At 53.5% G+C, this 41,430-nt stretch carries 25 protein-coding genes and 1 pseudogene (1 of these 26 only partly in view); 12 read left to right on the top strand and 14 right to left on the bottom strand.

What is annotated here, in order from left to right; all coding sequences use genetic code 11:
- Position 1: 1 nt before the first annotated feature.
- Positions 2-985: a carbohydrate ABC transporter permease gene (locus JXQ78_RS17765; RefSeq protein ID WP_407934065.1), complete on the bottom strand. Its 984-nt coding sequence runs from the start codon at positions 983-985 to the stop codon at positions 2-4.
- A gap of 6 nt (positions 986-991) precedes the next feature.
- The gene (locus tag JXQ78_RS17760; protein WP_330633176.1) at positions 992-2,422 is read right to left on the bottom strand and encodes a substrate-binding domain-containing protein; all 1,431 of its coding nucleotides are present in this window, start codon (positions 2,420-2,422) and stop codon (positions 992-994) included.
- 405 nt (positions 2,423-2,827) lie between these two features.
- On the opposite strand from JXQ78_RS17760, the gene JXQ78_RS17755 reads away from it, so the two are divergent.
- Positions 2,828-3,796, top strand: coding sequence for a sugar phosphate isomerase/epimerase family protein (locus JXQ78_RS17755; RefSeq protein ID WP_330633175.1), 969 nt, complete (start codon positions 2,828-2,830; stop codon positions 3,794-3,796).
- A 589-nt stretch (positions 3,797-4,385) separates the two neighbouring features.
- A complete protein-coding gene (locus JXQ78_RS17750) occupies positions 4,386-6,131 on the top strand; it encodes an RICIN domain-containing protein (RefSeq protein WP_330633174.1) in 1,746 nt (581 codons plus the stop codon).
- Positions 6,132-6,381: 250 nt separating this feature from the next.
- Here the strand turns inward: JXQ78_RS17750 and JXQ78_RS17745 are convergent, their stop codons facing one another.
- Positions 6,382-7,905 carry a family 43 glycosylhydrolase gene (locus JXQ78_RS17745; RefSeq protein ID WP_330633173.1) on the bottom strand — a complete coding sequence of 508 codons (1,524 nt, stop codon included), beginning with the start codon at positions 7,903-7,905 and terminating at the stop codon, positions 6,382-6,384.
- A 1,076-nt stretch (positions 7,906-8,981) separates the two neighbouring features.
- Here JXQ78_RS17745 and JXQ78_RS17740 point away from each other — a divergent pair.
- Positions 8,982-9,182, top strand: a pseudogene (locus JXQ78_RS17740) (IS5/IS1182 family transposase); the annotation flags it as partial.
- A 396-nt stretch (positions 9,183-9,578) separates the two neighbouring features.
- The gene (locus JXQ78_RS17735; protein WP_330633172.1) at positions 9,579-13,967 is read left to right on the top strand and encodes a glycoside hydrolase family 2 TIM barrel-domain containing protein; all 4,389 of its coding nucleotides are present in this window, start codon (positions 9,579-9,581) and stop codon (positions 13,965-13,967) included.
- 831 nt (positions 13,968-14,798) lie between these two features.
- Here JXQ78_RS17735 and JXQ78_RS17730 read toward each other — a convergent pair.
- Positions 14,799-18,824, bottom strand: a complete 4,026-nt coding sequence (locus tag JXQ78_RS17730) for a beta-galactosidase small subunit-related protein (RefSeq protein WP_330633171.1) — start codon at positions 18,822-18,824, stop codon at positions 14,799-14,801.
- A gap of 412 nt (positions 18,825-19,236) precedes the next feature.
- Here JXQ78_RS17730 and JXQ78_RS17725 point away from each other — a divergent pair, with 412 nt between their 5' ends.
- Positions 19,237-22,188, top strand: coding sequence for a glycoside hydrolase family 3 C-terminal domain-containing protein (locus JXQ78_RS17725; RefSeq protein WP_330633170.1), 2,952 nt, complete (start codon positions 19,237-19,239; stop codon positions 22,186-22,188).
- A gap of 47 nt (positions 22,189-22,235) precedes the next feature.
- Here JXQ78_RS17725 and JXQ78_RS17720 read toward each other — a convergent pair whose 3' ends face one another.
- The 3 genes from JXQ78_RS17720 to JXQ78_RS17710 form a co-directional block, all read right to left on the bottom strand.
- Entirely contained in the window at positions 22,236-22,481 is a 246-nt protein-coding gene (locus JXQ78_RS17720) for a hypothetical protein (protein WP_330633169.1), read from the bottom strand.
- A 687-nt stretch (positions 22,482-23,168) separates the two neighbouring features.
- The gene (locus JXQ78_RS17715) at positions 23,169-24,131 is read right to left on the bottom strand and encodes a WD40/YVTN/BNR-like repeat-containing protein (protein ID WP_330633168.1); all 963 of its coding nucleotides are present in this window, start codon (positions 24,129-24,131) and stop codon (positions 23,169-23,171) included.
- Complete coding sequence (locus JXQ78_RS17710) at positions 24,128-24,589, bottom strand: DUF6069 family protein (protein WP_330633167.1); 462 nt, start codon at positions 24,587-24,589, stop codon at positions 24,128-24,130. Before JXQ78_RS17710 ends, JXQ78_RS17715 begins: the two co-directional genes overlap by 4 nt.
- Positions 24,590-25,213: 624 nt before the next feature.
- On the opposite strand from JXQ78_RS17710, the gene JXQ78_RS17705 reads away from it, so the two are divergent.
- The gene (locus JXQ78_RS17705; protein WP_330633166.1) at positions 25,214-25,735 is read left to right on the top strand and encodes a hypothetical protein; all 522 of its coding nucleotides are present in this window, start codon (positions 25,214-25,216) and stop codon (positions 25,733-25,735) included.
- Positions 25,736-26,221: 486 nt separating this feature from the next.
- Positions 26,222-27,016, top strand: a complete 795-nt coding sequence (locus JXQ78_RS17700) for an SDR family oxidoreductase (RefSeq protein WP_330633165.1) — start codon at positions 26,222-26,224, stop codon at positions 27,014-27,016.
- Between the two features lie 93 nt (positions 27,017-27,109).
- Here the strand turns inward: JXQ78_RS17700 and JXQ78_RS19145 are convergent, their stop codons facing one another.
- A complete protein-coding gene (locus tag JXQ78_RS19145; protein ID WP_407934064.1) occupies positions 27,110-27,550 on the bottom strand; it encodes a Type 1 glutamine amidotransferase-like domain-containing protein in 441 nt (146 codons plus the stop codon).
- Between the two features lie 883 nt (positions 27,551-28,433).
- On the opposite strand from JXQ78_RS19145, the gene JXQ78_RS17695 reads away from it, so the two are divergent.
- Both JXQ78_RS17695 and JXQ78_RS17690 read left to right on the top strand, forming a co-directional pair.
- Complete coding sequence (locus JXQ78_RS17695; protein ID WP_330633164.1) at positions 28,434-30,047, top strand: glucosamine inositolphosphorylceramide transferase family protein; 1,614 nt, start codon at positions 28,434-28,436, stop codon at positions 30,045-30,047.
- A 338-nt stretch (positions 30,048-30,385) separates the two neighbouring features.
- A complete protein-coding gene (locus JXQ78_RS17690) occupies positions 30,386-33,673 on the top strand; it encodes a tetratricopeptide repeat protein (RefSeq protein WP_330633163.1) in 3,288 nt (1,095 codons plus the stop codon).
- 165 nt (positions 33,674-33,838) lie between these two features.
- On the opposite strand, the gene JXQ78_RS17685 is transcribed toward JXQ78_RS17690, so the two are convergent.
- Positions 33,839-34,204, bottom strand: coding sequence for an SHOCT domain-containing protein (locus tag JXQ78_RS17685; protein WP_330633162.1), 366 nt, complete (start codon positions 34,202-34,204; stop codon positions 33,839-33,841).
- Positions 34,205-34,336: 132 nt separating this feature from the next.
- Here JXQ78_RS17685 and JXQ78_RS17680 point away from each other — a divergent pair, with 132 nt between their 5' ends.
- Entirely contained in the window at positions 34,337-34,954 is a 618-nt protein-coding gene (locus JXQ78_RS17680; protein ID WP_330633161.1) for a class I SAM-dependent methyltransferase, read from the top strand.
- Positions 34,955-35,018: 64 nt separating this feature from the next.
- On the opposite strand, the gene JXQ78_RS17675 is transcribed toward JXQ78_RS17680, so the two are convergent.
- Positions 35,019-35,666 carry a TetR/AcrR family transcriptional regulator gene (locus JXQ78_RS17675; RefSeq protein WP_330633160.1) on the bottom strand — a complete coding sequence of 216 codons (648 nt, stop codon included), beginning with the start codon at positions 35,664-35,666 and terminating at the stop codon, positions 35,019-35,021.
- 182 nt (positions 35,667-35,848) lie between these two features.
- Between JXQ78_RS17675 and JXQ78_RS17670 the strand changes: the two genes are divergently transcribed.
- The gene (locus JXQ78_RS17670; RefSeq protein ID WP_330633159.1) at positions 35,849-36,760 is read left to right on the top strand and encodes an ABC transporter ATP-binding protein; all 912 of its coding nucleotides are present in this window, start codon (positions 35,849-35,851) and stop codon (positions 36,758-36,760) included.
- Complete coding sequence (locus JXQ78_RS17665; RefSeq protein WP_330633158.1) at positions 36,757-38,313, top strand: fluoroquinolone export ABC transporter permease subunit; 1,557 nt, start codon at positions 36,757-36,759, stop codon at positions 38,311-38,313. Before JXQ78_RS17670 ends, JXQ78_RS17665 begins: the two co-directional genes overlap by 4 nt.
- Before the next feature lie 286 nt (positions 38,314-38,599).
- Here JXQ78_RS17665 and JXQ78_RS17660 read toward each other — a convergent pair whose 3' ends face one another.
- From JXQ78_RS17660 to JXQ78_RS17645, 4 genes are all read right to left on the bottom strand, one after another.
- On the bottom strand, positions 38,600-38,872 hold the full coding sequence (locus tag JXQ78_RS17660) for a dihydrofolate reductase family protein (RefSeq protein ID WP_330633157.1): 273 nt from the start codon (positions 38,870-38,872) through the stop codon (positions 38,600-38,602).
- A 142-nt stretch (positions 38,873-39,014) separates the two neighbouring features.
- Positions 39,015-39,299 carry a translation initiation factor eIF-1A gene (gene eif1A / locus JXQ78_RS17655; RefSeq protein WP_330633156.1) on the bottom strand — a complete coding sequence of 95 codons (285 nt, stop codon included), beginning with the start codon at positions 39,297-39,299 and terminating at the stop codon, positions 39,015-39,017.
- 261 nt (positions 39,300-39,560) lie between these two features.
- Positions 39,561-40,004, bottom strand: coding sequence for a DUF3995 domain-containing protein (locus JXQ78_RS17650; RefSeq protein WP_330633155.1), 444 nt, complete (start codon positions 40,002-40,004; stop codon positions 39,561-39,563).
- Positions 40,005-40,274: 270 nt separating this feature from the next.
- On the bottom strand, positions 40,275-41,430 hold the 3' portion of the coding sequence (locus JXQ78_RS17645) for a M48 family metalloprotease (protein WP_330633154.1). 26 nt of this gene lie beyond the right edge of the window; only the last 1,156 of its 1,182 coding nucleotides appear in the window; its start codon lies beyond the right edge, outside the window; the stop codon is at positions 40,275-40,277.

Raw genomic sequence — 41,430 nt, 5'->3', positions numbered from 1 at the left:
GTTACAGTCCTCCCCGATCCATCCGCGCGAACTGCACGATGTACACACTCAGTACGACCCCGATAATCGCTGCGGTGAGGAATGCAATGGTCGCTGCCGACGCGTATCTACCCATATTGAACGTCGAAACAACCAGACACGACATGGTTGGGAGCGTGTTGCAGTTGGAAATCGTCTCCACCTGACCGTACACCTTCATCGCTGCGATCGTTCGAAAGAGCAAGGCAACCAGCACAGCCGGAAGGACGAGGGGGAACGTTATCGTTTTGAATTGTTGCCATTTTGATGCGCCAACGACTTTTCCGACCTTATACAGATCTCGGTCGATACTCTGGAGTCCAGCGAGGATGAGCAACGCCATGAAGGCTGATTGCTTCCATACGTCAGCGATTATGACGATGAAGAGTACAGATGCGCTGTCGGACAGTGGTGCGGATGAAATCACACCCAGCTGTTGCAGCGGCTCAACCGCAAACCCAATACTTGGCTGAAACATGAGAAGAAAGATCATCCCCTGGATCACGATCGGGACCGCCCACGGGAATATGAGCGCGACTCTGACCCAACGACGGCCCCGGAATGATTTGTTCAAGATGAGCGCTTGTCCGAAGCCAAGGACAGTCTCGATCGCAACAGCGATTACCGTAAAGAGCAGCGTCACAGTAAGAGCGCTGGTGAAGGGTTGGTGGAGATCGAAGAAAGGACGTGGAAGGAGATCGTCTGCCTGACCACTCAGAACGGCCGTATAATGCTTCAGCCCGACGAATTGCCCGATGCCCCCCGCGGCAAAAAGGTCGTCCGCGTGGAGCGACATCTCGAACGTGGCGATAAGTGGCCAGAGCGCCATCGTTCCGAGTAATAGTACGCTCGGTAGCAGCATTAGATAGGCGAACTGTACATCGCTCAATCGTTCTATGCGATTCAAAATGACTGTCCGTGGTTTGTCGTATAGCCCGCGCCAGATTGCACGATTTGTGGTTGACATGGTTGGTTAAACGCTTTCCTCAAGAGCGTGCAAGGAGTTTTCGAGACGCTTCATCGCCTGTTTCGGTGCGGTGTTAGCCAACGCAGCGTTCGCTGCTTGGGCGATCTGGTCCGACTCCTGTGGCCATAGGACGGTGACAGGCCGTGCGAGCGAATGCTGTGTGGCGAACCGCAGTTGGTCGACGTACCGTCCCATAACTGGTACTTGTCTCGCTTTTTTCGTCGTGAGTAGCTCGGGTTTAGGTGGTAACCAGCCGACGGTCTCGAACATTGTGAGCTGGAATGAGTCTTTCATCGTGGCTGTAAGGAATTCGAGGGCCGCATCCTTTCGTGGCGAATTCGGATTTACTGCCAGGTGCCAGCCACCGAGCGCAGCGATCGAACCACCCGTGAGTGGATGTTTTGCCGTATCAGGCGTCACACCGTACGGCATTGGCATGACGCCCATCTTCGTTCCAAGCTCGCTTTCGGCACCACCGATCGCGATCGAATACGGCCAGTTGCGGAGTGCAACAGCATTCCCGCTCGTGAACGGTCTCCGAGAGGGTTCAATCGTCCACTGTAGCACTGACGCCGGTGAGATACCGCCGGCAAAATCATCGAGTGAATGCGGATCCTCCGTTCCGTGGATGAACGTACGCGCCATCCGAAGCGACTGCAGAACCGGATCTTCGGTGACGGTAATAGGGCGGTCGCCGATATTTTGATAGAGGTTCGTCTCAGGATTCCCGAAGTACGCACCCCCCCAGCTGGAGAGGTATTCGTTGAATACACAACAGGATAACTGTTCGGCGGCGGCGGCCTGCCAGTTGAATCCATACTCGATGTCGTTTTGCTCATAGATGTCTTTGATGGCGTGAGAGAACTCCTTCCACGACATCGGATCGGTAGCGTGTTGTTCGAGATCGTAGCCTGCTTTTTGGGCCAAATCCTTGCGATACTGAATGGTCGGCACGTCCGGAAACAGTGGTAATGCGTACAGATCACCATCGGAGCCGACGGCCGTACTCACGCTCTTTTCAGCGTAATCATCACGTACGGTCGCTTGAACGTCATTTGGGAATGCACTCGAAAGATTGAGGATCAAATCACGGGTGATAAATGGTTTCGTCCAGCCAGAATCTATTAAAAAAACATCGGGAGTTTCCTCACCTGCAGAAAGCCACATTCGGTATTTGGCCTGTGCAGTGTCTGTGGTCCTCCCCATGGACATCGAGTCAATGGTGATGTGGTCGGGCATCCCCGCTCCATAAAGCGCATCAACCAGTACGTCCTCACTCGCTATCCAATCATTACTCGTGATAAACTTGAGTGTGGTTCCGCTGTTGCTCTCTCCACTGATAGCACTGCAACCTGCTAACCCGGCTGCAACGCTCGTAGCGCCTGTTGCTTTGATGAAATCTCGTCGGGGAATGGTTATGTCGCTTGCACCCATCATTGGTCAATCAGTCTCGTTACCGTGACACATACACAGTAGGGCGTATCACATACATAAATAGTTTTTGATTATTAAATTGATGAGTATCGAGGATCGAATCTCACATGATAGAGAGCGGTGGATCCCCAGTGCTTCGATCTAGTTGACTCGGAGCTGTCATCAGAAATCACCGATTGCCTGCTGCCTGAAGAGCTTCGCTCCGCTACTAACCGAGATCGCTCGGTGAAGCTTCGATCGGAAATGCCGCGAGGATACTACTACATCGCTCGCCTTCTCAACCATGCGGTAAACCGTAGTTGAGTCACTCCATCATCCGTGGTCGGCCACTCTCCTCACCCAAGGTTGACACCTCTTTGATTGGATAGGACAAAGAATTATATCAGAGGAATAATTCTGATCGATCGTATGCAAGTCGGAGTATTAACAGTACTTCTCGGTGACGAATCGCTCGAAAATGCCCTTGAATATCTGGACAGTATCGGCGTCCAGGCCGTCGAACTTGCCTGTGGCGGGTTCGTCGGGGACGATCATCTCCCGGTGGATGCGTATCTCGACGACACGGCGGCGCAGTCTGAGCTCCATTCGTTGCTCGACGAGTACGAAATGGAGATATCTGCGCTTGCGACGCACAACAACCCAATCCATCCCGACGACGAACGCGCAGCGCGGGACGACCAGCAACTCCGTGACGCGATCCGATTGGCGGAGCAGTTGGACGTCGACACCGTCACCGGGTTCTCAGGACTGCCGGGTGGTGGTCCGAACGACGAGACACCAAACTGGATTACGGCACCGTGGCCGGACGAGCATCTAACAGCCCAGGACTACCAGTGGCAGGAAGTGGCAATTCCGTACTGGTCGGAGATCGGATCGTTCGCCGACGACCACGGCGTGGATATTGCCATCGAAATGCACCCGAATATGCTCGTGTATGAACCCCACGGAATGATGAAACTGCGAGACATGACCACCGATCGGATCGGCGCTAACTTCGATCCGTCACACCTCTACTGGCAGGGAATAGATGTAATCGAGGCGATCCGGTTTCTTGGCGAACGCAACGCGATCCACCACTTCCACGCGAAGGACACCAAGATGTACGAGGCGAACGCCCGTACGGGCGGCGTGCTCGATACGACGCCCTACGACGACACATCGAACCGGTCATGGCTGTTTCGGTCGGTCGGCTACGGGCACGACGAATCACACTGGAAAGACATCGTCTCGACGCTCAGGATGGTGGGCTACGATGGCGTGCTCTCTATCGAGCACGAGGACGCGCTCGCAAGCCCAAACGAAGGGCTCGAAAAGGCCGTGGACGTGCTCCATCGGGCCGTTTTTCAGGAGACCCCCGGGGAGGCCTACTGGGCCTAACGACGCCAATGTACCGACTCAACACGCACAAGTAACGAACAATCAACGATTCAGGTACCAATCGTAATAACCTACAAGGCAGGACGCATCGGATGCAGATTTACAATACCATTCCGCTGGTCTTCCTGAACGCACCCGCAGTAGACTAAAACGTCCTCATCAGCCGTGATGAGGATGCATTCGCTATGATCCTCGACACGCCCTGGTGGCACTCACATAGCGACCGACTGGAAGAATATCTTCGACGACACCAAGCGGAGCACAAATGAGGTCAACTCCGTTGGGGTCTGAGGACGCTCCGTTTTTCGACGATATTCGCTGACTCCAGCCGACCGAGGATCTTCTGATACTCGGCTTGGCAGAACGGTATATCCTTCGTGGCCGCTTTGTGTGAGTACCTACTGCGTCTTCTTAGCCGCTCTATAGCGACAACATCGGTTGAGCCACACATCCCAATCCATTCATATATCAGACAAAAAATTTATATGTATCTTGTTTACAATATATAAGAGGATAATTCATGGTAAATAATCGTAGGAACGGCAATAGTACTATTAGCAGACGGACACTCCTGAAATCAGGTACTGCTGTGGGGACGTTGGGTTTCATCCTTCCGGCACTGGCCGGCGATGCTGCGGGGGCCACACAGACAATCACCGTTGACTTCGGAGTGACAGACGAACCAGTGAGCCACAGGGCTTCAGGAACGCTTTACGGAATCACGGCTGACGGGTCGACCCCGGCGGATGCGTGGATCGAGCCAATGAATCCAGTGTTGTTCGGCGGCGGTGGCGCGCGTCTTAGCGGTGGAGGCTGGGCCAACGGCGGCCAAAGCGGCTACGACACCCGGTGGAACATGGTTGAGAACCACTACAACCGGGTGACACAACCGAACATCGACGCCGAGTACTTCATCAAGTTCAACGACCTCTGGGGAGCGGACAGTGTCACCGTCACTGGAGACGATCCATTCCCGGGCGATAACGGTGACTGGAGTAGTTACGAATCGTTCGTCCAACAGATCGTCAGCGACATCAATGCTGCCGGGATGGATCGCAGCGTGATCCAATACGAGATCTGGAACGAGCCAGATCTCGATATGTTCTGGCCACGCTCTACGACACAGTACTACGAGATGTGGGAACGTGGCGTCAACCTAATCCAATCGCTCGATCCGAACGCCCGCATCAACGGACCGGGCGTTACCCACTACGAACGGAGTGTGATAGAAGACTGGCTTGACATGACGATCACCACCGGGACGGAACCGGATATCCTCAACTGGCATGATCTCCAGACCGGTGACGACGCCGTCGACGCTGCGAACGAAATTCGGGGCCTCTTGGCCGATCGCGGACTCACTGACGTTTCGCTCCAGATCAATGAGTACGTCCCAGCTAATAATCAGAGCCCTGGATACACTGCGTGGGATCTGTGCCGGGTCGAAAAGTCGGGCGTCAAGTGGGCTTCTCTGGCTAACTGGGATTACTGTTGTGATGGGGGAGCCCTCGCAGGGACACTCACGGAGGATGGGACCCAGCCGACCGGTCGTTGGTGGCTGTACTGTCGCTACGGGCAGATGACGGGCGACATGGTACCGACGGCGCGCAGTTCAAATATCGACTCGATCGCGAATCTGAATCCACCCAGTACGCAGTCCCGCATCATCGTGGGAAACAACGGCACCACGGGCGATATCGACGTGACGCTACAGAACGTCGACCAGATCAGTTCAAACAAGATACGGGTGAAGGTCGAACGGTCACCGGAGCTGTCGCCGCTCAGTGCACCGGAAGTGGCCCAAGACTACGTCACAAACGTGTCCGGATCCGACCACACGGTGGGGCTCTCCTGGAACCGGGCAACGGACGCGTACGTCATCACGGTGACGCAGGCGTCAGCCCCCATCGCGGACGGAGTGTACCGGATCGAGGCGACACACAGCGGTAAGGTCGCCGACGTCAACCAGTCCTCTACGTCGGACGGCGCGACCGTCCATCAGTGGGAATGGTTGGGCGGCGACAACCAGCGATGGATCGCGACGAACGTCCGCGACAACGTCTACACTTTCGAGAACGTCAACAGTGGCAAATTCCTCGACGTTGATGAGATATCGATGGCCAATGGTGCAGACGTTCACCAGTGGACGGGCACGGGTGCTGCAAATCAGGAGTGGTACGTCGAAGAGACGGCAAACGGTGAGTATCGACTCGAAGCGGTCCACAGCGGCAAGGTTCTGGATGTCGCTGGTGGTTTGACGAGTGATGGAGCTAACGTCCACCAGTGGATCGACCGGAGCGAATCCCAGCAGCGCTGGCAGTTCATCGCAGCCTAGACGTCAGTGGACTGCTTCTTTTTCGAGTAAGCGGCCAGAGGATCGAATCGACACTGAAGCGTACACCCAGCACAGTTCGCAGCCGTCGTGGGAGGGTATCTCTTTGCCAACGCAGTGAACTCACCGAAAGACCACGCTCCGCATAGTGCTGGACTGTATCGTGATCGATCTGAAGGTCGAACGTGTTCTGGATAATCCACTTGCAGACGTAGTTGCGATTATTATATTATTTATAGGAGATTGTAGAGAGCTACACTGACTCGAAGGTCCACTTCTGGTTATCACCACCCCAGTAGCTCCACTGAATTACGTTCGCCCCGTCGGAGGTCTGTGCGTTGTAGACATCGGCAACCGTACCGCTGTGTTCGGCCTCCAGCCGGTAGGTGCCGTCGCCGTTGTCGATGACGTTCCAGCGCTGGCAGGGGTGTCCGGAGCGTTCGAACTGCTGGATGTTTGCACCGTCGCCATACTCGGCGTCTACCACTTCCATGTACAGTCCGCTGTTGACGTTCGTGATGTGGTAGGTACCGTCCCTGTTCTGTGAGAGATTCCACTGCTGGCACGTACAGCCAGTGTCCGCGTACTGCTGGACGGTAGTACCGTTTTCCGTGCCAGCGTTCGCGACCTCCAGCAGTTTCGAACTGTTGACGTTCGTGATGTGGTATGTCCCCTCTGGAAGGGGGCCAGACACCGGACCAGTGCAGTTACTGGCACTACCGGGTGCCTGGGCCGCCTCGGTCGGCGTGTTGGTACACCCAATCACTGGCCAGTCGTTCTCCCACTCGATCCGATCCATCAGCAGGACGCGCCGCGGGACTCCATCGACCCACCCACCGTCCTGGGCGTCGTAGGCGTGGTACACCGTCCAGAGCGAGCCGTCGTCATATCTCATAACATCGCCGTGGCCCGGCCCCGGAAACCGCCGGTTGCCTGTTAGCACCGGTACTCCCTTGTTGTTGGCGTTCCGGTTCATCAGGTCCGTTCCGTTCTGATTGTAGTACGGCCCGGAGAAGGATGTCGACCGACCGATTTCGTACTCGTAGGTGCTAGCGAGTCCATCACAACAACCCCCCGTTGAGGGCATGAGATAATGATACTCGTTCGCTTCGAAGTGAATCGCCCCCTCGTAGGCGTTGCCGGCCACCTGCGTGTACGACGACGGATGCCAGCTTTGCAGATCTGGCGTGAGCTCTATCAGATAGATCCCATGAAAGCTCCCAAAGAACAGATATGGGGTGTTGTTGTGCTCGACAAAATACGCGTCGATGGTCCCACCGTTCTCGTGATCGCTGTCGCTGATAACCCGCCCGTGATCGGTAAACGGTCCCGTCGGAGAATCCGATGTCGCCAGTCCGATGCCAAACTCCCCACCGTTTCGTGGCCGTAGCGAGTAGAACATCACCCACTGGCCGTTGTAGCGGTGGATATCCGGTGCCCAGATCGATCCGTAGACCCACCCTGGCCGCGAAGTGAACGCCTCTCCCTCGTAGGTCCAGTTCACCAGATCCGTTGAGGATAGGATCGGTACAAGCAGTTCCTGGGAATCATTGCTCCCGTCGTCTCGGTCCATATTCGTCCCGTAGGCGTAGTACGTTCCATCGTCGTTGTAGATGGTCGGATCTGGAAAGTGTGGTTCGTACTGTGGGTTAGTATATCCCACCGCTGCTGCCGTTCCGCTCGCGCCCAGGAGACCAGCTACCCCGACCGCTCCTGCACCGATCGTCTTCAAGATGGTTCGACGCTTTATACCACTATGATCGTGATTGACTGTCATACAATAGTGTCGTATATTCATTCACATATAAATATTCCTGTCGCTTCTAAAATGGTTGGGATGGGTAGTTCTCTCAGGGGACCATTGCTCAGCAGCATACCATCCCATCGTTTCTATCACCAGTTTTCGCATCTCTTTCCCATATAGTAGTGAAACGATGCATCCCATGTTCAGGAATCCGTGCGACAGTCGGTGGGTCTGCTTCGACGCGGCGCGTTACAGGAACTGTTGGAACGAACGGCACAGTCCACTCTCATTGGCTCAAAGAGCAAAGGCACCTGATTTTCGTTTCCCATCGGTTCAATCTCGTCGATCACCGGTTCGTACTAGCATTCGTTTTTAATTCTCCCCATAATTTTGATAATTTAAAACCTGACATCACGGATCACGTGGATAGGGTTGTCGAGCTTTTCTCAGCTCCTCTGACAGGGCGTATGTGGGCGCGCCAGTTGGGCTCGTCAATCGGCTGGCGTCAGTCATTCCCGGTTTACTCACTACGCTCCGTCGTAACGATTTCGTTCCTCGTTGTGGATGTGTACGATTCGATCATTCGTTGTGCGTGCCGTCTTTATTCCATATTTTAAAGTAGCGAATAGTTGCCTGCCATCGAATCCTGTCGGTGATCCAGTGGGGAGTATTATCGGTATCCAGTACCCCAGGCGCGTTCCGAGACGGACAGATAGATACTCCATTTCCTACATTATCGGAACGTAAAATAGGACTGTGGCAAGTTTCGACCACTGAAATCATTACAATAGTACGTATGTAATGTCATCGGGCGTTCTCACTCTGAACGAAACCCATAAAACAATGTGACAGAGCCACAGACGTTCATTCACTCAGTCAGCCGCTCAAACGCGTCGTTTACGAGAGTCCGAAACACTTCTCCACTGGGCAAATGTCCAACCATCCTTTTCATTCTTCTCTATCGAATCACTAGACGAGATCGTGATGTGACGGTAAATCAAAGGTATTGAAGCGGGCGAGTGGTGATTGGCATGACCACCACTACCCGCTTTGCGGAAGAGATAGTCGATAACAAACAGATATTCCGACGATACGGGGAAGCAACCGTCCCGGAAAGCGGCGGCTTTGTCGAATACGCCGTCGTGACGCTGTATAGTCTGTGAGTGTACTTTGGGAAATCCTACCGAGAGGTGCCTGATCTATTGAACGAGATGCCCCAAGTCCTCGAGGAGATCGACCGCTGGTGCGGCGATCTCCCGGATAATCCGACGTTAGTAGAGGAGTTTGACAGGATCGAGATGGCCATGTGGTGAGTGCTGCTGCGTCTGTCGGCGTTTATCAGACTCTGTCTGAGGAGCCAGCCGTGCGATGGCGGTACGACAGACTGTGAATTGTTCAACTGATAGAGTTTGTGATGGAAGTGGCCCTACCTATTATGAAATATAATATTTCCTAGAATAATTTTAAATACATTACGGCATGACTTCCAATAACATGACAACTGGTGCCACAGTGGTTACACAGGTGCTGACGGTGTGTTCCACGCCGGCAAGCAATGGACTCTCAATTCCGTCCTCCGCTGGATGTCCAGGCAATTCTCCCGATTGGGGACGGATACAGGACTCCCGGAAGCTGATTGGAGAGCAATCGCCAATTTTCACTCAAAAACGTTTCACAGATGGTAGAAAAACGACGGTGGGATACCCATGAGCGAACGCAACGCGTCGTCCAGCAAGGATGCATATCTACTACTCAGGAACCTGACGCGGCGGCAGCTCCTGCAGGCCATAGGGGGATCTGCCGTCGGAAGCACCCTCTTGGGGGCTCTTCCCGGAACAGTCAACGCGGTCCCAGCTCCGGGTGCGATCAATTGGAGCAGTTACATCGAGACGCCGCAGATGTACGCCGAAAACGTCGAGCCACCGGCCGTTCCAACCTCGATACCGTATGGCTCGCTCTCGGGCGCGCTATCGGCAGAGCGTGATCGGGAGTTCCTCTCCGAGCAGTGGCTCGAATCCGAGTATGTCGAGACACTCAATGGTACCTGGAAGTTCCACTTCGGAAACAGCCTCGGCGATGCGGCGACTGACACCTCGAACTATGAAAACTGGGAATCCGTGCAGGTCCCACACACCTGGCAGACCGACGGCCACGGCGACCTCGATTACTTCAACGTCCACGTGGGATTCAGTCCGAACGACCCACCGAACGTTCCGAGTGCCAACAACAGCGTCGGTACGTACAAACGCGAATTCACCGTCCCAAACGGCTGGAACTCGGGACGCCAGACCTATCTCCGCGTCGGCGCGGCGAAAGCGGGCTACTTCGTCTGGGTGAACGACCAGTACGTCGGTTACAGACAGGGGTCAATGACGCCTGGCGAGTTCAACCTCTCCGAACATGTCACTGAGGGCACCACGAACACGATTACTATCCAGGTAATCCGTTGGACCGACGGCACCTATATCGAGGAACAGGACATGTTTCGCTACGCGGGCATCTTCCGCGACGTCCACCTCTACTCCAAGCCCGATCTGTGTATCCGCGATTTCGAGGCCGTCCCTGATCTGGATTCGACCTACACCGACGGGACACTCTCGGTGACGGCGTGGCTACCGAATGTCGACGAGAGTCAACAGAGCGCCACCGTACACGCCCACCTGTACGAACCTGATGGCACCGAAATCGACACCAGCAGTGATAGCGTTACTGTCGATGGTGGTGCCCAGGGCGAGACATCCTTCACATTCTCCGTTGCGAACGTCGAAACGTGGAACGCAGAAAAGCCGACGCTCTACACCCTCGGACTCGAAGTCGTTCCGAACGGCCAGTCGTCGGCGAGCGAAGCGCTCCTCGAGAAGATCGGCTTTCGCGTCTACGAGATTCTACCCGGCGACGACGGGAGCGGGGATGTCTTCGCGGTCAACGGCGAATCAGTAACGCTCACCGGCGTCAACAAGCACGCTCACAGCCCGTTGCACGGACGGCACGTCTCGAGGGAGACGATGCTCAAGGACGTACAGCTGATGAAGCAGTCCAATCACAACGCTGTCCGCCTCTCGCACTATCCCAACCACGCGGACTTCTACCGTCTCTGTGACGAGTACGGCCTCTACGTCCAGGACGAGGTCAACGCCGAGGCCCACGCCAACACTCACCTCTCGAGCGACGACAGCTACGAGGAACAGTTCGTCGACCGCTTCCGACGGATGGTCGACGGTCACAAGAACTTCGCTTCGATCAACATCTGGTCGACCGGAAACGAGGCCGGACTCGGCGACGCCCATTACACGATGCGTGACGTCGCCAACTCCATCGACGGGTCACGCATGCTCTACCACCAGGCCAACAACGGTGGAACAGCCCCCTACGCCGATATCGTTGGACCGCGGTACCTTTCCCCATCGGATACCGAATGGCGCGCCACCAGTGATGACGACCCACGCCCGTGCGTGATGGGCGAGTACGCCCACGCGATGGGCAACAGCGGTGGCTTGCTACAGGACCACTACGATGTGATCAACAGCTACGACACGCTTCAGGGTGGATACATCTGGGACTGGGTCAACCAGTCCAATCACCTGATACGGGACCCTGGTGGCGACGGATTTCTGTCCGAACCTCATCGGACCGGTGCCATCGAGGATCAGTCGATCACGGGCAACCACAGCACAATCCACGGGACTCCTTCAGCGGTCAGTGGCCAGAGCGGGTCGGCACTCGACCTCAATGGGTCCGGCGACTGGGTCGAGGTCGCCAACGGCGATTCGCTGGATATCAGGGACGAGCTAACAGTCGAGGTCGTGGTCTGGGGAGACACGAGTCTCTCAGGCCATCAGCCGTTCTTGGTCAAGGGAGACACCCAATACGGCCTCAAGATGAACAGTGGAGACCTCCAATTTTTCGTCTACGATGGCTCCAGCTGGCAGACCGCCACAGCCGCGCCGCCGAGTGGCTGGGACGGTACCTGGCACACTGTCACCGGCGTTTACGACGGATCAACACTCCGGCTGTACGCCGACGGTGTTGAGCTTGCGAGTACTTCGTTCTCAGGGTCGCTCCATAGCAACCACTTCGCGGTCGGCATTGGGCACAACACGGAGGAAGCGGGCCGGTACTCGGGGATAACCATCGATTCGGCACGCCTGTTCGATCGGCCACTGTCGGCAGGTGAGGTGGCCTCCTTCTCATCGCCGGAGGACGCGACGCGTCTCTGGCTAGATTTTTCTCTCCGAGAGCGGTACCGGTTCTGGGATCCGGACTCACCCGACCAGTGGTTTTCGCTCAACGGGTGCGTATATAGCGATCGCTCGACGATGCCGGAGTTCGAACAGGTCAAGAAGGCACACCAGCAGGTCGGCTTCGAGCCGGCCGATCTGGCCAACGGGGACGTTGACGTGACGAACCGCTATGACTTCACAAACCTCTCGGCGTTTGACGTGAGCTGGGAGCTCACGGAAGACGACACAGTGCTCCAGAGCGGGACGCTCAGTTTGAACACCGCACCGGGCGATACCCAGACGGTGAGCGTCGGTTACGCGCAGCCGGCGTTACAGGCCGGCTCGGAGTACTTCCTGAATCTGAGTGTCACGCTCTCCTCCGAAGAGTCGTGGGCACCTGCCGACCACGAGATCGCGCACGACCAGTTCAAAGTGCCGTGGAATGTCCCGAACGATCCGGAGATGCCCCTCACGAACATGGATGGCGTCTCGTACTCGACGAGTGAATCGGCAGTGACAATTGCGGGATCTGACTTTACCTACGTGTTCGACACAAGCGTGGGGCGGTTCACCTCTCTCCAGCGCTACGGCGTGGAGTTTCTTACCCGTGGACCGGAGATGAACGCGTGGCGCGAACCTATCCTCAACGAGCGCTCGAACTGGGGCGACGCCGAAGCAGACGACTGGTACGCGGCAGGACTCGACACGCAGGTGCAGACCGTCGGTAGTTCGAACGTCTCACAGCCCGACGGGTCGGCCGTGCGAATCGAACTCTCGGCGACCAACTCGTCGTCAGACAACAATGCGGCATTCGACACCGATTACCTGTATCACGTGCTTGGCAGCGGCGATATCGTCATACGGGTGCAGATCACACCCAACGCAGACATGCAGAACGCGGTTCACTTCCTGCCAAAATACGGTCTCTGGATGCGCCTACAGGATCAGTTCGGCAACTTCGAGTGGTTCGGGCGTGGCCCACGCGAAACGTATCCGGACAAAAAGTGGGGCCAGCGGATCGGTCGGTACAGAGGCGACGTGTCGGACCAGTACGTAGCGTACCTACCCCCGTGCGATTATGGCAACAAATGTGACACCCGATACGCCGCGGTGACAAACGACAGCGGAATCGGACTGCTGGCCCAGGATCTTCCGGAAACGGACACGATGAACGCCAGCGTTCAGACGTTCACCTCGATGGCCACCGTTGACTACGACCACCAACTCAACTTTGCCGACGGCATCGTATTCAACGTTGACTATGACGTAACGGGCGTCGGTGGGACGCCAGTCAATGTCAGAGATCCGTATCGGGTTTTCCCGGAACAGGTCGAGTTCGTCTACGCGTTGCGGCCGTTCGATGGTTCCAGTGAGGACCCGCTCGAACTCAGCAAACGTGACCTTCCCTACTCGGGAACCACGATCGGCAGCGGTGATGGTTCAGGAACCATCGAGGACGGCACTTACCGCATCAAGCCGGTCCACAGCGGGATGTCCTTGGACGTTTCAAGCGGGGCAACCAGTGACGGGGCACGCGTCGTCCAGAACAGTGACGTCGACGCCGACCGCCAGTACTGGATGGTTGCAGAGACGAGTAGCGGCGTCTACGCCATCGAGAATGTCAATTCCGGAAAGATACTAGACGTGGAAGGGGGTTCGATCACCGACGGTGCCAATATCATCCAGTGGACCGACAACGGCGACGACAATCAGCGCTTCCACATCGAACAAGAGGGCAGCAGCTACCGCATCGAGAGCGTCAACTCCGGAAAATTGCTGGATGTGGAAGGGGGTTCGAGTGCCGACGGTGCTAACGTCATCCAGTGGACAGACAACGGCGGCGACAACCAGCGATGGCAGCTCTATCAGGTATAAATCAGGCGGTGAGTTCTACACGGACACAAATCAAATATCACGTTCTTCTGTCCTTTTGGACCCACTTCCAGAGCAGTTTTCCGCGTTCAGTGAGACCGGTGTTGCTTTCGAAGACATTCTGGAACGATATGGTAGATCTCGCACTGAGCGGTCGCTGAGGGAGACGGTGTACCGCAGTACCCACGCTTGCTGTGACAGTTCTGACGGGCTCGAACGGAGTTGTCACTCCTATCAGCCATGCTCGGTGGCCCCCTGGTTTTTATTGGTAAGCCTCCACATGAACTCGAGAAAGCCAAGTGGAAGGCTTAGAGACGGCATGTCGCTGAATCGATTTGTGGCCAAGAGGACTCGCAGAACACACTCGCGCTGTCTTTGACGCGTGAATTCATGATCATGAAAACCTCTTCTAAAGATTCGTCGAGCGAACTTCTCTCCTTCAGTCTACTGGTTGCTACGAACGCAGTAAATGGGATGGTTGTTCCCATCCCCTTCCGACGATGTCAACGCCGTCGGGTGGTGGTTTTCTGATGAACTGGTAGTGGAGGGAAGATCAATTTCAGTCTGGGCAACCTCACCGATATCGCCCGATCAAACAGCACATTCTCGCACGAACGTCCACAACGAATCACACGCTTCGGTTCTGGACCTCTATACCGCTCCAATACCATTCTATCTTCTGGAGACCAAGTTTGACGACACCATTGGTGATCTGTGTCCTAGCATTACACGCAATAGAAGAGTAATGGTGTAGCGTAAAAAGCAGAAGGCATCGAGGATTGATCCCGAGTGAGAGCCTACTCAGGGAGAGACGCGTCCTTTCGAGCGGTTACATTATTCTATCGAACGGGGGAACGGTGCTGCCATCCCGTTGTCACGCCCCGAGAACGGACACAGCGTCATGGTGAATTCAGTCGGTTCGGGTTGTACTTGATATTTTTCACGTGGCATAACAGGAGTACCTCCAACTCCAGTCACTGCGTGGTCGAGGTTGAATCCTATCGAATCACGCGTTTCGAGTTCATACTGATAGTTGGCAGCATCGAGATTACTGTACTGCTCGAGACTGACGTTCATTGTCTTCTGGGCAAACGCGGCGATGCCAACGTTTCCATCGGTAAGCGCAGCCCATCGCGTGTCGGCCTTGTTTCCGTTGTCCTGCGGTGGAAGATACGGGACGTACTGTTCGTCAACACTCCCTGAGTACTGACCGATCCGCACCCCGGTCTTCCGGTCGGGATAGGTTTCAGCAGGGCCGCGGCCATACCATTCGAATCTGTCGAGCGACCATGGTATTTCTAGTTGCAGTCCAACTTTCGGTAGCCAGTCGCCAGCCTCCTCAACGAGTCTATCCGTAGGATCTGCACGTACTGTTGTGCGTACCTCACCAGTTGGCAATACGCGGTAGGAGTACGTCGTTTCGTAGCCCGCTGGTGGTCCCTCCACCGTCGCTCCGAGGGCACGACCGCGAACTTCGACGGTGACACTGCGCTTTGAATCTGACACTGCAACGTGCTCAACCTCATATTGGATGTCATTTAGTCCGAGTTCGTACCAGTTTGACGCAGGATGTGAACCCCAGGCCTGTTGCTCGTTCATGATTGGAGCGCGCCAGAAATTAAACACGGGACCGCGCGTTACGAGTTCCGTTCCCTCCATTTCCATCGTCGCGAACGTACCGAGCGACTCCTCGAACGCGTATTCGAATCCGTTCCCAGAGACCATGAATCCCGCGTTGGTCGACTCAATCGAAGGCGAAGGACCAGGAGCGAACGGTGGGGACTCAGCGTGGGAAGGAGGCGATGATTGGTGGCGTCCAGAGCCGGAGGGCTCAACTGAGAGTGCAAACTGCTCGAAAGCAATCTCGTGATTTCCATCACTCCATTCTCTGTTTCCTGATATCGAAAGTTCTAGCCAGTACTCCGTTCCTGAATCTTGGCGTGCTGGTGGTCTGAAATCCTCGATTGATATGATCTCCGTCGTGCTCGGCGGTGTTTCGAGATCGAGCGTTCCTTCCTGTATCCTCTCTGCAGCCCTCAAGACCGACCACGTAATGTCGAACTCATCCAAACTCGTGAACTGGTGATGATTGGTAACATAGAGCTCCCCGTTTGTGAGATCCCTTGGTGTCGCTTTTACCGGTTGGTGACATTGTTTGAGTTGTTTCAACTCGGGTTGTGGTCGACGATCCGACCAGAGCATCCCGTTTAAACAAAATGCTCCGGCCGGTCCATCGCGATGGTAGAACTGGAATGGCTCGCCGTCTGCAGTCTCGTCGTTCAGATCCTGGTTCACCCAGTCCCAGATGAACCCCCCCTGGAGACTCTTGTCCCTGAGCAGATCGTCAAAATCGTACCACAAAACGGTATCATCGCTCGGTTCGTTCCGTCCGATCGTTTCGGGTGACAGCGCCGTCGTGTGAACGGCAACCGACGCTATGGTCGCCGCGAAATAGCGGCCACGATCGTCGTGCCCAATGGAGACGGCGCTGTTAGTCGCTTCGATCGAACGATTATTCTCAGTGCTCGCGACCCGCTTTCCGTTTACATAGAGCGTGAGACGATCGTCCGAGCAGACGGCCGCCAGCGCGTACGTGTTCGTTTCAGGGGTGTCTGGCAGCGTTCCGACAACCGATACCCCGCCAACGGTGAATTCGATGCGTTCTTCAGCAATAATATCGAGCGTACACCAATCGCTCGTGAAGATCGACGCAGGCGTGGTGGTATCGAAATCGCCGACCGTAATCTCGATGGTGAACTCCTGATCGGGAAGCAACTCCTCAGACTGTACATCGATGTAGTCGGTGCCCCCGTCGAGTGCGAGTGCACCACCATCCCCCAACGAAACAACCGTCGGAGAGCCAACGAGTACGCCGTCGTTGGCGTTCGTCCGATCACGTACGCGACGGACTGGTGGCTGAATGTAGTCATTCCACATCTCGTCGATCAATCCAAGACTGTTGCCCATCGCGTGGTTGTACTCACCCATGACGACCGATCGATTGCCATTACCGGGTGATCCATCCCCGCTCGATCGATCTCCAAACCGGGGGCTATCGCTGACATCCCCACCCCTCCCTAGGGCGAGAAGCGTCTCGGTGTCAATATAGCGCGGACCAAGCATATCACTGTACTCGACATCCCATCCGCCGTGGTTGGGCTGGTGGTACATGATCCGATCGGCCGAGTGGGAGTCGATGGCCCCAGGCTCAAATGATTCGATGGCTTCGCCCGACAATCGTGTCGTATGGCTGGTATCTTCAGGAATGGTCTGTGTATCACCGAGCGCCAGTGCAGCCATATTAAGGTGTTCAGCACTGGTTCCGGCCTCGTTACCCGTCGACCACGAAAACACTGACGGGTGATTCCGATCACGGAGTATCATTCGTCGGAAGCGCTCGAGACACTGATCGTGATACGCCGATGTCTCTGCCAAGATTCCTTCCCACCAGTGTGTCTCACAGTTGACCTCGTCCTGAATATAAATCCCATACTCATCAGCCAGACGGTAGAACGACGGATCATTCGGGTAGTGTGAAGTTCGGATGGCATTGAGATTAAACCGCTTTAGCAGTTTGCAATCCATCCGCATCGTCTCTATTGGCACCGTCCGTCCCGTATCGGGATCAGTTTCGTGGCGATTGACACCTCGAACAGTGACTGGTTCACCGTTCACCGTAATGTGACCGCCCGGCCCACGTTCGGCTTCGTACGACCGGAACCCGACCTTCTCAAGCAAAACTTCACTGGCACTGTCATCATCACCATTCGGAAGCAGTTCCAATACCAGAGTGTACAGATACGGCTGCTCCGAGGACCATTTTGCAGGATCGTTTACCGCCGCTTCGAGTGTTGTGACACCGCCGCCATTGTCAATTGATACCGACTGTTTGATGGTCACAACTTCCGTTCGGCCATCCGATTCGTACAGCGTCGCACGGACTGAGCAGTCGCCACTGCCAGTTCCTGAATAATCGGCAAGTTCGGCGTCGATTTGGAGGTGAGCATCCTCGTATGCGTCATCGAGTTCAGTCCGAACGGAAAAATCGCGGATGTGTACCGGAGGCGTCGAAAACAGGTAGACGCTCCGGTAAATGCCGGCGAACTTATGCATATCAATACACTCCAATGCCTCGCCGTCGCTCCAGCGATACACCTGGACGGTTAGTTCGTGGCTCTCTCCAGCACGGAGGAATTCGGTACTGTCGAACTCACCGGGGGTCATAGATCCTTGCTGGAATCCAACGTACTCACCGTCTATCCAGACGAAATAGGCCTGCTTGACACCTTCAAAATGGAGAAACACCTCTCGATCGTTCCAGCTGGAAGGAATATCTATCGTTCGACGGTACACGCCGACTGGGTTGGGTCCATCGGAGCCGACGCCTGGAACAGTAACCCTCCCCCGTTCGTCCGGAACGAGCTCCCACTCTAGATCGGGATCGTACCCTGTCCACGTCGGTTGCCAGTTCGTATAGACGCGCTTATCGTATCCTTCCGTCTGCCACGGGCGGGGAACCACAATTTCCTCCCAGGCATCGATCTCATCCAGTGTTTCGGGAAGTTCTGATGGTCGCTCAAAAAATCGAAAGCGCCACTTCCCATCCAGGCGTTTGAAATACGGCGACCCGTCGAACCGCTCTTCGAGTTCAGTAAACGGTACGTCCGATTCGATCGCTTGTGCTGGTGACTCATACGGAACCGTTGTCGGTGTGTGCGTTGGTTCGCGGTGCTCCTGGAATACTCCAGGGGCTTCGAGATACGCGGGGAGATCACGGATCTGTCCAGGTGTGAGAGCAGATTCCGATCGTGCATTGACGGTAGGGACACTCAGTGCCCCGAGCGTGGCTACTCCACTCAATTCTAGAAACTCTCGACGGGAGGTTGATACTCGTGGGCTGGACATGTGATGTTCCGTCGAATTTCTGTTTGTTCTCATGATTTCCTGTGGAAGGGAACTCAAGGGAGAACCCTTCCATCGTGGTCAATAGATGATATGCAGTTGGAAATAACTAGCATGTAATGTCCAGTCTTGCGAAATCGAAGTGCTCCTTCTGGACCACCGCAGGATAAGGAAAAAGCGGCTGATACCATCGTAGCCAGGACTGAGGAATTTGCTCCAATACGCCGCCCACCGATCGCAGTGACAACGGATCACTGTCCGGTAGAAGCACGCAAGCTTACTCGAACTGAAAAATGATATACTCAGACCACCCTAAAAATTCATACACTAATAGGTAGTTTTTTAATACTATTAGGATAGTCTATACATGATGTCGGGAGATTCAATTAGCCAGCTTCGACGAGAACTGCTTCGGAGTATTGGAATGGGGATGGGTATTTCGCTGGTCGGGGGCTCTGCAACCGTCGAAGGGAACACGAGTGACGAACATGAAACAGAGAACAAGGATTCGTTCGACAGTCACATCTCGGACGTGCTTGAACAACTCGACGTTGCTGAAAAAGTATCGCTACTCCACCAGTATCAACCGTCGATTCCACACGCCGATCTCGAATCATTCCGGACCGGAACAGAAGCACTTCACGGGGTTGCCTGGTTGGGTGAAGCAACCGTCTTTCCGCAAGCCATCGGACTCGGTAGCACGTGGAATCCGTCGTTGATCAAGCAGATTGGCGATGCTGTTGGTGATGAGGTTCGTGGAAAACACGACGCAAGCGACGGCACAGTCGGGCTCAACGTGTGGTCACCGACGGTCGATCCACTCCGTGATCCTCGTTGGGGACGAAACGAAGAGGGATACTCCGAGGATCCACTGTTGAGCAGCGAGATCGCAACAGCCTATACTGACGGACTCACAGGGAACGATCCGGAAATATTCAAAACCGCACCCGTTCTCAAACATTTTCTCGGGTATAACAATGAAGTCAATAGAACGACGACGAACGCTGAACTCCCACCCAAACTGCTACACGACTACTACCTCCAATTTTTCCGACCAACCATCGAATCTGGCCATGCTGTCGGCGTGATGGCGTCGTACAACCTCGTCAACGGACGACCGATGACAGTGTCGCCACTTCTCAATCGGGTCCGTGAATGGGCACCCGAAGAACAGTCAATACTGAACGTTAGTGATGCGTGGGCACCCGTTAATCTAACTGGCGAGCAGGAGTACTTCGATTCAGAAAAAAACGCCAGGGCGTCCGCGCTACGGGCGGGCCTTGACAGTTTCACTGAGTATGGAGCGGATAGCTCGCCAACAATCGACACGATACGTAAGGCGTTGGATAGCGGGCTCTTGCATGAGGAGGACCTCGACGTGGCGGTCGAACACATCCTCACCATACGATCGATGCTGGGAGAGTTTCTCCCCGCCTCAAAAGACCCCTATTCAGACATCACTGCGGACGTTATCGGCCGTCCTGAACACCGAGAGCTGGCCCGTAAAGCGGCACGAGAACAAATAGTTCTCCTCAAAAACGATTCCGACGATCCCCTTCTTCCGTTGTCCGAAGACGAAACTGTCGCCGTTCTCGGGCCGCTTTCGGACCGGGTGTTCGAGGACTGGTACAGTGGGACTCCACCGTATCGTATCACTCCCAAAGAGGGTATCCGGGATCAGTTGGGCACCGATCAGATCGAGTCTGCAATCGGAGCCAATCGGATCGTACTTCGAGACCAGTCTTCTGGGGACTACGTGACTGGGACCGTTGGCACTGGTGGTACCCTGGGACTGAACAGTACCGACGCTCCGAGCGTACAGCTGTTTGAGTCGGTCCAGTGGACAGACAGTACATGGACGCTCAGGGCAACAGCAAACGGTCGGTATGTGACTGTAGAAGACGAGCAGCTCGTAAACTCCGCCGAACGACCGTCTGGGTGGGAAGTCGTTCAGGAAGCCTTCGAATTCGTCGAGCTTGGAGACAACTCGACGGTACTCCATCACCCAGGTAGTGATCGTTACGTTGCGATTGAGGATCGAACGCTTCGCGTTACAGCAAACGAGAAAGCTGATGCAGCGCGATTCGACGTTGAAATACGAACTGATGGTATCGAGGAAGCTGTCGAAACGGCAACTGAGGCCGACGTCGCAGTCATATTCGTCGGGACACACCCGTTGATGGGGGGCCGGGAAACCCAGGACCGAGAAACACTCACTATTGCACCTGCTCAGCGGAATCTAGTTGAGAGTGTAGTTGCGTCCCAACCTCGAACCGTTCTCGTTCTCGAAAGTAGCTATCCCGTTCACGTCGATGGAGCAGAAGATCAAATTCCATCCATCCTGTGGAGTAGTCACGCCGGCCAAGAGACTGGCCGAGCGCTGGCTGACATACTGGATGGTACCGTCTCCCCGGGGGGCCGGTTGACTCAGACCTGGCCGCGTTCGGTCAACCAGCTCCCAGATATCCGCGAGTATAATATCGCCGAAACAGAAATGACATACCGGTATGATCAGAAGAATCCCCGATACGCGTTCGGGCACGGACTCTCCTACGGGACCTTCGAATATAGTGACCTTCGTGTTTCACCACGCGGGACGCTCAAAGCTGGTGATACCGTGTCTATCAGCGTTCGAGTGACCAATACCGGATCCATGGCTGCTGATGAAGTGGTCCAGTGTTACACGAAACAGCACCGTTCACGGACCAAACAGCCCCACAGAATTCTTCGAGGATTCGAACGGATACATCTCGATCCCGGTGAGCGCGAAACGGTATCATTTCGCATTGATCACGAAGCGTTTGGATTCTGGGACATAACCCAACGGAAAGCAGTCGTCGAGCGAACAACCCATTCGATATTCGTCGGCTCTGCTTCAGACGATATTCGGAAACGGAACGCGGTACGGGTTGACGGCGAGCGGATTCCAAAACGCGATCTCTCCAAAGAGACACGGGCTGTCGACGCCGATGATTGGTCGTGGTCAACGATCGAGCTTCTCGACCACTCTCGCACCGAAGGGACGGTCGTCGGTATGGCTGATGGATCGTGGATTTCGTTTGCTGACGTGGACTTGCGAAGGCACTCGAGTGAAGCTATCGTTTCGATTGCGAAAGCAAAAGGGGACACATCGACGATCGAGCTCCGCATGGGGTCGCCATCGGGTCGAATGCTGGGTCGGACCAGCATTTCTCCGACTGGGGACATATATACCTATGAAGACATCATGGTGGCACTGAACAGAGCAAATGGGAACAACCAAGAGTTGTACATTGTAGTTCATGGTGGAAAAATCCGTATGCACACTGTCCAACTCGAGTGAGCAGTGTAAGCTGTCTATTCACAGCGAGTGATGCGTAACCATCACCCTCACAATACATTCAAGATGACGGGATACAGCATGACCTGTCGTCTGATACAGAACGGAACTGGAAACCAGGGCGAAACCTGGTGTCGTGAGTTTCTTCCCCGAACGTCACGGAGGGAACCGTCGACCTCGTCGCGACCGTAGATGTCGACGAAGGTGCCTGACGAACGCCCGTTCACGGAAGCTGGGTCGGTGAGCGGTTGTACGATCTCAAGGAATATCCACTGCTCGTAGATGGTGTAGTTCATCACATCGATCTGCTGGTGGATATGGCTGGAGAGCAAACATTTGACTTATCGAACAGTTCGTCGACTGGTGTGCGGGTGATGAACCGATGAAAACGCACGTCCGCTACCCTTCAGGCGATGGCTATTGTTTTTACCGCCATCAAGAGCGCTGAAAGGAGAGACGCGGTCAGAGTGTAAGAGTTCTTGGCCAATCAAGTGGATTCGTCCCCACGAGTTGTGGCCTCGAATAAAAACTGTCACCATGTTAGCCAACGGAATCGGCGATGATGCTCCGGAATCGGTGCGAGTTCGGCACGATTGAGAGAGATCATCAGAAGATCCGATAGACATCGTGTTCGAACGCATTGAGAGCGCCAGGGGGTGCGGGTTGCTCACACCATCACGGGGAGCTAATCGAAAAGCTAAGTTAACCACTCTACAGTCTTTTATAGGGCCATTCCCAAAAGAGTAACTAAATCACGATCTGGCACAGAACAACCCAACAGACGGCATACTGTTCCAATAGAATGACTTACATAGTGTCATAGAACAGGGAAATCATCCGGTTCTGGACCGATCTCCCCGTATTTATGGCATCTCTTTCAGCAGGTTGATAATATCATCTATCCAGTCTATCTACAAAAAGGAGTCATGTTCGTCAAAGAGTTCGCTACGTGGGGAGGGTAATCCGATTATGTATCACACTTCTTAGACGAGAGCTAGCGATTGACATCTCCCTGGGACGTTTCCAACGGACTTCCACTCATCGTTAACTCGTCGGAGCACTGAACCAGTGTGCGTTCCTGCGAACACGTCTCCGTCGGCGCTATCGGACGCTGCCCACGAGAGCACGAACTCGTCACCAGCGCCAGGATACGATACGGCTTCAAGCGGATCGCCATCGTCAGTCGCCTCAAACAGCATCGCATCCATCGTACTGTTCCACGGACCCCGGGTCGCCGCCGCGTACAGCCGTCCGCCATGACTGAACGACTCTCTGAAATACGGGTGATTGTGGTCGTCAAGGCGCGTCCAAGAGCCACCAGCATTCCGTATCCGGAAGAGCCCGCCACCACACGAGATGAGAAATTCGTCGCCACTCAGTGCAAGGACGTGGTGGACGTCGTACTGAAGGTCGTCCGTTCGTTCGGTCTGGAGTGTTGCTCGACGCTCTTCGAAGGACTTGCCACGGTCATCACTCACGAGAACACCACCGACCTCAACCCCTGCAACCACACGATCAGGAACCTCGGGATGGACACTGATACTTCTGACATGGGCCTCGTTACGGTGGCGAGGCGTGTGCCACATCCCACGCGATGGCACATCCTGAAAGCCCGATAGCTCACGCCATGAGCACCCACCGTCCGCAGAGACGTACAGATGTGCCGGATGCGTTCCAGCGTACAGACATTCGCCATCAGGACTCAGAGCTACTGAATAGACCTCGCACCGGGGAACGTTCAGGTCGGTCCAGGTCTCACCATTGTCACGCGAACGGAACAGCCCGGAGCGCGTTGTTGCAAACACCACGTCGTCAAACCGGCGAACGCGAAGGACGGTATCGCTCGCAAGCACTCGACGTGAATCGGCAACATCGTCGATGGGTGTACGATAGACGCCCTGGTCGGTGCCGACCAGCAGCGTCGTGTCGGCCATCGCACTGCTCATTGGGGATCCTCCACGGTATCGTCCGGGCGGGTCGGTGGTTGTCGCAACAGCCAGATGATGGTGAGTGCCGATGTCACGTGCATCAGCCCTAAAATTGCGTAGACGACCACAGGAGCGCCGTTGAGCGCGGGAGTGAGCAGGTTCGCGTACGAGAGAACCCACACGATCACGCCGACGATTGTGAACATTCGGTTTGGATGCTCGGCGTAACGTGCGATGACGCCGTATGCGACCGTCGCTCCAACCGCACCGACAGCAGAACTTGCTGCGACCGGTCCCCAGCCGAGCGGCACGGGCTCGAACGCGCTGGGAATCGCAACCACCGCAAGCGCGAGTTCGAGAACGAGGATGTTCACCACAATCGCTGCGAAGACAGCAAGGCCGCTAGACCTGATTAGTTGCGTTCTACGCACGTGCTTCGACCGTTCCGATTCGACCACTGGTGCCGTAGTTGGCATATATCATCGTATGAGAGAAAATGATCCGATAGTATGGGTAAACATATTCATGCAAATAAATACCCCTGCATGGGAATCCGAGCAGTGCTAGGGTCCGTATAACGGATTCCACCCAGAGTATTTCATTGTAATGTCAATCCCTGGCGTATATGATTCACGGAATCGATAGCCGCTCACACTCACGATGGCTCACTGAAACCCACAAGCCCACGAACTCCAGCAGTGAACATCGCAAGCCATCGATCGAGGGGGTGCAATCAGCACCTGGACCGTCACGCTCAAATTGGAGTATTGCGATGATGTCACTTTTTCTCAGAGCCGATTCAACCTGTTCCGGCCAACAGCTATACTATCGCTCTTTGAAGGACACAACGGAATTGTATGAACCAGACCGCAGACACAGATCCCACCGAATCATCGCCGCACCGAAACGCTCATCTGTCTATCGGCGGCGGATTGGTTCTGAGTAGCACTCTTGCAGTGCTGGTATTAAATATCGTCCACGGAGACCTGCCCGGAACCGGCCAAGCAGCGATGGAGCATATCAATCCTGTATTTTGGAGACCGATTCACATTCTCACAATCATTGCGATACTGGTCGGAGCCGGCGGCCTGGTACTGATAATGCAGACGATTGCCGATCCCGTGGCTGCTGCAGTTGGAAAGCTTGGATCGGTCTTTGTGATCGTCGCTTCTGCCGTACATGGTGTCGATTTCGCGATCGATGGCTTCGTACTCTCTGCGCTGGTCGAAAACTGGGAGGCAGCCACCGATCCGGTGACACAAGAAACAGCCGTTGCACAGGCAGATCTCGTGCTCACGATCATGGGCGGGACATCGTTCACTTTTCAGACGTTGTACGGGCTGGCCATCGGAACGTTGGCAGGTGCTACACTCGCGTCCCGGGAGTATCCACGGTGGCTCTGCTGGATGGGTATCGTCGGTGGAGCAGGTTGGGGAACCATCGGTCTCTTGGTTTTTGTCCAGATGCCCAGCGTTCAGTTTTGGATGGTCTTCCCAGCAACATTGCTCGCCAGTGCGTGGCAGATCGGAATCGGCTGGATAGCCTGGCAGCGGTCAAGAGTTGGGCCAGGCACACACAACCCGACACATTCTCAGACAGAAGGAAACGAGGATGGTACGTGAGTCTGAGACCCTGCATTTTTAAATGCTATTTCACCCAGTAGAATAGATTGAGAAATATCAACAATTTCGGTCGAGATCCGTTTCTGCAGTCTTCGGTCCAAATAGATGCGTAGCGTCCTCAAGGGTGCAATTGACACGGCACCGATTGCTGCCAGACCCAGTCGATCTATATGACGCCGTGGTTACGATGGCCGATCGCGATCGATATCTCGAGAAAGCCAGCTGTATACACTGGATTAAGGTAGATATCGGTTATTTCCCATTCGATGCGGCGGACGAGCACGGAACCTTCACAAACAGCACTGGCTATTTGTACTGCCAAATAAATTCGGTGAGAGCCGAACGATGATATATTATCCGGTGTCCCAGACTGTTCTGTGTGAGTAAAACACCTCTCCGGTGGGCACAGGATTGCCCCGCAATATGCCCTGACAGGCCAATCGTTGAATCGATGCAAAATCAAAACCCCGTTTTACTGGATACCATATGACCGAAAGCAACGAAAACCAACCGAACGTGAATAATAGCTCACAATCAACGAGCCCAGACCATCTTGATGGAGACGTAGCCATCATCACCGGAGCCTCACGGGGGATCGGTCGTGCGACTGCCGAACGGCTCGCCGCTGACGGTGCTACAGTCATCATCAACTACCACTCCAACGAGGAGGCAGCGATGGCCGTCCGCAACTCTATCGAAACTATCGACGGTGATGCCATCATCGTACAGGGAGATATACGCAAGGAAGGCGATGTCAAGCGGTTGTTTGAGGCAGCTGAACGCGAATTCGGATCAGTCGATATCGTCGTTAACGCTGCTGCGCCCCCAACCATCTACAAGCCACTCGCAGAGTTCACCGAAGCGGAATTTGACCGCATGTTCGACGTCCATGCCAAGGGGACGTTTTTCATCCTGCGAGAAGCTGCCAATCGCATCACTACTGGCGGGCGGATCGTTAATTTCTCAACGAGCGGAACCAACATGCGTGGACCCGAGGGAGGGCCATACAACGCAAGTAAGGCTGCCGGCGAGCAGCTGGTGTCAGCACTCGCTGCTGAACTCGGTGATCGAGATATCCGCGTCAATTCGATCTCTCCAGGGCTGACGGACACTGATGGCGTCGTGATCGATGATGCGGCGATCGATACACTCGTCCAACAAACACCACTAGATCGGCCAGGTCACCCCGAAGACATCGCCGATGTTGTCGCGTTTCTTGTCAGTGACGATGCACGGTGGATCACCAGTCACGACCTCCTCGCGACAGGCGGCCTTTCCTGATTCCACTGCTCTGACCTGATGGGCAGTTTCGCTGTTTTTATCCAGCAATTCGATGTGCTCGCAGATTTCAGGGATCTTCTCTAAAGAAGATAATCATGTGGTACAGTTAGTGAATTCCGGGAGGGGACGGAACGTGCCGTCTTGTGGGAGTTGGTCTATAGTGTAACCACGGTTTTCAGACGTCAATTGATGGGCATAAACAGTGGGGGATGCAGTGAGTATTCGCCACTGGCCATCCGTTATTTCTAGTGCTGTATTGTTCTCTAGAGCAATCCCAGATTCTCCACAACGAACCAGATATTCGCCGAACGCAGCGCGACTATCCGGTATAGCATGAACGAGCAGCTGAAGTCCGTCTATAAATTTTACTCCGTTAACTGGTTCGTAGTCGACGCCACCAACGGTGATGGCAGTACCAGATCCACACCCAGCCCAACAGAGAGCTCCGGTTGATAACCCCGTAAGCAGCGTCCCCTCTTCCCAAGCCCGTCGTAACGGAGGCACAGCCTCATTTCTCCGCCACTCATCAAGCATAAATCTCGTGTCCCCGCCACCAACATAGACCAGATCAGCACCAGAAATTTCTCACCGTAATATTCCAGAAAAGAATCACAATAACCTTCAGCGTCACGGCTTGCCGTCGGAAGGAATAGCGCCGTTGGTGTAGACGCAGTAACAGAATCCACAATCTGGGTATCGGTCGCTCTCGTCTCCGCAGCAGCTATTTCGCCACCGCCAATTGTAACTATTGACGACATTAGTGCCTGGTAGCCAAATTGAGCGAAAAACTAGGGGGTGTTACCTTCACCCAGCAAGAATACACGCAGAGAGTAGTTTCCACACCGCTACGTTCGGAGACGCCTACACAGATGGAATCAATCCATATCGTCGTAACCAACAACCGATAAGCTTCCATAACACTGCTGTCTGAAGAAAGTGCGCAAGATCATTCAGACACACTGACAGTTTTCTTTGATCTGAGAAACAGACATTCAAATAATATCCAATTAGAATGTATAAGAATTAAATTGGTAATCAACCGTGCCATAACCAACAGCTTAATGTTAATTCTCCTCAAAAAGTATTTCTACGTATGGGATTGGTCCAACATAGTAGGTCGACTTTGAGATCCTCCGAGCAATTCCCTACAGGAAGTATAAATAAATCATAACAGTTCATAATTATGAAAGATAATCATATTGATTCATCAATCGGAAGACGTTCCATTCTCAAAACCATCGGAACCACAGGAATACTAGCTGGAGTCGGTGGAGCGAAAGCACAAACAAGTTCTACTACTACTCAGCGCACCGGTTCAACGAGCGCAGGTGGGGCCACAGCGCGTCCGATAACGGTTGACGATCCATGGCAAACCTACGAACTAGAGAATCAGTACGATTCGCCAGTCGTAATCGCCATGGCACCATCGTATAACGGTAATAATCCATGTCACATCCGACTGCGAAGCGTCTCCAGTGATCAGTTCGATGCTCGCATCGAGGAGTGGCGATATCTAAATGGAGTTCATTATGACGAAACGGTGGGCAGTTTAGCAATCGAGCCCGGGACGTACGATCTTGATGGTGGTAGCGCTGTCGAAGTCGGACGGACAGTAACTGACCATACGTGGTCGTCAGTTTCGTTCGATCAGACGTTCGATACAGCACCACTAGTATTCTGTCAGGCTGAAACCGTCCAGGGGTATCACGCAATCGTCACTCGAGTCTCTGACGTTACGACTGATGGGTTTGCAGTGAGATTGCAGGAAGAAGAAGGACGCTGGCCGACTCACCGAACGGAATCTCTCGGCTACGTTGCTATCGAGCCTGGTACTGGTACCCTGAACGGGATGACGTTCGAAGCCGGCCTAATGAACCTCAATAACCAATGGAGTCATCTCCCCTTCGAAAACACGTACACAAACCCCGTTCTCCTCGCTGCGATGCAATCGTTCAATGGACCTGATACTGCCGGTCTCCGCCACCAAAATCTATCGACATCTAGCGTCAAGGTGATGGTCGAAGAAGAACGGAGTAAAGATGATGAGATGTACCACGGGACCGAACAGGTGGGATACCTGATCCTTGAGGCCAAAACCAGCACTACCTCACCACACTCAGGTGAAACAATTCCGAAAACCCCACACGCACCGAACTCTGTAAGCCCACCGACGGGAAGCAACTTCCATCCATCGGCTGCGACACCTGTGTTGCGAGCGAGCGATGTGACCGATTACGGTGATGTGGACTACGTTGCTGATCCGTTCCTGTTCGTTGAGGATGGAACGTGGCACATGTTCTTCGAAATCCTCAACGAAAATCGGAACCCAGATGCACCAATCGGACACGCTACCAGTCCGGATGGACTCCACTGGACGTACAATCAAGTCGTCCTCACAAAGCAATACCACACGTCCTTCCCTCTCGTCTGGAAATATCACGGGGAATACTATATGTGCCCACCGACCGGACGGAGAGTGGAGCTATACAAAGCCCAGGATTTCCCCACTAAATGGACCCACATTGGAAACGCGATCGAAGACGGGTACTACGCGCACGATCCGACGTTCGTTCGGTACAACGGGCGGTGGTGGCTGTTCACTGACAGGGGATACGATAACGTAATGGTGTATCATTCCACCGACCTCGAACGCGAGGGGTGGACACCTCACGAGCAGAATCCTGTCGTGACCAATCGACTACGCGCGGGTCGACAGGGTGGCAGACCAATCGTTATCGACGGTCGACTGTATCTCTACTTCCAGGACTGCGTCGAAAACTACGGCGACGCCATCCGTTGTTATGAGGTGACCGAGCTATCTCCGACCACGTACGCTGATACAGAGGTGCCAGGGTCACCCGTTTTGCATGAATTTGGCTCCGGTTGGGCGAACAATGGGATGCACACGTTCGACCCATGGTGGCGAGGGCCAGAGAAAGGCTGGCGCTGTGCGGTTGATGGTGTCAGGGCACAAGAATCGACCGAGGATCTGTGGACAATCGGTATTGTCGATATACCACCCACACAGTAGCGTACTCCATTCGATCAGGACCTCTCCACATGGATTGTTCATAGGCTGATGAATGAACAGGATAACTTCCTCGTCGATTGATCAGAGAGCCTCATTACGAGATCTTTCGATGCCGGAATAGTAATTTCAACCGTAGATGGATGATTTATCCCTCACAGTAATTTACAACTTTGACATCCATCCAAACGTTTCGGGAGTGCTTTCAATCAGTCGCATCCAGAAGAGAGTCTTTTAATGACCTAATTCCCGGAAAGATAGATGTATAATACACACGGTGAGACCAATTTCCGGCAGTGTCCGGCAACACACATATATAATGTATGAGTAACCATATCCAAATGGTAGAGTCAATCGTCATAAATTTCATTGCAAGCGGATTGGCTAACGCTGGGGGGACCGATATCGAGAATATTGGAAAATCGCTGACGGACGAACGATTTTCCACGGTGATCGAAGGATTGACCACTGAATTCACAGTCGAACTCAAGGAAGATATCGACCGAGTCCATACCGATACCATCACAGAGGCAGCCGAGTATATTGAAATAGATCAGTCGGCGACTGCCGAAAAATTCGATACTCAACCGCTAAAATTCGCGAACGAACGAGAGGCTATCGTTCGATTTGCGGATGCGATAGAGATGGTAACGGATTTCGACACTACGCCGGACTGGCGGGATACGGTTGAAGCTGCCGTAACTAAAGCCTATCAAACGACACTTTGTACATTCGCCGATGACGTCCTTGGGACTGAGTTAGAAGCAGTATTTGACACCGAAACAGGCACAGGATTGCGTACCGCTGTGGATGAGTTATGTGAACGTCTGAAAGTAATTCAACGAGAATTAAGACTACAAGCAATGTCCACCTTGCGGCATGCTGGATTCGACCAGCTCGATACACTCTACTTCGAACGTCACACGCCAGAACCTCCCGAAACAGCCTGGCGGACGGGGGGGTCTCTCACAGAGGTTAACGCAGGATATTCCCTTTTGCGGGAACGCCAAGCGATGAACGCCGACGATGACCGTCGGATCGTGGCTGAGGAGATACTCGCGCGACTCACTGCAGGTGAGAATCTGGTGGTGCTCGGTGAGGATGGTACTGGAAAGGGCACCGTCTGTAAACAGGTTGCTTGTCAGTGGTACAACGAACGTGATCGGGGTATAGTACTGTATCGTGATGAGCCCGTACCGTTATCCGAGAAGCTAGACACGCTCACCAAAGCCATTCACTCTGTTGGAACTGAGCTATTGATTGTCATTGAGGGCACCTCAAAGCGAGATGCCAACACGGTGTTTGAGATGCTCGATACTGCAGATAAGGCGGGAAACGTCGTGATCCTTCTTACCAGCACTGAACGTGAGTGGGACACTAATACACACGTTATGAATCACCCAGGACGGAAGCGACAACGCCACCAGTTTGGAACCGTCGAAATGCCTACACTCGACGAGCGGGAGTGCCAACGAGCACTCGACAAATACCAGGAGCTCACGGGGACAAAGCTTGAGCTCACTGGTGAGCAGGTGTATCAAGAAGTTTGTGAGAGCAACGTTGACGGATTTCTGCCGGTGGCATACCAACTGATCGAGCCAGAAACGAATTTTGCGGATTTCAACTCGCCGGTACACGTCGATGTCGATCAGGTCTACGCTGCCATCGAACAATGCACAAGAGAGGACGGCTGCCTCCAGACGGTAACGATGATGATCAACGTTCTGAACGCAGCAAGACTTCCGGTCGAAACTGCATTCGTGTACGCTCTGGCCGACGGTCACCACGATCACCAAGCCATCGAACGTTCGTTGGATTTCCTGGATGGACTAATTCTCGAGTCGACGGGAGGAGGACTGCAAATCCCTCATCCATTGTGGTCTGCGCTTTATCTCGAACGAATGCTTGAGGCTGCAGACAGACAGAGCGTAATCGATCGATTCGAACGATGTATCGATGCTCTGTTTCGATATATCGATACAAACCCCCGACGTGAGAATGACTGTCGGTGGACGCGTAGGGATCACCCGATAGTTGACACTAAAATCAAGGCTTCCGAGACAGTTGCCAGGCACTTCGTCTGCCGAATTGCCGCCATTGGAACGATATGTCCCAACCTCGGAGCAGTACACGGAACACCGAAAAACTGCTCCATTCGTCTCCCTGACTCCTGCTCCGGGGCCACTAGAATACAGTGGCATATCTCACGTGGATTTGGCCATCTTTATCGTGAAGCGTTTGCTGACGCACAGGCAGAACTCGATAGGATCGAGGAGCTGATCGAGACATTGAACAAAGAGTTAGAAACGTCTCAGCAGAGTCAGTTGTCAATGCTCGACAGTAAATTGGCAATCGCTTGGATCTGCGGGGATTTGGCGACCGCCAGCGAGTTCTACGAGAATCAACCGCCACTGTCACGGTCAGTAAATTCGCCGGATAGTTACTGTAGAAACCTGATCGATCTCGATATCCTCTTTTGCAAACGGTGGAAACCGGAAATCGCTCACGAATATCATAAAGAAATCCTCGAAATCGAACGCCAAAAAAGTCATCCACGGTGCATCGCTCGGTGTCTCACCAATCTCGGAATTATTGCTTATAAGCGAGCACGAAGATACAACGACAGTGAGATCCCCGTCAGTACGGATACTGACCTCGAAGCTGCCCGCAGCTACCACGAACGAGCACTCTCCATCGAACGAGAGAGGGGTAATAAAAACAGGATTGCCCACTGTCTTACTAACCTGGGGAAAGTCGCCCGCAAGCATGGAGACCAAGCGTCCGCCACCAGATACCATCAGCGAGCACTCACGATCGCCAGAGAAAGAGAAGATCACCATTCCATTGCTCAATATCTCACCAACCTCGGGGAGGTTACGGAAGAGCGTGGCGACGTAGAAACGGCCGAGAAATTTTTCAAGGAGTCACTCAGGATCAGGCGAGAGATAGGCAATCAGCGTGGTATACAGCAAAGTCTAAAAAATCTCAGAGATCTTGCTTCCGAACGTGGTGACCGAACAGCCGCTTCGGGGTACCACTCGGAAGTTCACTCACTCTGGCAAGATATTGGTGAAGACGATAAAATAATGCTGAAAAATATCGGTGAACTTGGAGAGATAGCTAGAAGACGTGGAGATCAAGCGGCGGCCATGGGATATTTCGAGAAAATGCTAGCCATCTATCGAGCGGTTGGTAACCGTCATGGCGAGGCTAATGCATTAGGTATTCTTGGAGGTATCGCCGAAGAGCGTGGTGATTTGAAAGGAGCTACGGAAACATATGAAAAGGAATTGAAAATATATCAAGACCTTGGTTACGACGGTCTCTACAGTAGAAAAGCCCGTACATTGGCCACACTCGGAAGGATTGCCAAAAAACGTGGTGATCAAGCAGCCGCTGAGAACCACTTCGAAGCTGCAATTTCGATCCTTGATGAAAATGGGACTGTATCTCACGAGATGGACACAATATTTAAATATATTGGTAGATATGAACAACAAGGGGCCTACAGGGAGGCAATCAGATGGTGTGAACAAGGAATTGAATTGGCAAAACGAACTGGCCACGAAGCGAAACGTCAACACTTCTTGGAACGACGATCAGCACTGATCGGTACTGACGAAAGGTAAAGGTTCGGGCAAAGCGAGACGAGAACAGGGCTGTGTCGTTTATCGGACACTGCCGTGAGACTCCAAGGAGATCACTGCTGATCTGGTCTGTGCGCCAGCCGTGGCCTTGAAGCATCTCCAGAAAATTGAAGCCAAAATTCGTCCACAGGTGCCAAAAATTGACCGTCAGGGGTGTTCTGTCCGTTCGAGATCCTTCCGGCGCTGTTCGAATTCTTCCTGCGAAAGTTCCCCGCGAGCATACGCGAGACGGAGCTCCTCAAGCGCACGATCAGTACTATCGAGTGAGCCACGAGTGACTACTCGATACAGGACAAATCCACTCCCAAGGAGAACAATAAAAAGCGCCACCATCATGCCAATTCCTAACAGCGGCGGCAGTATCATCCCTGAGCCAGGACCACCACCCCAGCCCATCATTCCCATCGGCAGCATGAAAATCATGAGAAAAATGGGCAGAGCCAGGAGGACTGCAATGAGGAGAAGAATCACGCGAAGCCCAGATCGACTGTGGTCAGTTATAGGTTCGGTCATGGTCTGGATGCGTTGACTTTCGGGGGCAGACTCCAAAAGACTAGTGCGCCTACCACTGTGTCTCATCAGGGATTTAAACACTCATAGATACCTTGCACTGAAGTTTTCTCTCGGAGAAACGTTTGAACGCGTATGGGAACCGAATACACGACCAGGGAGATCAAGCAGAAATACGATGACTCCGCCAGCAAGTACGCCTTCATGGAGCGGGTGCAGGAGTTTATTGGCCTAAAGCGACTCAGACGTCGGCAGGTGGGGAAAGCATCCGGAGCGGTTTTAGAGGTTGCATGCGGAACTGGCGCGAACTTCCAGTACTACCCGACAGAATGTGAACTCACAGCCGTCGACGTGAGTCCGGAGATGATGACTCACGCCAAACAGAGAGCAGAGAAACGAGGATTGGAAGTCGATTTCCAGCTCAATGACGCCGAAGCACTTGCGTTTCCCGACGAGCAATTCGACACCGTGGTATCGACCTTGACACTGTGTACGTTCCCAAATCCCATCGCCGCACTCGGTGAGATGCAGCGAGTCGTGAAAACAGATGGTCGCATCCTTCTGATAGAACACGGGCGGAGTAACAATCGATTGGTCGCCTGGTTTCAGGACGTCCGAGCGGACGCACACGCACAACAATTGGGCTGTCACTGGAATCGAGAACCGCTCAAACTCCTCGCGCAAGCTGGGTTGTCCCCAGTCAGTACGAGACGAACGTTTCTGGGAATTTTCCACGAAATCGAGGCACAGTGAAACCAGTATGTATGGGTGTAAAAATCGCCAGATCGATCCAGACAGTATTGGTAGTCTATTTCCTTCAGTCGCTTGGATCTGCAATTGTTAGACCTCGAGCCAGCGACGAAATGAGAACATTCTGTAATCGGTTATACATTCCTTCGTCGTATTCTGTGAGTTCTGCTTCGTATTCCTCGAAGTCGTCTTTGTGAACGGCAAGCAATCCAATCGTTCCTGCCATGAGACTCAGTACCGTGGCCACGTCGATATCCGTGAGTGGACCATTACTCTGACTCTTCAGATCTTCGATGAGCACCGCCAGCTTTGCCATTTCTTCCCGCTGGACCGTTTCAAGTGTGCTTGTTGACACGTTGTGGAAAAATTCCTGGTGATTGTTCTGAATAACCATCTGCTGGATGATTGGATTCTCGTCGGCTAGCTCGGCATAACACCGAAACAATCGTTCCAGTCCTATACGAGCGTCTTCTATCCCATCCAGTTCCGACCGAACCCGCTCGACGAACTCATCCAATTCTCGCTGGAGAATCAGGAGATAAATATCAGCCTTGGCGTCGAAAAATTGATAGAACGTCGGCTTGGCAATTCCGACCTGGTCAGTGATATCCTTAACAGTCGTTTTCTGTGGACCATAGGTAAGCAGTAACTCGCGACCTGTCCGGATGAGTTGCTCGCGGATCCGTTTACGTTCCTCGTCACTGAAACCGCGCATATGTTCTACTCCGTCTGTAACTACATAACTAGATCGGTTATCATTTACAACTCTATGACCGAAAAAGATATTTAGTTATAGAATCAAAGAATGGATATGGCTCCGAGAGAAAAGACCAACCTCGCAAACGGGTGCAAAAGCGTCGTTGGTATCGATCCCCGTTCAGTGACCGGAGTAGGCAGATGAAACGTGATCGCGATGGTCCGAATATGGAAACGCCCAATTCTGAGCGAAACACCGTCATCGACGTTGCCGACCTCACCTACAGATATCCAAAGAGTGCTGGACCCGCAGTGCAAGAGATTTCCTTCAGCGTCTTCGAGGGAGAGATTTTTGGCTTTCTCGGCCCGAGTGGAGCCGGCAAGAGCACAACGCAGAAAGTGCTTACAGGATTGCTCGATGATTACACGGGCCATGCAGCTGTGTTGGGGGGAGAAGTTTCCCAACAGACCGGCTCATACTACGAGCAGATAGGAATCTCTGCAGAGTCACCAAACCACTATCTGAAATTGACTGGACAAGAAAACCTCGAACTATTTGGTGCACTCTATGAGAGGGAGATCCGTGACCCGATGGCAGTCCTTGAACTCGTCGGCCTTGACGACGACGCTACCGAGAAAGTTAGTGACTACTCGAAAGGGATGAAGGGCCGACTCAACGTTGCCCGAGCCCTGTTGCACGACCCCGACGTGCTGTTTCTCGATGAGCCAACCAACGGACTCGATCCCGTGAATGCACGCAATATTAAAAACATCGTACACGATCTGCAGACCGCCGGGAAAACCGTATTTATTACGACCCACAACATGACGGTCGCTGATCAATTGTGTGATCGTGTTGCGTTCATGATCGACGGAGAGCTGCCAGTGATCGACGAACCAACCGCACTCAAGCGGGCTCACGGCAAGCGGCGGGTCCGGATCGAATTGCGACGCGATGATCGGCTCGAATCACGGGAATTCGAACTCGACACCCTCAGTGAGAGTACGGCATTTGAAGAATTGCTCGCCGCAGGTGACATCGAAACCATCCATACTGAAGAGGCAACCCTTGAGGATGTTTTTCTTGCAGTTACTGGGGAAGCACTCCAATGAGTCGCATTGTCCCGAGTAAATCGGTAGAACTAGTGGCCAACTGGTTTCCATCAAGGGCATTCCGTCGATTCATGTCGATGCTTCGATGGGACATACAGGTACAGATGCGCTATGGATTGTACTCCATCTACGCCATCATCACGGCACTGTATGTGGCTGGCGTTGTGGCGGTTCCAGCTGCTGTTCGGCCGCTTGCCATCACCTGGGTAGTGTTCAGTGATCCGGTTTTCCTTGGCATGTTTTTCATCGGCGCCCTCGTTCTATTTGAGAAAGGTGATGGGGTCCTGGATGCGCTAACTGTTTCACCGCTAGGGCGGCGGGAGTATCTCCTTTCGAAAGTGCTCTCACTCACGGTGCTGGCCACGATTACAAGTCTCATCGTGGCCGTATTTGGACAGGGTCTCGATTTCGATATCCTGCTGTTCTTGCTCGGTGTAATTCTATCGTCAGTCCTGTTCGTGTTGATCGGCTTCGTCGCCGTTGCTCGTTTCGACACGATCAACGCGTACCTGCTGACCGCACTCCTGTACTTGTTACCCACTGTGTTCCCCCTGGTGGGATTCATCGGTATTGATCATCCATTGTTATACCTGATTCCAACGAAAGCGACATTGTTGCTTCTCGGTGGAGCGTTCGGTGTTGGGGGACCCATTGTCGGCCTAGAGCTCATTTACGCGATCAGCTACCTCCTCGTATGGATCGGACTTGCTGGCGTGCTTGCCGATCGCGCATTCAAACGCCATATTGTTCACGGCGTCGATGTCGGTGGAGGTGGGGGAAGTTTTGTTTCGGTCCCGGAGATGACGCGATTGTTCGATGGCCGACGATTTGGCCCTGTTGGCATGCTCGTCATATCAGACCTGCGCAACTGGTTTCGCGATCCCCTGCTCACGTACATCTTCATCCTCCCATTTTTCTATGCCGCTCTCGTCCGTCTATCCGTTCCGGTCATCGCGTCCTGGCTCGCGCCTGGCTTCGACCTCGTTGCCTACTATCCGTTGATCCAGGCCTTTTTCGCATTCACACCACCACTCACGTTCGGATTTATGACCGGACTGCTCGTGCTTGAGGAAAAAGAAGAAAACGTCCTCGCAGCCCTGTGGACAACACCACTGACTGGCCGAGGGTATGTAGCCTACCGGGGAATCTCGATGGTGGCACTCAGTTTCGTTTCGATGATACTGGTGATTCCAGTGATTGGGTTGGTTACCGTTCCGGCTTCTGTCATGGTCTCCGTCGCAGCTGTTGGGTCACTCTGGGCGATCGGAACTATTCTGTTAATTTCAAAATTTTCCGATAATACGGTCGAAGGACTTGCTGTAGGCAAATTTGTGGGGTTCTCGATCATGATTCCAGTATTTGCAATATTGATCGTACCCGAACCATACCAATTTCTCGCAGGGCTCGATCCCGTCTATTGGCCCTTCAAAGCACTCGTTGGTGGGGCCTCTGGGGTACCCTTCCAGACAATACTCGGTTATCTCGTGGTCGGTGTGGTGGTAAACGCGCTATTCATCGGCGTGTTCATACGCCAGTTCGACCCCACTCACTGAGAGTCATAGACAAGAATTTTCTCATGAATGTGTTACCTACTAATTGAGAGGACGATAGTGATATTCAAGATTATCTTTCGATCTGCATATCGAGAACAATTCTTTGTTCAGTAAAATAGATGCATTTGCTTCGAACGTAAGAGTGATACTAATGACAGATGAGGTGTGAATTCACCCCACCGCTCTCGATAGTGGTTCGCTCAGCATATCATGCCGAATGGATACACTCAAAATTTCCATACGAGATTGTCACAACAAAAGCCATAGAATAGATTTCCCTGGCGTATCATCCAACGACGTCGAATCGCAGATGCGTGACAGCTTGAGTCGCAACGACAACCGTGGGTTCCAGTTCGATGAACGCCGGATTGACGGTTTCAAACAGGCGGATACCATCCCCCAGGAGGACAGGAACGAGGTGAATCCATAGCTCGTCAACCAGTCCTGCCTCGAGGTACTGTTGAACCGTCTCTGCACCACACATAATGCAGACATCACCGGTTTCAGCCGCTTTGGTTGCCTGTTCTACTGCGCTTTCGATACCCGCAGAGACGAACATAAATCCGTGGACTGTCCCTGGAACGGTCTGCAAGGGTGTAAACCAAATTACGAGCCGTACAGACACAGCTACAGGGTTCGATACGTATGTTGCTGTCCAAACACCCATCTAATCAGACAGTTATCCTGATAAAGACACTAGGTCACTCGATATGACCCTCGAGTCGGAGTTGATCGGCATTCTGCTCCGTATATCGCCACTCAATCGTGGCCTTCTCATCCTGCCAGTCCCATGGTTCGACGAGAACGACATCCTCCTCGCTGATCCAGACACGATATTTCATCCGGCCAGGGATTCGTCCCAACCTCGTTTTGCTATCCTCACACCGGACCCGAACGTGGTTGCCACCGAGATGTTCGGTCACAACGGCAAATAACTCATTCTCGTTGGGCATACGGAGATTTGGTCGTTCTTCTTCCTTACTCACGACTTTCGTAGGAGGTAGACACGGTTAAGTCGTTGGTATCCATATTCGTTGTGAGTTCATCTCAATTCGGCCCGCATCGGTGACAAAGGTGGTGATTGGGACTTCGATCCATGGGTTTTCTCCACTACAGTCAAGATATCACTCGCACTTCGTCTTGTTATGTCCTATCCAAGCGGTTCGAGAACATGATTTCCACCCGGTACACCCGGCCGAGCATGCTACTTAGAGATGTTCCAGCTCGAATTGTAACCCTGCCGTGTATCAGTTGCTCGGTTGCCACGTAAAGGCCGATGCTGTCAGCCCAAAAAGAATGCCACCGAGGACGAACCATGGATCAGCAATCGTGCTTAAAAGCGTGTGTCCATCACTGTGCCCGCTCAGAAGAAACCGTTGAACGAGTCCACCGATACCGCGCACACTCGAAACAACACTCACGCCCCAGACAGTCACACTCAGTGCCTGAGGGGGAAGCATCTTGCCCCATGATTGTATAGTTGCGAATGCAGCACCCGTTGCGACCAAAAGCAAGGGAATAGCAAGAAGATTCACCAGTAATAGCGTGCCCGTCATCGAACGACCGGCTAATCCGATCGTACCACCGAATGCCCAGTACATGTGGTGGAGGATGAACAGCGATGCCCAGCTGCCTGCCGCGTAGGCAGGCCAGACTGCTGAGGACGAGCCACGGGAAACCAGAGTTGGCATACGAATACTCCGAAGCAACCCCCGATAACAATTCTGGACGGTCATATCACGAGACATTACGGGGCTAGGGGTTGGGATTCAGTCCGAATTACTGTTACAGAAGTGTTAGATACCTACGGAAGTGGCTTCGGCGAGGATACAGATCCGCCCCTGTAGACCACAGCTCCAGCGATAACGGAGGATACTAGCCAGAATCGAACGTGAAAAGTAGATAGAATAATGAACTGTATCCAGACAATCCTAACTGGTTGTGAACTAGTTCATACACTCTTACTCATCGACAGTCCGATCCATCGCTTGGAGTCGAGTCAGACGCAACTCGATCGAAGGATGTGCAACGATAGCCGTCGGTAGGTGTTGGGAGAGCCTATCAATGAGATACCACTGGTCGTCCTCGTCGTTGGACGTTGAACCAGTCAGCTTCGTATCGACAATCCCATCAGATATGAAACACAGTGTGGCAAGCTCGGTGGCCGTTCGCAGATCATCAGGCGGGCGATTGTCTGCGTCCGAAAGGGTCTGGAGTGCACTCGCCAGGGGAGAGACTTCTCCGAGCAACAAAACAGCACCACGATCAGCTGCAAACTCCCGGTACACTGAAAGTTGCCGCGGAATAATTCCGAGGATTACATAGTAAATGCCCATCCCGATGACGACCGGAAGCAACAATACGCCACCGTAAAACAGAATCATCATCAACCCTACGGCGATATCAATTACGGTCCTGATAGCATCTGGACTGGTGACAGACGGAATCTCACCAATAACTGGACCAGGGCCAACTAACGGAGCCATGGAGACGAACCAATCGTAGGCCGGGGCCAGCCGAGAGAGCAGTTCCCCTCCGAGACCAAACGTGATAAGAAAGATCTGGGAGAGAACAAATATCGAGATGGCAACGTAGACAATTCCTTTGACATACCGTTCAAAAAGCCGTCCAATTCGTCGGGCGATCCAAAACGGTGCAACAGCCATCGTCATAACAGTTGCATCGCGATTGAGAACGTGTGAGAGTTCGTGTGCAAGAACGGCCTCAATCTCCGCGTCCGAAAGCGTCTGAACGAGTGCAGTGCTCACAACAATCGTCGCGTTCGATCGTCGACCAATGGTGTAGCAGTTGGGAACGGACGAGTCGATAATGGCAACAGACGGTGGCGCGATTGCAGTCTGAGCCCCGAGCCGTGTAACCTTTGCTTCGAGCGCTTCGACGGGCTCAACATCCGTTGTTATCATTTCTGACCCGAGAACGTCGCGAAGGAAGTACCGATACTGCCACCACATGAACACCACTGTGACAGGGATGATCAGTAGCCTGATCTCCGCAAAGAGCCCAGGAATCAAATCACCAGGGAGCAATACAAATCCCAGTATGAACAGTGGGCTGGCGAGTTCAACGACGAGTGTGACGAATGCTAGATTGGCAACG

The organism is Halocatena halophila, assembly GCA_027563145.1.
GTDB lineage: Archaea > Halobacteriota > Halobacteria > Halobacteriales > Haloarculaceae > Halocatena > Halocatena halophila.
Note: the sequence above shows the minus strand (reverse complement) of the source record. Positions and strands in the feature narration are given on the sequence as shown.

Coding starts and splice junctions, on each gene's coding strand:
- JXQ78_RS17765 (WP_407934065.1), bottom strand. CDS start 985: ATGTCAACCACAAATCGTGCAATCTGGCGCGGGCTATACGACAAACCA.
- JXQ78_RS17760 (WP_330633176.1), bottom strand. CDS start 2,422: ATGATGGGTGCAAGCGACATAACCATTCCCCGACGAGATTTCATCAAA.
- JXQ78_RS17755 (WP_330633175.1), top strand. CDS start 2,828: ATGCAAGTCGGAGTATTAACAGTACTTCTCGGTGACGAATCGCTCGAA.
- JXQ78_RS17745 (WP_330633173.1), bottom strand. CDS start 7,905: ATGACAGTCAATCACGATCATAGTGGTATAAAGCGTCGAACCATCTTG.
- JXQ78_RS17735 (WP_330633172.1), top strand. CDS start 9,579: ATGAGCGAACGCAACGCGTCGTCCAGCAAGGATGCATATCTACTACTC.
- JXQ78_RS17725 (WP_330633170.1), top strand. CDS start 19,237: ATGTCGGGAGATTCAATTAGCCAGCTTCGACGAGAACTGCTTCGGAGT.
- JXQ78_RS17720 (WP_330633169.1), bottom strand. CDS start 22,481: ATGAACTACACCATCTACGAGCAGTGGATATTCCTTGAGATCGTACAA.
- JXQ78_RS17715 (WP_330633168.1), bottom strand. CDS start 24,131: ATGAGCAGTGCGATGGCCGACACGACGCTGCTGGTCGGCACCGACCAG.
- JXQ78_RS17710 (WP_330633167.1), bottom strand. CDS start 24,589: ATGCCAACTACGGCACCAGTGGTCGAATCGGAACGGTCGAAGCACGTG.
- JXQ78_RS17705 (WP_330633166.1), top strand. CDS start 25,214: ATGCAGACGATTGCCGATCCCGTGGCTGCTGCAGTTGGAAAGCTTGGA.
- JXQ78_RS17700 (WP_330633165.1), top strand. CDS start 26,222: ATGACCGAAAGCAACGAAAACCAACCGAACGTGAATAATAGCTCACAA.
- JXQ78_RS19145 (WP_407934064.1), bottom strand. CDS start 27,550: ATGCTTGATGAGTGGCGGAGAAATGAGGCTGTGCCTCCGTTACGACGG.
- JXQ78_RS17695 (WP_330633164.1), top strand. CDS start 28,434: ATGGCACCATCGTATAACGGTAATAATCCATGTCACATCCGACTGCGA.
- JXQ78_RS17690 (WP_330633163.1), top strand. CDS start 30,386: ATGGTAGAGTCAATCGTCATAAATTTCATTGCAAGCGGATTGGCTAAC.
- JXQ78_RS17685 (WP_330633162.1), bottom strand. CDS start 34,204: ATGACCGAACCTATAACTGACCACAGTCGATCTGGGCTTCGCGTGATT.
- JXQ78_RS17680 (WP_330633161.1), top strand. CDS start 34,337: ATGGGAACCGAATACACGACCAGGGAGATCAAGCAGAAATACGATGAC.
- JXQ78_RS17675 (WP_330633160.1), bottom strand. CDS start 35,666: ATGCGCGGTTTCAGTGACGAGGAACGTAAACGGATCCGCGAGCAACTC.
- JXQ78_RS17670 (WP_330633159.1), top strand. CDS start 35,849: ATGAAACGTGATCGCGATGGTCCGAATATGGAAACGCCCAATTCTGAG.
- JXQ78_RS17665 (WP_330633158.1), top strand. CDS start 36,757: ATGAGTCGCATTGTCCCGAGTAAATCGGTAGAACTAGTGGCCAACTGG.
- JXQ78_RS17660 (WP_330633157.1), bottom strand. CDS start 38,872: ATGTTCGTCTCTGCGGGTATCGAAAGCGCAGTAGAACAGGCAACCAAA.
- JXQ78_RS17650 (WP_330633155.1), bottom strand. CDS start 40,004: ATGCCAACTCTGGTTTCCCGTGGCTCGTCCTCAGCAGTCTGGCCTGCC.